This window comes from Methanobacterium aggregans, from assembly GCF_017874455.1.
In the GTDB taxonomy this organism is placed as follows: domain Archaea; phylum Methanobacteriota; class Methanobacteria; order Methanobacteriales; family Methanobacteriaceae; genus Methanobacterium_C; species Methanobacterium_C aggregans.
On sequence record NZ_JAGGLN010000009.1, the window covers coordinates 1 to 47120 of the forward strand.

A 47120-nucleotide genomic window follows, 5' to 3' on the forward strand; every position below is an offset into this window, starting at 1 on the left:
CAACATAACCAAACTCATCAACCAAACTCTTCTTCAAACTATCAATAGACCTTAAAGGATCAAAAATTCCCATCTTATTACCACCATTTTAAGATTTTTCCAATACTTTTGCCTACATTTTTCACAGCATTAACAGCTTTTTTTACCGTGTTTTTAACTGTTTTAACTACTTTTTTTGCAACTTTCTTAACAGCTCTAACAGCTTTTTTAACCACTTTTTTAACTGTCCTAACTACCTTCTTAGCAGCCTTTTTCACAGTTTTCACAGCTTTTTTAACCACTTTTTTAACGGTTCTCACTACTTTCTTAGCAGCCTTTTTAACGGTTTTCACAGTTTTTTTAACAGCTTTTTTAACGGTTTTCACTGCCTTTTTAGCTGTTTTAACAATTTTAACAGCAGTGTTCTTAACCGCTTTAGCTGTGTTTTTCACAATCTTCTTGACTGTGTTAACTGTATTCTTAACTTTATTAACAACTTTTTTGGTTGCCACCTTCACTGCATTAGGAATTAGTTTCTTTCCCTCAACAATTAGCTTCTTACCAATATCCTTCACCGTACTGCCCAACCACTTAGCATTACTAACAACAGATTCTATGGTCTCATTCCAAGCCTTCTTAATATTTATTTGGATTCCAACTATTCAGATTAAAAATAGTTGTAACAGACTTCACAGTATCATAACCAAACAAACGCTTATAAACAGAACTCTCAATAATTTTCCCCAACACCTCCTTGCCAGAAAACCCCGCAACCAACTCAAAACACGCTGGAATCAAACCCAAACTAGGATCCAACAAAGAACTCAACTTCGAAGAAACACCCAAAAAAAAAGCTCAACAGGATCCTTTGTAAAAATACCCAATTTACTCAAAAAGTAAGTCACTGGCTTTTCTACAAATCGCCAATATTTTAATAATATTGGACTTTTGGTGAGTAAGTTACCTGCAAGCGTTCCCAGTCGACCAATAGGAATAACTGAAACTAAAAGGAGTAAAAAACTCCCAACAGACAAATCACCATTCTCATCCACACCCGTAAAGAACTTAATAACCTGCTTAATATTTTCCCCACCCCACGTATGGTCAAGGTTACTGTAACCGTAAATATGGAAAAAATCATAATTAAAGAAATCCCAAACATTACCGGTTGTCCAAGCCTTCTGAGCGGCTTGCATCAACTTATCTTGTATGTAAAACTGATAAAAAAGCGGGCTAAAAGGATTCTCCAAAAACGCAGCAGAACCACCATAAACAGAACCCTGCACATTACAATCCAAAGAATTACCCGCATAACTCAAAAACCCATCCAACAAACAAACCAAACATCCATAATACTAATACTAAAGGATTAAACAAAACAAAAGACATTACAATTTTCACCATTAAAAATCTCCTTTTACAATTATCAAAAGTGTTAATATTTATAAAAGCATGTTAAAGCTCCTAAAAACTCAAAAATAATAATTAATACCTTAAAATTTAAGTATTAATCCCAATAAACAAAATCTAAGTAGATAACTCATTTTTGGGATCCTGATAACAGATCATGAAACTATCCTCAATGACTTGGCATCCTTGAGTATGATCTCCATGCTGCCCCTGTACTCGCTCACAGTTCCAACTGCATTTATCCTCCTTTTATCCATTCCCTGAATGGTTAGATTTCCTTTTTCTATATCCGTTGCAGAGCTGTCGAATATCACCAGGGTTATCTCACCTGTGCCGTCCATTACCTTAATGAAGTAGGTGTTGCTTGTTTTGGATTTACCGACCTTCTGAACAACCCCCTCAACTGCAACATCCTCATCAAGCATCCCCCTGTCTATCTGACTTATCTTAACTTCCCTTGGCATTACCTGTCCTGCAAATATCACCATTCCCAGGAGCCCTATTATGGATGTTGCAAGGGCCAGTTTGAATATTTGATGATCCTCCATTTTCACCACCATGAATCCGTTGTTAAATTCAATTCCAGAGAATTTCCAGAATATTTCTTTTTTAATAGGATTTTTTATGCTTTTTTAAGGTGTTTATTTCATATCCAAAATATTATTAATAATTATATAATATTTAGTATTAATAATGTTTGGGTGAATACTCCGTACCTATCATGGCTTCTGAGAATCTAAAAAAGTGAGAGTCTAAAAAAAAATACCCTGAATACATTGAAAAGAGATGAATTTAAAGCAGAATAGTTGATATTTAAAAAAAAAGTTGTTTTATTCTATATATTTCAAAGATTAAAAAGAAATTAAAAAATATGAATAATTTAGGATCATTCAAACCTCTTTGAACATTGATTCAACACGTTCTAAAGTGTCGATATCCTCAATACTTATATCTTCCCTTATCCTCTTCACAACAGGGAACCTCAATGAGTAGCCAACCTCGTACTCCGGACTCTTAACGATCTCACTGTAGGCAATTTCAAGGATGATGGAAGGAACAATCTCCACCTTCCTGCCGGTTTTCTTGGTTATGAGTGGTTCAACCATTTCAGAAAGTTCCAGAAGCATCTGATCGTCTAAACCTGTTGCTGCATGTGCAATGGTCTTCAGCTCATTGTTTTCATCCTGAACTGCCAGTAGATAAGAACCTATAAAGTGAGCCCGCTTACCTTTACCATAGGTTCCACCAACAACCACCAGGTCAAGGGTTTCAGGTTCTGCCTTGCGTTTGAGCATTTTCTTCCCCCTTATACCAGGCATGTAGGGTGCACTGGGATCCTTGATCATTATGCCTTCATGTCCACCATTCAGGGATTCTGTGAAGAGTTTTTCAGCCCTCCAAATATCCTCAGGAGTAGCCTTCACTTGATTGGAAAGTTGGAGTTTGTCTTCAATTACCTCAACCATTGATTCAAGTATCTCTCTCCTGTCCTGGAAGGGTGTGTCTATCTGGGGGCCGTTGTAGTAAAGTACATCAAAGAGGTAAAGTTTCAGAGGTACCTGCTCGCGCATCTTCTCGATATCGTACTTTCTCCTGACTCTTTGGAGTATGTACTGGAAAGATATGGGTTTACCATCCTTTGTAACGATTATTTCACCTTCAACAATGAAATCTTCATGGGGTAATGCTGTTTCTATGTACTCAATGATTTCAGGAACTGCATTGGAGATGTTTTCAAGTCTTCGGGTGAATATATTAATTTCATCCCCTGATCTGTGTATCTGAACCCGTATACCATCGTACTTGGTCTCACAGAGTGCCCATCCCATTTCTTCAACACTCTCCTTGATTCCTGGAGAGAGCTGTGCAAGCATGGGTTTAACTGGTTTTCCAGGTTTAAGACTGAGTTTTTCAAGTCCTTCAACACCTTCTTCCTTTGCAACCTCTGAAACAAGGCCAAGATCATTTGTGAGCATGTGCGCCCTTTCAACAATCCCTTTTTCAACAGAGAAAGCTTCTGCAATGGCATCCTTTATGGTTCCTTCACCCACCCCCACCCTGAGCTCCTCAAGAACTGTTCTTGTGATGTACTTGGCCTCTGTGGGTGATGCCGATGATAAAAGTTCCCTCAGTATCTCCATCTTCTTGTACTGGGATCTGTTCCCTGAGATATCTGCTATCTTCATGAGGTTGCTGTGAACCTTCTGAATGGTCAGCGGAACTGTGAAAAATGTTGCCTGCTTTTTTTTCCCAAAAAGGAGTTCTGCAGCAGTTCCAATATCCCCTGCATCCCTCATCATATCCTCAACATCCTCAGGCCTCACACCTACAACCAGTGCCATTGCATTCATAAGCAGTTTTGATGCTATTCCAAGTTCTTCCTCACTCCATGTTGGAAAAACCCGTCCAAGTGATAAGAGTGTAACAACTGGAAGAAGTTCTGGATCTTCTCCCCCTATTTTCCTGAAAAAATCTGCCAGCATGGTGGTTTTTTCAAGCCTTTTGGTTGTGGAGTCCAGTTTCTCGTAGACATCCACAAGTTCCATGTACCTCATTCCATTGTTTGATTTCATGATCATGACCGTCCATAGTGCATATTGATAATGATTGTAAGTCCTTTGTAGTGAATCATTTATAAGAATCTCCATCAATGTACTGATTTATTTTAGTATGAAAAAAAGCTGATTTAATTAATGTATAAGAATTTAAAATTGTGGCTTTCTATTTTATCTATATTATTACATGTATTTAAAATTAATATTCTGATCCCCTGAATTTAATGACCCAGCTCGTTCCATTATGATTTGAAACATTTATTTCACCGTTCAATGCCTCCACCATACTGTTTACAATATTCAATCCTATTTTATCTACTTTAACATTCTGAAATCCCACACCATTGTCTTCCACTCGAAGTACACAGATTCCATGATTATCCTTACTGAAGTTCAGCACTACATGGCCCTTTCTTCCATTGGGGAAAGCGTGTTTTATGGAATTTGTGAATAGTTCATTTACTATCAATCCACATGGAACTGCAGTTTCAATGTCTAGAAGCACATTATCAACGGTTACATCAAATGTTATCCCTCCAGTAACAGTGTAAGAATTCACTATGTTCTGGGTGATCATCTGGATGTACTCTGAGAATTCCACAGTTGCAAAATCTTCTGTAGTGAAGAGGCAGTCGTGTACAAAGAACATTACATTGACACGATTTTTACTGTCTTTAATTGTTCCAAAGTCTTCCCTATCTACCAGATACTTCGATTGGATCTCAAGAAAGTTCAGTACCATCTGAATGTAATTTTTAACCCTGCCATGTATCTCATCTAAAAGCATTTCTTTTTCTTTTAAAGCAGTCTCCATATCGTTTTGAACTTTTTTACGTTCTGTAATATCCTTGGAAACATTCAAAAATCCTGTTTGATTACCCTCTTCATCAAACATTTCTGTGGTTCGGACATCCATCCATATGATTGAACCATCCTTTCGTCTGCATTCGTGTTCTCCAGCACATTTTTCACCATCTGAAATTCCCTTCAGAGTTACTAGAAATTTTCCTTCATCATTTTCCCTGCAGATCATGGCCATACTCTTACCCATAACTTCATCACGGGAGTATCCAAAGATGGAAGTTGCAGCTTCGTTCCAGTACTTTATCATTCCATGACTGCCTGTGACCACAACTGACTCCTGGATGTTTTCAAGTATGTTAGCCTGAAATTTGAGCTGTTTTTCCACCTCATCATGATCTGTAATACTTACAATCGATGCAATCCTCCCACTCTTTCCAGGAAGATGTGAAATAAATATCAATGATTTTCCAGTACTTTCATTCATTAAGTGGTTAAATTTGTGTTTAGATGAAAAATTAGATTTATTAGAAATTTTAGGTGTATTTTTAATTGATAAATCCATAATGATGCTGATATTCTCATTAAAAACTAGATCATTCCAGTTTTTGCCCTTCAATTCCGTGTTTGAGTAACCCGTGAGTTTTTGAAACTCCTTGTTTCCCCAGGATACAACTGAATCTTCCAGCACCATCATTGGAATTCCACTGTTCTCAAATATTTCATGGCAATATTCTTCAGATAATCCTGAAATATCCTTAAGAGCTGTGGAATTGTTTATAAACTCTTTTGAACCCTTCATAACATCACTTCAATGTTAAGTTGATGTTACTTATTATTATCATATTAGTATATATCTTTTCAATTTTTTAAGTTCCAGATGGGTATGGGAATAATTTAACTTGCATGAAAGACCTTGGTAAAATTTATTAAGTTCTGAAGTTGAATAAAAAAAGGAATTGTAACCTATTAAATCTTAAGCTCTTCTGATTTGTATTTATAGTGTTTAAAAAGTCTTTCACCCCATGAAATAGCTTCTTCATCATGACTGATCAAGAATACGTTGAGATCATAGGATCCATCAGTTGAAAAAAGTCCCATTGCAATGAATTCATCCCCCATTGTAAGTGAAAGCTTCAAATCATCATCTGCAATCCTTACACCCCAATTACCTGATGAAATAGATTTTTGTACCTCTTCTGTCCCCAGTATCTCCTTTAATTTATCCAGAACACCTGAAGTAACTACAAGATCAACTTTACCATCCTTTTCCATGGTTTTAACGAACATTTCAGCATTTTTAGGGTAAAATACTGGTGAAAGATATTTGATGTTGGTGGTATCCATTAAAAACTGTGAAAGCACCCTGTGGGGTTTCATTACATCGGTTACTGTGGAGCTTACAAGAGTGGAGTTGTTGAGACATCCAATATCCTTAATGAGGTCCTTGGGGATGCAATCCACTTCATGATTCAAAAATAGATCTTTACAGTTTTTTAATGTGTTGACTGTCTCCATGAGATTTATAATCTTATTCGCCGCCATTTTTCCCATCTGGGAGAGGGAATATTTTCCTGAATCCCTCAGTATGATGTCCTTTCCCTGAAGCTGGTTCATTCCATGTAGTATGGTTGATGAGCTGAGGTGGATCTCGTTTCGGAGATCTGCAAGATTTTTAGGTCCCTCCTTTAAACTCATCAGTATCTTTATCCTAACATCAGAACTTATAAAAAACTTCATATCGTTTTTAACATCTTCATAAAGTTCAAACGTATGTTTAAGGTCCATTTTATCCCCTAATTTAATTAGTAGTCCCCATTTACAGATATATTGCCCCAAAATAACCAGATTCTAGTATTATTATTAGTAATAATAATTATGATTAATTATAAATGTTTCCCATCCCAAAGAAGTTCAAAGCTTAAGCTCCACAGATAACCATAATAATTATAATTGATTGAAACAAGTATTTAAACTTTAGAAGCAGAATTAAAAACTATTAGAATATACAGCCCATAAAAAATAAGGGTAATTAAAAAAAATTGGATTTTGAACTGTTTAAAGAGTTAAAATGAGTTTATTCAAATTTTCTATGGTTCACATGAACCTTTCGAAACGCTCCTTTCCAACCTTGCATATTGGACAGGACTCTGGAGGCTCTTCCCTTGCACAGAGATAACCGCAAACTTTGCACCTCCAAACAGGCAATGAAGGAGTTAATATTGCATTGAACGGTGTTGATTTCATTTTAATTCTTTCTTCAGGCCCTGGACGTCTTTCAGGAATGGATGAAAGCTTTTTCTTACCCTCCAATATTTCTTTTGTAACGTAAAGTCCACAGTAGCATGCTCCGTATTCGTTGAGGTCTGGATCCCTGTAGTCGCAGGGGCAAATGAGATCAAGGTCTTCTTCTTTTTCTCCAGATGCCAGGCGACATGGACATGCACCATAGCCGTACCTCTTATTATTTATGAGTATGTTCTTCAAAAGATCCTTGGTGAATGCAACATCAGAATTGAGGTGGTAACCGTAAGCTTCAGCATCCTCTTTAACCTTGCTGTAAAATGCATCTACCTCTGCATCAGAAACCCCTTCATGACTCATTTTGCTGCCTCCCTTATTCCCTCCTCATCGAAGCCCACTATGCATATTTCATCGTTGACTATAAGGGTTGGGAACGACAGCTGAGAGTTCCATTTTTTGATCTCCTCCACAGCCTCGGAACGTTCGTCTCCCTCTTCAAGATCAACGTACAGATAATCGTACTCCACTCCAAGATCTTCAAGTAGCATTCGAGTCTTTTTACACCACCCACATGTGCTTAAAGCATAAAGAACAAATTTTCCTTTATTTTCACCATCCACGTGCTGCATTGACATTTTTGGCCTCCTGAAAGATTCAAAATTTTTTTAACTAACAACTATTTTATGTAAAATCTTCTATTAATAGTTATGATATCAATTTTATTAAAGGATGAAGAAGGTGAAACTGAGTATTAGGCTTTGAAGTGGTTAAAAAAAGATTGAATTAAAAAAAGGTTGAATGAAATATGAATCATGCGAAGATCTTTGAGTCTCAGCACCCAAAAAAAGTTTTAAAAATTGTCCCTCACAATTCTTATAGCACAAAAATCTCCGCACATGGTACACATATCATCCTCAGATGATGGCTTTCTCTGCCTGCATTTTCTGGCCTTTTCTCCATCAAATGCCAGTCCAAACTGTTTATCCCAGTCAAAATCTCTCCGAGCATGTGCCATTTCAACTTCACGCTCCCATGAACCTTTAACTCCCTTGGCTATATCTGCGGCTTCTGCAGCTATCTTTGAAGCTATGACTCCCTCCCTAACGTCATCCACGTTGGGTATTGCAAGGTGCTCTGCAGGTGTAACATAACAGAGGAAATCTGCACCTGAAGATGCTGCAATCGCTCCACCTATGGCCGAAGTTATGTGGTCGTAGCCAGGTGCAAGGTCAGTTACCAGGGGTCCCAGCACGTAGAAGGGTGCTTCCTTGCAGACTGTTTTCTGTATCTGCATGTTCGCCTGGATTTGGTTTATTGGAACATGCCCCGGTCCTTCAACCATTACCTGAACTCCTGCATCCCTTGCCCTGTCAACAAGTCCTCCCAGTGTTACGAGTTCCTGAATCTGGGGCGCATCAGATGCATCGTGAAGGCAGCCCGGCCTCAGACCATCTCCCAGGCTCAGTGTGACATCGTATTCTGCTGCTACTTCAAGCAGATAGTCGTAGTTACTGTAAAGGGGGTTTTCCTCCTGGTTCTGGAGTATCCATGCTGCAAGGAAGGATCCTCCCCTGCTCACAATTCCCATTATCCTGTTTGATGATTTAACCTTCTCAACTGTTTCCATGGTTATTCCACAGTGCACAGTTATGAAGTCCACACCAGCCTTGGCCTGATTTTCAATGGCCCTGAACATGTCATCCCCATCCATATTTATAACCGCACCTTTAGTCTTTGAAGCATTTACTGCTGCCTCATAAACAGGTACGGTTCCTATTGGCACATCAACAGATTGCATTATGGCTTCTCTAACTTTTTCAAGCCCTGAACCTGTACTTAAGTCCATTATTGTATCTGCACCATATTTAACTGCTGTTTTGGCCTTCTCAACTTCCCATTTGACCTTCTCAAGCTCGGAGGATGATCCAATGTTGGCGTTGATCTTGGTTTTGAGGCCTTTTCCCACACCCATTGGACGGCTTTTACCTCGAACATTTTTTGGAATGATGATACGTCCATCTGCCAGTCCTCTGACAATTTTATGAATGTCCATAGCCTCAACTTCAGCCACTACTTTCATTTCATCTGTGATCTGGCCTTTCCTGGCCTCTTGCATCTGAGTCACTTTTTGATCCCTCGTTTTGATATTGAAAGATTATTAAGACAAATTTTGTTCAAATTTCCTGATAATATTCATCCTAAAAAATCATGATTACACCCAAAACATGAGCATAATTAATAACACAGTAATATTACTTGATAATTCATTTTAATCATTTAATGATATACTAAAATTCCTATATCTACTTATTCCATGAAGTAGTTGATACATGTGATATCAACGTTTAAATGGAGTTCTCCCAAATATTTCCTTCAATATCCTCACCAACATTTTATACTAATTTTTATAGGTTGATCTTCAACAATAATAACAACATGAGAATTTTTTATAACTTTTATGGATGGTCCTGAATTGGTAGGGAAATTCACAGGATTAACGTAATATTAACATCATTTACACTGGAGGAAATCCATGGAGACTTCTAGAGAATCAAAAATTGGCTGGACATCGCTCCTAATCGTTTCATTATCTTCTTTTATAATTGCCCTTGACTCCACATTCATGAACGTGGCAATCACAAACCTCGTTGTGGATCTCAACACCACAGTGCATGTTATACAAACAATCATATCTGTTTACGCCCTTACAATGGCTGCCCTGATGCTTATAGGTGGTAAGATGCAGGATGTCCTTGGTAAAAAGAGGGCATTTCTCATTGGTGCCTGTATTTATGGTACTGGAACTGTAATTGCTGCCTTGAGTGTTAATTCAACTATGCTTCTCATTGGCTGGTCCATACTCGAGGGTGTGGGAGCTGCACTCATGACACCTGCAACAGCCTCAATCATCACAGGAACCTACACTGGAAAGGATCGTGCATTCGCTTTGGGGATCTGGACAGCCATGGCAGGTGTGGCTGCAGCTATCGGCCCACTCTTTGGAGGTTTCCTCACCACCTTCTTTAGCTGGAGGTGGGGTTTTGCACTGGAACTGGTTGTGATTGCTGTGATACTCATATTCTCCCCTAAAATAAATAACTTCCCTGCAACAATGAAAAGATCTGAGATAGATGTGGTTGGTGGGATATTATCTGCTTCAGGATTGCTGTTGATAGTTTTAGGTATTTTAAGTCTTAATCAACCTTCAAACTGGAAGATGACACCATTCCTAATTGGGGGAGGAATTCTGTTCATGGTTCTCTTCTACATTAAAGAGAAAAACATGATCAAGGAAGATAAAAAACCATTGACTGACATCAGGCTCTTCAAAGAACGAAACTTCACCATTGGAACCTTAACCAGACTTATAATGCAAATGGCACTTGCAGGTGCTGTTTTTGTCATGCCCATTTTCTTGCAGGGCGTTTTAGGTGCTGATGCCTTCACAACAGGGCTAGTTCTTCTGCCATTAACTGTGGGTCTTCTAATATTTTCAGTAACATCCTCCAGATTATCTTCACATGTGGAACCACGCCGTCTAATTTCTGTAGGTTTCCTTGTGGCCATGGCAGGCGCCCTTATCATGCGCTACCAGTTCAGCTTGAACACACAGATAGTAGATCTTCTGCCTGGAACCTTTCTCATTGGAGTTGGGTTGGGACTGTCCATTCCACTCACTGCAAACCTCATACTCTCATCTGCAGGTGAAGATGAACAGGCAGATGCATCTGGAGTAATGAGTACCGGAGCAAACCTTGGATCATCAATGGGAACCGCGATTATCGGTGTTGTACTTATAATTGGAATCTTCACTGGACTGTCAACAGCAGTTGAACAGAATTTTCCCAATGAATACTCAAAACAAGACATTAAAGATAACTTGGTGACATGGGCGGGTAAGATGAAAACAGTGAATATTCCAGATTTGAAGAAGGATGAAACTTCAACAGCCTATAAAATTGTGAACTCCACCATAAGCAAGGCCATGCAAACAGCCTTCGATGCAACCACCCTGCTGATGTTCCTGGGATTTTTGATATCCCTATTTTTAAGGCCTGCGCCATCAGGCAGGGTTTCTTAAACCCTTGCTAAATCCTTTGATTGATTTTTTTGATGGTTCAAACACAGTGATGATATTTCAATGTTAATTCATTTATCCTTCCATTTTTGTAAAGGATTAAAAAAAATCATACCTTGAATTAACTGGTTTAAAATAAAATTTTAGAAAAATAAAGCAATCATTGGTTTAATGGATGAAAATTATGGAATTAAATTTTATGGGATTTAAATTGAATTTGGATCTTGATTAGAAGTGGATCTTGATTAGAAGAATTTGTGTATGGAGGGATTGAAAACGTTATCTGGAAAGAAAAATTTGGATAAAATGAGGGTATCTGAGAGGGAAGTGACCAGTACCTATGGAAGCAGGTACTTCGCTGAAAGCGTTCCAAAATATGTTATGCCTGAAGAAGGAATGCCTGCACGTGCAGCGTATCAACTGATACACGATGAACTGAATTTAGATGGAAATCCTGCCCTGAACCTTGCAAGCTTCGTGACCACGTGGATGGAGCCTGAGGCAGACAAACTCATAATGGAGAGCATTGACAAGAACTTCGTTGACAACGATGAGTATCCCCAGACCGAGAAGATACAGGATAGGGTGGTTAACATGCTGGCAAGGCTCTTCAACGCCCCGAAGAAGTGTCATTCAGTTGGAACAGGGACAATAGGATCGTCTGAGGCCATCATGCTTGGACTTCTGGCCCATAAATGGACCTGGAAAAAACGGAGGCATGCAGAGGGAAAACCATGCAACAAACCCAACATTGTTATGGGTGCAGATGTGCACACTGTCTGGGAGAAGTTTGCACTGTACTTCGATGTTGAGCTGAAGCTCATACCCCTTGAAAGGGACACCTACACAGTTACTGTGGATAAGGTAGCAGAGGAAATTGATGAAAACACCATATGCGTTGGTGCTGTTCTGGGAACAACCTTCACGGGCCAGATGGACCCTATAAAGGAGATCAATGGCCTCCTGCTGGATATTAAAAAGGATAAGGGTTGGGACATTCCAATACATGTTGATGGTGCCAGCGGAGGTTTTGTGGCTCCATTCCTCTATCCAGAACTGGAATGGGATTTCAGACTCGAGCAGGTCAGATCCATCAACGTTTCAGGCCATAAGTACGGTCTTGTGTATCCCGGAGTTGGCTGGCTCATATTCAAGGATAAAACAGATCTGCCTGAGGAGCTCATATTCAAGGTGAACTACCTTGGGGGTTTGATGCCCAACTACTCCCTCAACTTCTCCAAGGGGAGCAGTACCATAATAGCCCAGTACTACAACTTCATAAGACTTGGGAAAAGTGGTTACACCGACATAATGGATAACATGATGAAGAACAGCCAGTACCTTGCAAGAAAACTTGAAGGTTCAGGTAAATTTGAGGTTATCAACAGGGATGGAATGTTTCCACTTGTAACAGTTAGTTTGAAGGATGAAGAATTCACAGTTTTCCAGCTTTCAGAGAAACTGAGGCAGAAAGGCTGGATCGTTCCTGCCTACACACTTCCTGAGAATGCTGAGGATGTTGCAGTCCTGAGAATGGTTGTAAAGGAAAACTTCGGAAGGGAAATGGTGGATCTGCTTGTTGACGATGTGATGAAATCCCTTAAATCCCTTGAAAGGGAAGAAACAACAGTGAAGGGGGAGGATCAAAATCCATCCCTTCTCTACTGAATTTTGCTGAAAAACTTTTAATACGGGTTTAAATCCCTTTTACTCATTTTTTTAGTCCTGGATAAAATCCTTATTTTATAAACTGATAAATTTTAAACTGATAAATTTTAAACTGATAAATTTTTTTGTGGATTCCATAGGATCATGATCTCTTATAAATATGGAACGACTGAATTCCAACCCAGAAAAAAGATTTGAATGGTTGTTTGATGGGTTGAAAAAGAATTCTCAGGCCAATGAATTAAAAAGTTATAACTGCAATTAAAAAAATACTAGAATGAAGTATTCATAATCAAAAGGTGTTTTACGTGTTAAATATTAAAAAATTATCAATTTCAACCATTTTTCCCATTATCATACTGCTTACACTGCTTTCCTTCGGGATCTTGATCCCAATTATATCGGTTGTAGTTTTGGGGGCCATTCTTGCCTACTACGTACGGCCCATCGCCCGCAGGATCAAACCCTTCGTCAGGTATGAAACCCTTGCAATCCTGATTGGGATGTTAATTCTAGCTGCACCAATCGTTGCCCTGCTCTACATCACTGCAGGCCAGATATTAACCGCTGCAATTCAGGTTTTTGGTTCCATACCCCATTCATCAGCAAGTGCAACCTCAAGTGCAACTGCAACTGCAATGAACATCAAATCCAGTTTAGCAACATCTCAAAATTCAGACAGCTTGAACAACCTTGCAAATCTCTTCCTTTCAAACATCACAGCCATTGCAGAGAAGCTCATCTCCTACCTTGTAAACCAGATCATCAACCTGCTTGAATTTTTACCAACCCTGGCAATGCAGATACTGATACTTCTCTTTTCAACCTTTTACTTTGCAAGGGATGGTGATAAGGTGGTTCGTTACATTAAAGACATCGTTCCACCAGAGGACAAGGATTTTTACCGTAGAATAATCCACGGTACCGATGACATCATGAAGAGCATAGTTGTTGGGAACGTTGTACCTGCAGTCATCCTTGGAATTCTCTCCATGATACTCTACTACTTCCTTGGATATCCTTACATAGTACTCCTGGGTATACTCAGTGGATTGTCCGAGTTCATACCCATAGTTGGGCCTTGGATAGTTTACGGAGTTCTGGGTTTGTTCAGCATCCTCACAGGGGATATAACCACTGGAGTTCTTGTTATCTTCTTTGGATGGATCATCGAAACAACCACTGACATGTACATCAGACCAAAACTCTCGGTGAACTACTCCGAGGTTCATCCCCTTGTATTTCTCCTGGGATTCATATTTGGAGCAGTTACACTTGGTATTCCAGGGCTGTTCATCGGGCCACTGATACTTGGAGTGACCTACTCAGCCTACAGGGCCTACAGGGAAGAAGTTAAAGATGTGTGAGGATTTAGTTTCATCTTAAACTGTCTGAAGCTTCATCTGAATTCTTCAAAAATTTAATGAATCCTTTTAATGAATCCTCCAGATTTAAATATTCAGGGTAACAGAATAAAGATCATGATAGGAAAGTTAAGCGCCCAGGACATCATGATCAGGGAAGTGCATGTAACAGGCCCAACAGACCTTGTGGCTGCAGCAAAGCTCAAGATGATGCGCTGCAACGTTGGAGGCCTTCCAGTGGTTGATGAAAAACGTCTTGTAGGTATTATAACCCACAGGGACGTTCTACTTGCAGGTGGAGAAGCACTTGGACTCAAGGTGAACGACCTCATGAGTAAGGAATTATACGTTGCAGAGCCTGAAACCCCCATCAAGGAGATCACAAAGGTTATGGCAGATAAAGGATATCAGAGAATTCCTGTTGTTAAAAATGGAAATCTTGTGGGCCTAATAACTCAGAGCAGCCTTATAAGGGCACTTGCAGGCCTGGAAGACTGAAAACATTATCCTTAAATGATAATTATCCTTTTATTTTGATTTAACCTGGAAAAAATAGAACTTAAAGTGCTGATTACAGTTACTTAAGTATTGTTATTTTCAAATGATGAAAAATTTTTAAAAACTATAAAAAAATGTTCAGATAAGTGGATCCGGAATTTTTGCACCCTTTTTCTCCTTCAGCCCACCGATCTTTTCTATTCTCAGGAGCAGGAACTCTTTTCCAGCCTCAGTAACCCCATATATTGGTATTGAAGCACCCACACTGAAAACTTTCCTCCCTTCACCAATTTCACGCACGTGCTTGGATGCGCAGGATGTTAAAACATCAACGTTGTTGAATAAGGCCTCTGCATCTTCCATAGACATCCCAGTCACGTGGGCTGCAAATATGTAGATCTTAACTCCCTTTTCCCCTTCAATCTGTCTGAGTTTTACTGCATCCTCTGCTGAAACTATGGAAACTGCTATGTTCTTATATCCCATTTCAATGGCCTTCAACACACCTTCGACCTGATCTATTACTGCATTTTCAGGGTTCAGAACGTTTTCTGGACCTAAGGTGTTTATTATTTTATCTATGGGGCTGGTGCTTATGAATGCTGATATTCTACCCCCTATTCCCTGTACAAATTCTGGATCCGTAACTACAACTGTACCTGATCCCTCGCAGACTATCACTGCACAGTCTAGGGTTCCATCATCAAGGAGTGTGGCTATTGTCTCTGAAACTCCAAAGGAGAGGAAGTCCTTCATCCTCAAGTTTCTATCAGATGTACACATTCCAAAGTCCTTTATCCTGAACTCTATGTTTTCCCTGACAGCTTCGGGTGTTAATCGTTTTATTCCCCTGTACTTCTCAAAGAGGGGACAGTAATCTATCACTGGTTCTCCAACCTCAACAACCTTCCCCTCCCTTACAACAACCCTTGTCTTTCCAAGGGCCTCTATAACGTGTTCGCCCATCTAAACTCACTTCCACTGGATTTTTAATAATTCATTGAACCATCTGATCTTCAGTTTCAGGGAATTGGTATAAATATTTTATAAGAATAAATTGATTTCAGGCTAAGAATAAAATGGCCAGGGCAGAAAAATAATAGAAATTATGTGAAAAGTTCATAAAAACCTTTTTAAGTGAGAATGTGAATAGAAAAGTATAAGTTAGATGAAATCTAACAGCATATAAGCCACGCCGGGGTGGCTCAGCTGGTTAGAGCGCACGGCTCATAGGGTATTAAGCAAGTGCTCTGACTTTTTCCTGGGATACCGTGAGGCCGCGGGTTCGAATCCCGCCCCCGGCACTTCAAATAACTTTTGAAGGCCTCGAAAATTCCATGAAATCTTTACTTTAAATTTTCTTTTCATTAAAATTATTTTCCACATTACTCTTAAACTATCTTTTTATAGGCATATTCTTTCCATAAATATTTAATTCTCCATATAACTCGTTACTATGCCCTTTTCTAGCTTTTTAATCCTTCCTTGAACCTTCTACTTGAACCATTTCCCATACTCAATCAAGGAAAAAATAAAATGAAAAACTTTAAAACCCGGAACTGGATCACTATAGATCATAGTCAAAATATCAAACAGTAACTCATACTTAACAATTTAAATAAAATAAAGAGTATTTGATCCTTTTTTTAATTAAAAGGTTTTTTAAAAGGGTTTCACGTGGTAACGGAGGTTTCTTTATGAAGGATATTTACGAACGTTCACTCGAGGGTGACATAACAAGGGAAGATGCTTTGAAACTGGTTGATGCAAATCCATTCGAACTCTTCAACGTTGCAGACAGACTGAGAAAGGAAATAGTGGGGGATGAAGTCACATTTGTGGCAAACAAGGCCATAGACATCACAGACCACTGCATGATAGAATGTGAATTCTGCTCCTTCAGGGACCATACAGGCTACGAAATGACGGTTGACGAGATAGTGGAGAGTGTTGGTCACTCCCAGACCATTGGAGCAACTGAGATCTGCCTCTTCGGTGGTGTTATGCCCCACATGACAGTTGACTACTACTGCGACATCATCAGCGCCATTAAAAACCAGTACGACATCTGCCTCCATGCACTGTCCCCTGTGGAGATCTACCAGACTGCAAAATCCTCTGACATGACCACCTTTGAAGCTTTGAAGGCCCTTAAAAAGGCAGGTATGGACACCATGACAGGGGCATCTGCAGAGATACTCGTGGACTCTGTGAGGGAGAAGATATGTCCCAAAAAGGTTTCAACCCAGGAGTGGGTGGACATAGTTAAGGAGGCCCATAAGCTGGGCATTCCAACCACGTCAACCATTATGTACGGAAGCGTGGAAACCTGGGAGGACCGTGTAGACCACCTCATGATACTCAGGGATATACAGCGTGAAACCCACGGCTTCACAGAACTCGTGCCCATGACCTTCCTGGGCCTCAACAACAAGCTGGGCCAGGAAACACTGGGTGCAAGTGGAATGGACGATCTGAAGGTTCACGCCATTTCAAGGATAATAATGGGCAGGGACATGCCTAACATCCAGGTCTCATGGGTGAAATTAGGCATCAGAACCTCCCAGATAGCACTCTGCTGCGGGGCCAACGACCTTGGAGGTACCATGATGGAGGATAAAATATCTGTAGCTGCAGGTGCATCCTACGGAGAGTACATGCCACGTGAGAAGATGGTTGAAGTGATTGAAGCCATTGGACGTGTGCCTGTGGAAAGGACCACCACTTATGAGAGGGTTTGAATCTAAATTGAGTTATAATCCTATTTCACAATAAATCCTATTTTTTTCATTATATTTCTAATTCTTTTAAGGAGGAGTATGCTCAATTTTTCAAGACTTACGAATTTTTTAAATTTAGGATTAAAAAAAACTTTAAATCAGCAGCTATCATTAAAAACAATTGAATTAAATCATTTAACTTTAAAAGTAGTTGAAAATATTTTTATTCAATGCTTAAATGGACAAAAACTTTATAAGGAACCTCCTAAAGAAATCCAGACGTATCATTAATTAACACCTATTTGATGCTAAACCTCCGAAAACGTATTAACTCAGTTGGGTTAATAACTGGACATAGAAAAAAACCAGATAGGTGATGAAATGTTTAAGGACATACTTATGTCAATGCGTCCCAAGCAGTGGTACAAGAACCTAGTTATATTTATTGGGATCGTATTTTCACTAAATCTTCTAAATTTTAACTTATGGACAAATGTTATTTCTGCATTTGTAGTGTTTTGCTTACTTTCTGGAAGTATTTACATCATAAACGATTGTTTGGATGTGGAAAAGGATCGTAACCATCCTAAAAAATGCGAAAGGCCCCTTGCATCTGGACGGCTGAAAAAGCCCCATGCACTGCTGTTTTCAGGCATAGCAGTTGTAATTGCATTGTTACTGGCCTACACAGTGAACACTTCGCTCTTTCTGGTTTCACTCTCCTTTTTCGGCCTGATCCTGGTTTACTCCCTCTTCCTGAAGGAGATGATCCTGGTTGACATCCTGGTCATCTCAGCAGGATTCGTACTCAGGGCAGTTGCAGGCTGTGTTGCCATAGGTATCTTCGTATCGTCATGGCTCATACTCTGCACATTCCTCATGGCCCTTTTCCTTGCCCTTGTGAAGCGAAGGCACGAACTGATCCTACTCAAGGATAAGGCAGGAAGCCACCGTAAAATCCTTGAGAGTTACTCAGAGGACATGCTGGACCAGATGATCAACATAACCACCGCATCCTTGATCATGTCCTACTCCCTCTACACCTTCTTTGCACAGAACATCTACCTAATGGCCACAATACCCCTGGCATTCTACGGAGTCTTCCGTTACCTGTTCCTGGTGCACAGCAATGGAATTGGTGGAGAACCTGAAATAATATTCAAGGACAAAGGCATGGTTATAAGCATGACCCTCTGGGTGGCATTAGTGATTGGAGTACTTTACTTCAATAAATTAGGACTTCCAGGAGTTTAAAATGAAAGTAAAAATAATAACAGCACCATCTTTCAAAACCTGCAATAAAACGTTCACTAAAAGGCGGTTTGAATGAGATACGACCTTCACACCCACTCAAAGTACTCAAGAGACGGTTGGGTGGAACCTGAAACCCTGGTAAAAACAGCCATGAAAAAGGGACTCTCTGGAATAGCAGTAACTGATCACAACACCATTGAAGGAGGTTTGAAGGCCAAGGAATTTGAAACTGAAAACTTCGAGGTTGTGGTTGGATCTGAAATCTCAACAGAAAGGGGTGAGGTTACAGGTCTCTTCCTGTCTGAAGAAGTTGTTTCAAGAAATTTTCTGGGGGTCATCCATGAAATCAGAGAACAGAATGGTTTGGTTGTTCTCCCACATCCCTTCGATGAACTCCGTGGAAACGGGATCGCACCCGTGGACGAGGATGCAAAACTTGTTGATTACATTGAAACCTTCAACTCCCGATGTTTCAGGACAAGGTACAATGAAATGGCAGCAGAATATGCCAAAAAACACGGCCTAAAAACTTTAGGCGGTAGCGACGCCCATTTTGCCCATGAAATTGGCAGGGCAGGCGTGGATACAGATGATGACCTGCATGATGCATTTAAAAGGGGGAATTTCACTGTTTTTGGTGAAAGATCCTCTCTGATGAATTTAGGAATGACAAAGGTGCTGAAAATATGGAGAAAAACAGGTTCTGGCTCGTACTGATCTTCGCAGTGGTTGTTTACGTTGTACTGGGAGTTTACGCAGATCTGGGTGATCTCTTAACTGCCCTTGAAAGCTTTGACTGGACTTTCATCCTTCTGCTTCTGGGTTTAACAACCATTGGTTACCTCATAAGGTTCATTAGATGGGATTACCTCCTCAGGGGTGTTGGTGTGAACCTGGATCTCAGGGACAACCTCTTCGTGTACATAAGCGGACTTTCAATGACCATAACCCCTGCCAAAGCAGGGGAGATATGGAAGGGCTGGCTCATAAGGGAAATAAATGGTGAAAGTTTGAGTAAAACAGTTCCAGTTGTTATAAGCGACCGTTTAACTGACATACTGGCCCTTGTATTCCTTTCACTCCTGGGAATCCTCTACTACCGGCAGGGAGCCTACATCATAATAGCCATCCTCATCCTCTTTGCTGGATTCGTCCTTGCAGTGAGATCTGAGGCCATTTCAAACTTGTTAATACGCGTACTTGAGAAGCGGGCTGGAAAGTACTCCAAGGATGTTGAGAGCATGCATGAAACCTTCAAGGAAACTCTGAACCCTAAAAAGCTCGTTGTAACAACCATTCTGGGTTTGATGGCCTGGTTCATGGAGTGTCTTGCCCTTTACCTTGCAGTTATTGCCTTCGGTGATCACCTGGGAATCGTTGTTTCAACCTTCACCTTCAGCTTTGCATCCCTTGCAGGGGCACTGAGCATGATCCCTGGAGGTCTGGGTGTGGCTGAAGCAACCCTATCAGGACTGCTCCAGTTTTTCGGACTCACAGCCACCATATCCGTTGGTGTTGCCATCATAATCCGTTTCGCAACCCTGTGGTATGGAACATTCCTTGGGCTCATTGTTTACCTTCTGGGAAAATCCAGGATCATCAAAGAAAGCAAAGATGATTAAATGATCCTTAAAAAATATTTTGAACAAACCCAGAGCATTCAAAAATTATTTAATAAACAATTAGTCAATTGAGTTAAAATTAAAACCTTAAAAAAATCCAATTATAAATAATTCAAAAAAATATATTATAAAATTAAAAATTAAGAAATAAAATACGTTAATTTGGTTAAATAATTGATTAAAATAGTTTAAAAATTTGAATATTTAATTAGGAGGCATTTCATGTCAAAGGTAGATTCTAAAGTTTCAATTTTAAAAACTTCCCCTGAAACAGTTGTAGATGATTATAAGGAGCTGATGCACCTTGCAGATTACGACAAGATCGTGTCCCGTGAGAATGAAACCATACTCAAACTGAACCTCTCATGGACACTTTTCTATCCTGCCTGTTCCACACCACCATGGCAGCTTGAGGGAGTTCTGAAAACCCTGGAGGATGATGGGTTCCAGGATGTGGTTGCAGTGGAGAATCAGACTGTTGTAACCCATCCCTGGAAGGGTGCCTACCTCAACAAGTGGTTGCCCCTCCTTGAAAAGTACAAAAGGGAATTTCAGCCCCTCACAGACGTGGAGTGGAGTGTTTACGAACCAAAGTCTGAGATGATGGTTATGGATGAGATATTCGGCCAGGTTCTGGTTCCCAAGATGTTCTACGGCAACAACGTCATACACTTCCCCACCGTGAAGACCCACGGCCACACAACGACCACAGGATCCATGAAGAACGCCTTCGGAGGTTTGATACCCAAGTACAGGCACCACGCCCATAAGAAGATCCATGAGGTCCTGGTGGATCTCCTTGCAATCCAAAGGGAGATTCATCCCGGGATATTCACTGTGATGGATGGATGCGTCTGCGGAGATGGTGCAGGACCACGTACAATGGACCCCTACGTGGGCAACGTAGTACTTGCAAGTGGAGATCCAGTTGCAGTGGATGCCCTTGCAGCCAAGATAATGGGATTCGACCCACTGAAGATCGATTACATTAAAATGGCCCATGATAAAGGTCTTGGAATGGGTGACGTGGATCAGATCGAAGTTGTGGGTCTTGATGATAAAGAGCTTCAAGGTCTGAACTTCGGGTTCCATGTGGACAAGAGCCCTGTCATCAAGTGGGATCAACGCCTCAGAAAGAAGACCATGGGGATAAAATGGCTGCACCACCTTCTCTTCAATTCACCAATCTTCAAAACATTCATATTCGCCTCAGGATTTTATCACGACAAGCTCTGGTACCCTACAACTGGTAAAAAGAATATAGGGCAGTTCAAGACAACTGAGTGGGGTAAGCTGTTCGATGCGTATGAGTACGGGGAGTTCCCAGAGTTCAAAGAGGTGAAGGAGTGGAATCCATACTGATGAAACTATAGAAATCCCATTAAATGGCTGAATATAAATTTATTCAGCTTTTTTATTCAAATTTATCCCCCCTATTTAACAGGAAATAGATGAAGGAAGCTATTTTAAGTTTAAAATCATCCCCCTCCTTTTTTTTAGTTCACTATTTTTTTATATCTGAAGTTAGTTATGCATCCCAAAAACCCATAGCATGTAACACATTCTGGAATATAATTGGATTATATTTTCCATAAGCAACAGTTTTTAAGGCCCAGAATATGTTTTAAAATATTATTGAGTATTTATAGCTGATTTTAATTGATTTAAGATTTATAATGAGTATTAGAAGCATTGGAATTGCTTAGAAATAAAAAAGACTCTTGGAGTTTTTATTTCAACACATCCCCGCTAATTTTATCCAAAATAAAATTTTTCAAGCCAAACAATCCTCTAATTTTATAATACTTATTTAAAAGCATTATTTCTTGAAATAAGGTCAAAATAAGGCCACATTTGGTAAAGATTTGGGAAAAGACTTATTAAAGATTTCAGGGAGATAGGAGTTTGTCCTCGGAGGGACATAAATAGGTGTTTTTGGATGAGTTTTTGAACTCATTCACCCATTTTAGGGAAGTAATTAGTGAAAAAATTAAGTTACAAAAAAAACTGCAGGGTTGAACTTCAAGATAGAAATCTTGACCATCTCCAGATTAGAAGGAACCCTGCAATCCATGAACTTGGATACTTTCTCAAACAGATTAACCCAGTTGAGTCTGCTTAATTCAATGAAGAACTGGATCGATCCAGTGTACTTCAGCATGATGATTTCATTAAAATGAGATTTTAAGTCCAGTAAGGGGCTAATATGTTTTTTATTCCAGCATGGCTTTGAAACAGAACATTTTAACGTAATAAATCCATTAAAAAAAATTACTGGACGAAATGCATCTGAATCCATTAAATGGATCAAATAACATGTGGAGGGGAACATGAAATTAATATTTTTTTCAGGAGCTTTTGAATGCTGAAACTATCCAGAGCGAAGATCAACTGGGATACTGTATTTCCATTGATCTTAATCATCACAATCTTAATAACAAGAATTCCATTCATGAGCAAATTTCTGTATGAATGGGATTCTGCAAACTACGCATTAGCATTTACAAATTACAACATCGTCCAGCAGCAGCCACATCCCCCAGGGTACCTATTCTACGTGGCCCTTGGAAGGGGATTTAACTACGTATTCAATGATCCAAACACCAGCCTGATAGCTCTGGCAATATTTTTCAGTGCCTTGAGTGCCGTGCTGCTGTACTTCATGACCAAGGAGATCTTCTCAAGGAGGGTGGGGATCGCAAGTTCCATACTGTTCATTTTCAACCCACTGATATGGTTCTACGGAGAAATTGCAAGTATTTACATCTTCGAAGCCTTCTTCAGTATTTTAATAGCCTACAGTTGCTACAAACTATTCAGGGGAGATGAAAGATTTATATACCTCTCTGCAATGGTACTGGGTTTGGCAGGGGGTTTCAGAACTGATCTGGTGGAGTTCATGTTTCCACTGTGGGTACTCTGCATACTTTACGCAAAACCTTCCTTCATCAAGTTTATCAAAGGCATGGCTGTATTTGCCCTGTCAATTCTCTCATGGCTCATACCCACAGCCCTGTCAGTTGGGGGCATTCATCAGTACCTTCAACTCTTAAGGAGCACATCTGCAGCTGCAGATTACACCTCCATAATATTCGGTGCCAGCATCAGCCAGCAGATCCTGAATTCAGGAGCCTGCATAATCTGGTCACTTCTGGGATTAACTGTAATTGGGATTTTAACAGTTTTATACTTTTTAATCAAACGTAGAAACGTTTTAAAGAACAATTTAGTTTTTCACCTTAAAAAGCCCTTGACATTGTTCTTTTTGTTATGGGCAGGCCCTGCCTTCATTTTCTACCTCCTGATCTACGTTGTGAAACCAGGTTACCTCCTCACATGCATACCTGTATTCATGGTCATGCTGGCCTACATCATGAACAGAGTTTCAGGATTCATAAACATCAAATTTCCAGAAGTATCAGCTAAAAAAGTTTTAGCTTCAATACTGGTGATCTATGCCCTTTTAAATGCAGCCTACTTCATTTATCCAGGGGATATTCACAACGGGGATACCTGGGAAACGCCCATGGATAAAATGAGTACCACACAGGAAATATGGTTCGACCTGGATGTGGGTTTGATCTACAACAACGCAAAGATCAGTGCAAACGATGAAAACACCGCCCTCCACATCCAGAACATACTGAATATCTCAAATTCAGACCCTTCAAGCACCATAATCATTATAAGAGATATAACCCGAGAAGATGAGGGTTTTAACTGGAGAAAGGCCATGTACTACCTTCCAGGTTACGATGTTTACTACCTCTTCAATGAGGAAAACTCTGGAATCACAGCTAACGTTTCATCATGGCACGGTAAAAACCACAGTTACACCACATCAAAAGCACCAACCCTTGATGTGCCAATGAATTCATCTACAACAAGGATAGTTTGGATAATGAGCAACCAAACATCTTTTTACCAGGAAGTGAAGAGTAAGGTGGGGGTTAACTCCATAAAACTTCCAAACGGCCTGAATATATATTACTCTCAAATTGGAAACCAGACCTCAAATTTCCAGATCAGCGGTTTTATATTCCGGCGTTGAATTGAAATTAAGCATTAGGAGAGTTAAGCCTGAGGTGATAGGAAATCTTTCCTTCATTTATCCTCAAATTTTTTTTTGAAACTAGCTTCTATTGAAATTATTTTTTAAAATAAAAAAAATGAAGAATTTGGATACATGATTGATTCCATTGATTTTAGTTCCATGGGGGTGGAAGCTAATTGATGTTTCTTCTCAAAATAAAAAAAAAGAAGATTGAAATTAATATTTATCCGGGTTTCCTGAATTTTCCAAGTAACCTGCTGAATATATCCGGTGCATACTTCATTCTCCACACATTGAATCCCACAACCAAAACAACAAAGGTAAGGCGCAGGTATATGCTTACAGGTGCAAAAAGTGCTATCACAATGATCAATATCCCTACAAGGGTATGCATAAGCCAGTTTCTCCAGTCAGACAGGTAAGCCTTCACTCCATGGAACAATCTCTTCATAGATCCACCTCCACATCAATATATATCAATATTTGATATATTGAATTGTGATATATCTTTTATATATAATTTACCTTCCCAATCATTAAATTCATTAAATATCATGTAAAATAGAAGGTTCAAGGAAAAAATATTAAAAAATAGTTATAAATGAAAATTGGTTCTAAAAATTGTTTTAAAAATTTTATAAATTAAATAAGGTGTTTTCATGATTGGTACGTATCCTGAAGAGAATTACTGGGAAATCATAGACAGACAGAAGGGAATACTCAATAAAAAAGAACAGTTAAAACTTAAAAACTCGAAAATAACAGTTATAGGTTGTGGAGGTATCGGCGGCGCTGTTATTGAAATGCTGGCAAGAATGGGAGTCGGAAATCTTCGAATTATTGACAAAGATGTTTTTGATCTTTCAAACATTAACCGCCAGCTCATGAGCAGCATGGACAGCATAGGCAAAGCCAAAGTAGATGTCACAAAGGAGACTGTGAACTCAATAAATCCCTTCGTGAAGGTTGAAGCCTTGAACCAGGAATTGAATGAAAAAAACGTGGAAACAATAGTTAAAAACAGCGACGTTGTTGTTGATGCCCTGGACAACCTGATTGCCAGAATATTAACCACCAGAAAGGCTGCAGAACTTGAAATACCCTTCGTACATGGTGCAATTCATGGCACAATGGGCCAGGTAACAACCTTCACCCCCGACAGCCCATCCTATGAGGAAACGTTTAAACTGCCATCTGCAGGTAAAGAATTGACCGAAGAAGTAATTGAATCTGTTGGAAAAATAAACAAGGATGTTCCACCAGTTATAGGTCCTGTTCCCAATGTCGTGGGATGTTTACAGGCCTTTGAAGCTGTTAAATACATCACAGGTAACGGCAACATCATAACTGCACCCAACGTTCTCATATTCGACCTAATGAAAAAAGAACCATTTACAATGGTTGAATTTTAGGTTAGGTCAATTTAAAAAAATTTTATAATATTAAAGATAATTATGTCCTTTTTTTTAAGATTTAAAATCGTTAAGTAAGTTATTATTTAAAAATGACACCATATGATGTTTGAATTCTTTTTAAATCTTCTAAAAAAGTCTTCTTACTCCTTTCAAAAGATTTATATAGCAGTAAGAGGAAACTTATTTCCGGTATACTGATCACGGAGGTATTGATCTATGCAAGATAAGATAGGACAGGTTATTGAAAACATAGAAAAATGCGGCACAAAGTTTGTAAGGCTGCAGTTTGTGGATATACACGGAACCCCAAAGAACATGGCGGTCCCCCTGGCAAAACCAGAAGATATTGAAGATATATTAAAAGACGGACTATTATTTGACGGTTCATCAATCGAAGGATTCGTTAACATCAACGAAAGTGATCTGGTAATAAAACCAGACCCAGACACATTCTCAACCCTCCCATGGAGGCCAGAGGAGAAGGGAGTTTGCAGGTTCATATGTGACATACACTGGCCTGACATGACCCCATTCGAGGGAGATCCAAGGTACATACTCAAAAAAGCCCTTGCAAAGGCAGAAGATATGGGATACGAGTACAACGTTGGCCCAGAACCAGAGTTCTTCATAATCGGTGCAGATGAAGATGGAAACATCATCCCGGGAGATGAAGGTGTTTACTTCGATGTGGAACCAGTTGACCAGGGAACAGACATCAGAAGGGAACTCGTACTTGGACTTGAAGAATTACACTTCGACGTGGAGGTAAGCCACCACGAAGTTGGACTAGGCCAGCACGAGATAGATTTCAAATTTGACAGAGCATTAAAAACAGCAGATGCTGTTATAACATTTAAACAGGCAATAAAAGCAATAGCTGACAACATGGGTTGCATGGCAACCTTCATGCCTAAACCATTCTTCGGTGTAAACGGTAGCGGAATGCACGTCAACCAGAGCCTATTCAAAAACGGAGAAAACATTTTCTACGACCCTGACGGTGAGAACGGACTTTCCAAAGAAGCAATGTACTTCACAGGAGGATTATTAAACCACTCCAAGGCACTTGCAGCAATCGTTGCACCAACAGTCAACTCCTACAAGAGGCTTGTACCAGGATACGAAGCACCGTGCTACATAGCATACGGACTTAGAAACAGGTCCACACTTGTCAGGATCCCTGCAAGCAGAGGAAAAGGTACAAGGCTTGAATTCAGATGCCCTGACCCATCATGTAACCCCTACCTAGCATTTGCAGCAATATTAGAAGCTGGAATGGACGGTTTGAAGAACAAAATGGACCCAGGCGATGCAACTGAGATCAACGCATTCGGACTCGACGAAGCAGGCCGTGAAAAACTTGGAATAGACACACTACCATCCAGCCTATGGGAAGCTTACCACGCACTTCAGGAAGACGAAGTTGTTAAGGCATCCCTGGGTGAACACACCTACAACCAGTTCATGGCACTTAAACGTGCAGAATGGGACGACTACAGGGTTCAGGTATTCCCATACGAACACGACAGGTACTTGGAGATTTAATACTCCAAAAACCCTTTCTTTTTTTATCAAAGCCCATTATTACTTGTTTATTAAAAATTAACAGTTTATTAAAAAAGTATTTAAAATAATCCGCAGATAGTTAAAGTTATAATCAAAGAAAGCTGAAAATCAGACCTTGATCAATAAAATAAAGTGAAAGGTGAAGAAATGCCACAAGAGACAGACCGTAAGATGATGGAAATCCTCAGAATTCTGGCAGACAGAGAAGAAGTTCTCGGCGCCAAAACCATAGCTGAAGAACTCAAAAAAAAGGGGTACAATCTGGGAGAACGTGCAGTAAGGTACCACATGAGAATACTGGACGAAAAAGGGTTCACAGAACGTATCGGATATGCTGGAAGACAGATAACAGAAATTGGATTGAAAGAACTTGAAAAAGGTCTCATCTACGATCAGGTTGATTTCATATTCTCCAAGTTCGAGGACATGATCTACCAGACAACCCTTGACCCTGTGAAGGGGAAGGGCAGCGTTATTGTGAACACCTCCACCTTCACCTACAACGAAGAAGTTATGGATGTTATAAAAGAGGTCTTTGGAAAGGGAATTGCTGTAAGCCCCTACGTAAACACCATGCTTCTTGAAAATGAAAATAAAATGAAGGTTGAAACTGTCTGCGGAACCACAATAGATGGAATGCTCCTTAACAGTGGGATACCTGTAATTCCACAGTATGGAGGAGTTGTTGAAGTGGAAGGTAATACGCCACGAAGGTTCACAGAGCTGATATCCTATAAAAAGACATCTATGACTCCTCTGGAAGCATTTACAGATGAGGATATGACCTCAGTGCTTCAAGTCATACGTGAAGGAAGCGGTTTGATCCCTGCAAACTTCAGAATCATTCCCTCAAGTGCAAGGAACAACGCCCTAAAGATATTTGAGGATCTGGAAAAGATAGGAGTATCCGGACTCTTGAAGATAGGTGAAGACGGAGAATCGGTTTTAGGAGTTCCAGTTGAGGAGGATATGGTGGGAATAGCAGTTATAGGTGGCATATCACCCCTTTGTGCTGCAAAAGAGGCAGGATTTGAGGTTAACATAAAACTTGCAGAAAACACTCTCAAATTTGAGGACATGACAAGGATAGCCAAACCTAAACCTTCACTCAAGACAACCGGGCCTGAACCCAGTGAAAAAGTTAAATTTTTGCTCTCAAAAGCCTGGAACCTCATATACAAAGTCGATTTTGACCTTGAAACCCTCAAGGGCAACGTTATTGCAAATGTTTCCTACGTAAAGAATGATGATGTTGAGGATGCCCTCGCTGCATTCGACAGCGTCATGGGCTCAAGGCCGGATTACTGCACAAGCAGGTTCTTCAAGATAATAAAAGGTCAAGAACCTGGTAAAACAGGTATTGCAACTGTCTGCAGCCTGACCATAGACGGAATACTCACAAAAAACGGTATATCCACATCACCCCAGTACGGAGGAATACTTGAAACAGAGGGTAAAAACCCCAGGTTCATTGAACTTACAGCCTACAGCGGCTCATCCCTTGATCCCCATGAGATCTATATTTCAAAGAACATGACATCAGTTGGGGAGTCCTTAAAGGGCCGAGGAAGGATACTTGCAAGCTTAAGGGAGATACCCTACATAGCACGTCCCCATGCCGTTGAAATTCTGGAGGATGTTAAGGAGGCGGGTTTTTCAATACTGAAAATTGGAAAACCAAGTGAGCTGATCTACAACGCCAAGGTTGAAAGGTACCATGCAGGAATCGTGGCTCCAGGGGGTCTTAATCCAATTGCAATCATAAGGGAACATGGAATACATGTGGAACCCAAGGCAGTTGAAACCCTAATGAAACTGCAGGATATGGAGGAATTCTAGTATACTCTGCAGATCCTTGGTAACCCATTTTAAGAAATCTCTTCTTTAAAGAATTTTTTTACAAATAAACTCTTATTTTTGTTGTTTTTTTAGAAAACACCTTAATTTACACGAACTGATTTGGATACCATAATAATAAATAAGATAATTTCTATAGGTATAGGCCAACCAATAATTCTATCCCGATAAAATTGATCCATAATCCTATTACTAAAAAAAAGGTGAATATCATGAAAAAGGAAGAAAAATGTGCTAGTTGCGAAGAAATATGCCAATACATAGAAGATGAAGTTAAACCCGGTGACACCGTGCGATTATCACTTGGACGTTGTTACATTCCCGGAAAAGTGGTCACAAATAGTGAGGGAGTGCTCCAAATTAACGTGGAGGGCAGCGTTATAAAGGGATTGACCTCCATAGATGTCAAGGGATTGAAAGACATCATAATCGAACTTGAGCACGAGTGCAAAGATGGTGTATGCACAATTGAAGCCACTGACGATTGAATTTCATAATTAAATGGGATTCATTGATGAGCTGATCCAAAGAATATTTTTTTTATTCTATTTTTTTACTCTGGACTTTTTTATACTAATTTTTTCTAATGAATTATATCCTCGTTTTCATTGTACCCTCGAGTTGTTGAATATTACCATGGATAATATCATTGAAAATTGTATAAATTTGAATGGTCATCCCACATCATTTCCGAACAAAAAACGATACGTTTATATAAACATCTCGCATATTGAGTAATATCAATTTGAAAAGGTGATTCAATGTCAGTGATCATAGACGAAGAAAAGTGTGGTAAAATTGAAAACTGCCCTGGTGAAGGATTGTGTATAAAACTCTGTGAACAGGGAGCTTTAGTTGAAGGGGACGGCGAAGTAGTCATAATCGACGAAAAATGTGATGACTGTGATATATGTATTCAGAACTGTCCAAACGAAGCTATATCCAAAAAATAGGTTGGAAAAAAAATGGTTTCCATAGAAAGGGAAGGGAAGGAAAATCGTTCCCTCTCCCACAAAAATGAAAAATGTGTTGGCTGTGGAATATGCACAGATATCTGTCCCACAGAGTCCCTAAAACTTGGTCCAGTCCTCCCCATAGCAAGGGGACTTTTAAAAATGGACTACCTCAAGATGAACAAGGATACATGTGTTTTATGCGGACTCTGTGCATCTGCATGTCCATTCGATGCCCTGGAATTCAGTGTAGATGGTGAAAACGCGAAAAATTTGGATGCTTATCCTAAATGGAGTCATAATGCAGGCATTGATGAGGAAAATTGCATATACTGTGGTAGCTGTGAAAAAGCATGCCCAAAAAATGCCATATACATGGAAAGGGTTTTGCCCACGGTAGAGGAACTTGTTCGCGGTGAAGCAGAGATCGACAAGGATAAATGTATCTCCTGCGGAATGTGTGAGGAGATCTGTCCTGCAGAAGCAATAAGCATGGACAAAAATGAGATAAATTCCAGCAGCAAAGACATTGCAAATGACATAAGCATCGACAAATCCAAATGCATCTACTGCGGAATATGCAAGAGGATATGTCCAGAAGATGCCATAAAAGTAGTCTGCACAACCTGTATGGATCAGATGGAAATTCCAAAACCAGAGATCACAGGGAATATCATATTGAATGAAGACCAGTGCATAAACTGCGGCTGGTGCGAGGAAATATGTCCAGTGGATGCTGCAGAGGTAACAAAACCCTTTGAAGGAGAAATAGAGATGATTTCAACTGATGAGGTAACCTGCAAAGGAGATTCCTGCCACGCATGTATGGATGTTTGTCCATGCAACGCAATAAGCATCGTTGACAACAAATCTGTTGTAAACCAGAACATGTGCACCCTATGCGGAGCCTGCGCAAAGGCCTGCCCACAGAGCATAATATCAATCAAGCGCAGCGACATGAAACTGGATAACATACGTTCCAAGTCCTGGCAGAAGACACTTGGAAGTTTAATTGAATAGTTCAAGAATTCACGTTCAACAAAAATCCTCCATTTTTGTTGTTTTTTTTCTTTTTTTTAGTAGATTTTTAAATTAAAGCCAACACTAATAAAAATTCCACACACAGTAACCTTAAGAATTTTTAAATTAATTTTAAGTGATGATACCTGAAAAATCAAAACTCACAGTGCTGTTGCTGATTTTAATAAAATTTGGAAACTTGTAGAATAAGAAATAATCCAATGAATAAAAAAAGAAGGAAAGTTTAGTCTTTTATTACCATTACCTCTGTTGATTTGATAACTGCAGTTAATTCATCCCCTTCTTTAATCTCAAGGTCTTCAACTGCTTCCTTGGAGATTATGGCAGTTATAACCTCTGGAGAATCTATTTTTATTTTTACAGACGCAGTTATCTCACCCTTCTCAACACTCACAACCATTCCATTAAGACCATTTCTTGCACTCATCTTCATTTTATCACCTATGATATATTTTGTAAATTAAATTTCATATATTTTGTTGTGTGGGTAGTAAATCACGAATTTAAAAAAAGTATTAAATTTAAATAATAAAAGATTTGAGCCGTATAACAGTATATTAACAATAAAACAGCCATTAAACTACATTTAAGCAGGTAATGACCTATATTTAGTGCGATGTATATTACTGAGGTTACGTTGCAATTAACTGTGTTTTTTAAAGTTAAATAGATAGGTTTATATGTACATATCGGGAAAAATTCCTATGAGAATTGATAATATCTTAAAAAAATTCAGGAGGTTAATCATGGATAAAAAAGTCATGGCAGTAATTGTATTGATAATAATTGCAGTTATAGGCGGGGGACTGTTTGCTTACCAAAGCTCCTCAGATCAGAATAAGACTGTTTTGAAGATATACCATGCAGGTAGTCTTTCCGCATTAATGAATGCAACTGCCAAAAAATTTGAATCTGAACATCCTAATGTTGATGTTCAATTAGAATCCTATGGAAGTGCTGATGCTATAAAACAGATCACAGACCTGAACAGGTCTGGAGATATAGTTGCCGTTGCTGACTACGGATTGATAGACAAACGTATGATACCTAACTACGCAGACTGGAACCTTCAGTTTGCAAAGAATGAGATGGTCATAGTTTACTCCAACAAGAGTAAGTACAGCGACCAGATAAACAGCCAAAACTGGTACCAGATACTTGAAAAATCAGATGTTACCTTCGGTTTCAGTGACCCCAACGCTGATCCAAGTGGATACAGGTCTGTTATGATGATACAACTTGCAGAATCCTACTACAACGACAGCACCATCTTCGATAAACTCGTAGCAAACAACACTGCAATCACTTCTGAAACTAACGGCACTGGTTACGCTCTAAAAGCTCCAAGTAACCTTAACCCAACTTCTAAGGTCATGATCAGGCCAAAAGAAGTGGATTTAATGCAGTCCGTTGAATCAGGTAGTCTTGATTACCTTATAATCTACAAAAACGTTGCAGATCAGCATAAAAGTTCTGGTGTGAAGTACATTGAACTTCCTAACAAACTGCAGATCAGGGATACCCAGTACGAATCAGATTATAAAAAAATAAGCCTGACACAGAACAGTGACACCAACAAGAGCAAAGTGGTTAAACTTTCACCGATAGTCTATGGAATAACAGTGGTGAAAAATTCAAGCAACTACGACCTGTCAGTTGAATTCGTTAAGCTGTTAATTAGCTCTGAAGGTACACAGCTCATAAAAGACACTTACCAGCAGCCAATAACACCTGCAATAGCAACAAACGACTCCACAAACATTCCGGATGCACTAAAATCCCTTGTTACTCAGGCTTGATCTGTGAAGTTAGTATCCTGAATTTTTGATCAGATTTCAGGATATTAAAATTTTTTTTTTAATTGACCACTGTGAAGGTTTATTAAAGACCCACTATAAAAGATGCATAAGACCCTATGAAAATTTTAATGGTGTTCCAATGAGAAGGATAGAATATTCAACATTTTTCTTTGCTTTAATGGGATCATTTGCCGTACTTTTTATTTTAATACCTCTGGTAACAATGATATTATCCGAAGATCCTGGGGCAGTTGTAGCCAACCTTCAAGACAGTGAAGTGCTGGGATCAATATTCACAAGTGCATACTGTGCATTAATAGCAACCATAATAGCCCTTATATTTGGAATTCCACTTGCTTACACACTTGCAAGGAATGATTTTAAAGGCAAAGGATTTATAGAAGCCATAATAGACATACCCATTGTTATACCCCATACAGTGACAGGTATAGCTCTTTTAACAGTTTTTGCACCACATGGAATTCTTGGAATGCCCTTTGGAAAGATTGGAATAAGTTTTATTGATGCAATGCCTGGAATAATCGTTGCAATGCTATTTGTGAGTTCATCATTCATGATAAACTCCGCAAGGGAGGGATTTGAAAATGTTGATCCAAGACTCGAGAAGGTTGCAAGAACACTGGGTTCAGGAAACTTCAGAACCTTCTTTGGAATAACCATACCCCTTTCCCTTCGAAGCATCGTTGTTGGATCCATCATGACATGGGCAAGGGCAATAAGTGAATTTGGGGCCGTTATAATCCTGGCCTATTACCCAATGATCGCACCAACCCTCATTTACACCAGGTTCCTGAACTTCGGTTTGTCTTCATCAAAACCCATTGCAGTTCTACTGATACTCATCTGCATAATGGTTTTTGTAATTGTCAGGTTACTTATAAGTGGATGGAAATCATATGATAAGGATTAAAAAGTTATTTAAAGAGTGGAAGGAATTCAAACTGCATGATATAGATTTAGAAATAAATGAAAAGGAATATTTTGTAGTTTTAGGTCCATCAGGAGCAGGTAAAACTCTTTTACTTGAATTGATTGCAGGGATCTGGATTCCGGACTCTGGAAAAATATTTTTCAAAGGCAGTGATATCACGTTAACAGCCCCTGAAAAAAGGGGAATTGCACTTGTTTATCAGGATTACATGCTTTTTCCGCATAAGACTGTCTTTGAAAATGTTGTATTTGGACTGAAGCTGAGAAAGTACAGTGAGGAAGAGATATCTGAGAAGGCCGATGAACTCATGGAACTTTTAAAGATCAAGGACCTTTCAAACCGTTACCCCCGGACGCTGAGTGGTGGTGAAAAACAGAGGGTTGCAATTGCAAGGGCTCTCATATTGAAACCTCCAGTTTTACTTTTAGATGAACCACTAAGTGCCCTTGATAAAAACAAACAGAATGAACTCATAAAGGAACTCAAACGTATAAACAGGGAGTTCGGAATAACCATAATTCATGTTACCCATAACTTCGAGGAAGCCCTGATGCTTGCAGACAGGGTAGCTATAATGGACAGTGGAAGAATTTCACAAATTGGAACAACCCACGATATATTCAGAAAACCTGAGAATAAATTTGTTGCAGACTTCGTTGGAGTTGAAAATCTCCTGGAAGGAAGGGTTGAAGAAACAAATGGAGATATAACTGCCATTAAAACAGAACACTCCACCATATATTCTGTAACATCTAAAGTAGGTGATGTTTACATGAGCATACGCCCCGAGGACATCACCATCTCCCTTAAAAAAGTGGAAACCAGTGCCGTGAACATGCTGAAAGGCAGGGTAAAGGAAGTTGTTGACATGGGCACCTTGATAAGCTTGTTAATAGATACTGGAGATGTTTTCATGGTTTTAATGACAAGAAAATCCTTCATGGACATGGAAATAAACGTTGGCATGGAGGTCTGGATGAACTTCAAGGCTTCAGCAGTGCATGTTTTTTAGATCCTAAATCTTCAAGTGGATTTAATCCATCTAGATATGGGATACAGGATATTAATTACTCCTTTAAAAATTACTTTTTTAAAAGATCTGGCTTTATTATGGAACCAAATTAGGAGAGCTTATCTTCAAGGGAACACAGGCCTTTCTATCACCCATATCCATGACCTTCACCTTGATACCATAAACAGATTCCATGTTCTCCTCTGTTATCACCTCATCTGGAGTGCCCATGTCAATGAAGTTCTTTCCCTTCATTATTGCCACTTTGTTGGCTGATATGAAGGCGTGATCAGGGAAGTGGGAGGACATCACAACGGAAAGTCCATTCTTAGCCAATCTTTCTATTATGTTGAGTGTTCTTATCTGATTGCCAAAATCCAGGTGTGAGGTTGGTTCATCAAGAAGAAGAACATCCGGTTCCTGGGTCAGCACCCTTGCAATGAAGACCAGCTGCTGTTCACCCCCACTGATCTCGGTGTAGGGTTTGTCCCTCATGTGAAAGATGTTCAGGGACTTCAGGGAATCTTCAGCTATTTTTATATCCTTCTCAGTTGGTGAGGAGAAGATATCAAGGTGGGGTGCCCTTCCCATGAGCACAACGTCCAGTACTGTGAAGGGGAAGGTGGAGTTGTGCATCTGGGGTATGTAACCTATGTTTCTGGCTATCTCAGAGTTATTCATTGAGTAGATGTTCCTGCCGTTGAGAAGTACGGAGCCTGATTTCAGCTTCATGAGTCCGTTTAAACACTTGATCATGGTGGTTTTACCTGTACCGTTTGCCCCTAAAATACAGAACACATCCCCTTTTTTCAGGGAGAAGTTAATGTCCTCAAAGATGTTCTCCCCTCCATTGTAGGAGAAGGTTCCCCCTACCATTTCAAGTAAATGGTTCATGACCACACCTCCCTGCTCTTCATAAGGAGGTAAAGGAAGAATGGTGCACCTATGAGTGCTGTTAAAATTCCCAAAGGAATTTCAACTGTGACTAAGGTTCTGGCCACATCATCTATGAGAAGGAGGAAGAAAGCTCCAAGAACTATGCTTGCAGGTAGAAGTACCTTGTGATCAGGGCCAACTATCATTCTGGTTATGTGGGGTATTACAAGTCCAATCCATCCAATAATCCCGCATATACTGATTGATGATGCTGTTACCACAGTACAGCACACAATTATAAGTCCCTGCATTCTCCTGGTGTTTATTCCAAGGGTTTGGGCCTCTTCCTCACCCATGGAAATAACGTTTATCCTCCATCTTACCATTAAAAGGATTGCAGTTCCTATAACTATGGGAACACCCATTATAATAAGATCCTGATTGTTAACCGCTGCAAGGCTTCCCATGAGCCAGAAAACAATGGTCTGCAGCTGTCCATAGGGATCTGCAACGTACTTTATCAGGGAGAGGAGTGCAGAGAAGAGTGAAGCTATGGCAATACCGCAGAGCACCAGTGTCAGCATGGAAGTGCCCTTAAATGCCCTTGCAATGAAGTAGGTTAATCCAACAGCCACGAGCCCCCATGCGAAGGCTGATATCTGTGTCATGAACACGCTGGCTGAAAAGAGTATTGCAAGGGAGGCCCCGAACCCTGCACCCGCTGAAACACCTAGTTTATCCGGGGAAACCAGGGGGTTCTGGAAGAGTCCCTGGAAAGATGCACCTGCAATGGATAGAGCAGCCCCTATCATCATGGCAGCCACTATCCTTGGAAACCTTATCTGGAAGATGATGGTGTCCACTGCAGGGGGCAGTGTGAAGTTGATAAGACCCAACTTGGAGGCCACGGCCAGTACAACCTCATTCAGAGACAGGGGATATCTTCCAAAAAGAAATGAGAGGAAGAATAGAATGATCAGGGCAATTATCATTAGAAGTACTGCAGATACTTCATGTGATACTACCTTTTCCCTGATTTTCTCTTTGAACAAATTTTCACCCATATTAAAATCTTTTAAGTTTGATTCAATCCAGAAGAGCTCAGTATACTGGACACCTGCTCATCAGTCAAGTTGTAGTGGTAGAACTCTGAGTAGAACTCCTTTGTAAGACTGTTCAGGTCCAGGTCCTGGAACTTGTCAGGGTAGAGTACCTTGGCAGTCCATGGTATGCCCATAATTGTGTTGGCTCCAGGTGGTCCTTCAAACCAGTTGAATGGAGACTGTGGTGCCAGGTAAACCTGCCTGTTCTTAACAGCTGTTATGTTCTGCCACTGGGAGTTTGAATATACACCATTGTAGAAATCAGAACTGCTTGTGATGATAACGTCTGGGTTCCACTGAAGTATGAGTTCCATTGAAACTCCCATTCCACCCTTGGATACAGGGGCCTGTACAACGTTGGTTCCACCGCAGATGGTTATAAGCTGGGCCTGGGGTGAACCTGGGGCGTATGTTTTCAGTCCAGTTGAATCCTTTGCATAGTAAACCTTCTTCTTCTCATTCTCAGGTATGGTGGACACCGTGGTGTTGACCTGGTTCAGGACCTTTTTGTAGAAGGCCGTGAGATTGTCTGCTTTCCCAGTTTCTCCAGTGACCTTTCCAACGAAACTGATGGCTGAAACTATGTCTGTGAGGTTGTTGTCACCCTCAACATCCAGAACTGGAACTTCACCGAACTTCTCCTGTATCTCGTTGACATCATCCACCGTGCCTCCATGACCCACCAGTACTATGTCGGGGTTTGAGGAGAGTATGGATTCGTAGTTGGCATTTTTCTTACCCCCGCCCAGAACTGGAAGTTCAGTGTACCCCTGGGACATGTAAGTGTTCTGGTCTTCGGATCTCTGAGAGTCCCATCCAACCATCTTGTCAGGGGCCAGCATGTAGAGTAGGACTGTTGATGAAGCACTGAGGGAGTAGACCTTGTTGACTGTTGCCGGCATGTCAACACTCCTCCCCAGCATGTCTGTGAACTGGTCTCCTGAACTGGATCCATGTCCAGTGTAAGCCGTGGCCACTACAATCACACCAACAACAGCTAAAACTGCAATTATTATCAGTACAATTACTTTAGGATTTTTGATAGATTTCATAGATTTACAACCTGTTATTTTTGGTTAAAAGGATGAAGCTTCTTTTTATGAACTAAACTTTCTCTTACCTTTTATAAGCTAAATTTTATTATGCGATATGAGTTAATAAACGTGTTGAAATGGTTGATTTATGGGGTTAGCTTAATTTCATAATATCCCACCTACCTTTATGAGGATCTGTGTATTGTTTCGCTTGTTTATTGCTTCAAGGATTCATGTTTTGAAAATGTCAGGTTTTGATCTGACCAGATTTAGGTTTATACAATATGTATTAATAAACATATCGAAGGGATATTTTGGGAATTTTGGGTTTAAGGGAAAATTACAGGGATTTGAAACCTATTTACAGATTTAAAATGATTAAATAACATTAATATCAAAATTAATGTAAAATATGATATTAAATGTTTTTATAATAGTTTTAATTAGGTTATATCTAAAAAAAACATCTTTTAGGTTCCAATTTTATCCATAAAATCATCACATGAGTGTGCATTTTAACCAGTGCCACCTATTTTTAAAAACATTTAAAAACAACTTAAAAATCATTTATAACATATTTAAAATATTTAATACCCAATATAAGCCATTTTAACTCTTAATTTTAATTATAAATATTAATCTAAGGATTTACAACTTAAAATCCGTTTTTTTTTCATTGAAAAGGTATTAAATTATTATAACAAAGTATAAATATTAATAAGAAATAAACCAGCACTGTCGAATACAATGTGATCACACTTCGATGCAATAGAAAGAGGTGAAAAAATTATGGGAAAAATTAGAAAATCGAATATGGTGATTCCTATTGTTTTTATATGCTTAATTATGGCTACAATAGGATCCGCAACTGCGTACTCTTCAATATCTACGAATAAGAACGTCAATTTAGTTGTGGCAAATGATCTTGGAGCCAGATTTAATATTAATGGAGATAACACTTACAACTTCTTCAGTGCAAACCAAAATCCAGGGCAAGGTTTAAACGCACTACACATAGCTCCAGACAATACAACTTCATCTGGAAGTGTAACAAGCACTAATGCCCTTTCTGGTACTTTTTTTATGAGTGATACTGGTGGTCGTGGATGGGATGACGATGGAATACTCATGATCGCAGTAAACGGAAGTATGGACGACTTATCCAATTTATCAATCACAATAAATGCTTCAGGATATGTGTGGAATCCTGTTCCAACAGGTTCATACCCTGCATACAACAGCACCACTTATGTATCAACATTAAATGAAACATTTGACTCCTCTGATTTCAGTGGTGCCAACGGTTACATTTCAACATGGAAACCCTGCCCTACAGCAAATTATCCTCTTTACGAAGGTCAAGATGTGAGTCAAGATACTCAAAATGGTAACACATTCCACATAATCTTCGTTGACTGCAAAGCAGGAATCATAGGTACGGGAACACAATCATCTTCAACTTGGAGCGGTAAAACAGCCGTTAACAACGGCATGATTAATGTTACCTACGCAGTCAGTGGTCTTCCACAAAGTTCTCTACTCTCTTTCAATGATTACGCATTCTGCAACAGTTCCAACCAGGGCCAGGGCATAAGATGGACCAATTCAGTGAATACACCTGGAAACAATTCAGCATCCACCTCAGGATGGTACATTGCAAGTTGGTTCTAAAATACATTAAGTGCCTACAATGATATTAAAAATTGGAAGGGATAGAATAATCCCTTCAAACTATTTTTAGAGGATATCTCCTAAAAAAAGAAGGATATGCCCTATCCTTTAAGATTAAGTTTTATAAAATTATTCAATATTCTGATCATAACTAATACCTCACTGATCGATACGTATAAATATAAATCTCGATTATTAATAATCGTGGATCTTTATTACTTTATTCATTTTTTTGATCCACAAAAAATAAAAGATTGCAAAAGGAGGTAAAAATGAGAAGATATAACAAAATATCCCTGCTCATGATTTTCACCGTAATACTCTGCATCTCAGTATTGGGAACAGCAAGTGCAGCAGACACTGCAAACAGCAACACTGGACCTACTGTTACTGCTAATTTAACCAGCGGAACCTACAACACCTCACAGACCGTGGCTTTAACCACAAATGACAGCAGCGCAACAACCTACTACACAAACGACACAACAGATCCAAGAAACAGCGGCACAAGAATCACTTACACAACACCCATCACCATAAACACAACCACCACACTACGATACGCAGCAGAAGACCCCTCAGGAAACTGGAGCCCATTATACCTACAAAACTACGTAATTGGAAATGGAACACTAAAAAACAACACTGGCCAATCCAGTTACACAGGACCACAAACCAACACAACTTTCTGGACATACTCTACTGGAACCGGAATAGATGGTACCTCTGTTGTGGGATCAGATGGAACCATATACGTGGGGACCTTTGATGGTGAAAGTAAATCGGGTTGTCTATACGCATTCTACCCAAATGGAACACTAAAGTGGGTATATAACACATATGGTGGAATAAAAGGTAGTCCCTCTCTTGGAGCAGACGGAACCATATACGTGGGGAGTTATTGGGGTATTGTTTATGCAATAAACCCTGATGGAACACTAAACTGGTCTTATGACACTTACTTCCAAGATAATGGGAAATATAGAACAACACTATCAGATAGAACAATATATGGTTCACCAACAGTTGGAGCAGATGGAACCATATACATCGGAGCATATAACGGTGGAAAGTTGTATGCGATCAACCCTGATGGAACAACCAAATGGAAATGTAAAGCCAGCAATATTATGTATGGTTCCCCTGCTATCGGCTCAGATGGAACCATATACATCGGAGCCCTTGATTTTGTAGTTTATGCAATAAATCCTGATGGAACAATCAAATGGACACACAAAACAGGAGCTGCCATTTACGGCTCTCCAAGTATCGGTTCAGACGGTACCATATATGTATCAAGCCAAGATGGTAACCTTTATGCATTCAATCCGGATGGAACAATCAAATGGACCTTTGAGCATAGTGGTTACTGCGCCCCCAGTATCGGCAAAGATGGTACCATCTATTTAGAAAGTTGGAGTTGTATTTACGCTTTAAATCCTGATGGAACAATCAAATGGACTTACTCTGCAGAATGCGCTGGATATGGTCCAATAACAATTGGAGCAGATGGAACCATCTATTTTGGTTGCCTCTCATCCCTACAAGTTTACGGTGTTGATGAATCAGGATTTACTGATCTGTATGCATTAAACTCGAACGGAACGCTTAAATGGAGTTATCACGTGGGCGGCGTGATTGGTGGTATAACAGTTGGTCCAGATGGAAGTATTTATGTTGGAACTCGCGCCACCGAAAATTTCTACGCATTCAAGGATGTTCCAGTAGCTGGCTTCACCTCAAATACAACAGGTGATACACCATTAACTGTACACTTAACAGATAATAGTACCAATAATCCAACAAGTTGGAGTTGGGATTTTGGAGATGGAACAAGCAGCAATTCACAAAACCCCACACACACCTACACAAAAACAGGAACCTACAAAGTTACTCTAACTGTAACCAATCGCTACGGTAACAATACAAAGATAAGTTACATCACAGTTACAGACATCACACCACCAACAGTCAACGTAAGTCTTCAGGGTGGTAACTACTACAGCTCACAAAGTTTTACATTAAAGGCAAGTGAAACAGCCACAATCTATTACACAACTGACGGTAGCACTCCTACAACCAGCAGCACGAAGTACACAGGAAGAATAGGTTTTACAACGTCCAAAACCCTGAAGTTCTTTGCAGTGGATGCAACAGGCAATATATCACAGATCTACACGCAACGTTACAACATCTACAAACTAGTGAGCTACAAATACAAAGTCAGTGCCAAGTGGAAAAAAGTCTGGGCCAAAGTCAAATGGAAAAAAGTCCGAGGCAAATGGAGATACCACTGGGTAAAAGTCTGGAAATACAAAACAATAACCAAAACAGGCACAAAATGGGTAAAAACCTAAATTTTCCCCCATTTTTTATTTTTTTAAGATTAAAAGAAAATATCATTATTATCCTAAAGTACTACTAAAACTAATTTTTATAAGCTAAAAACTGTCCAATTCAACAGTTACTTTGTTTATTACTAATTTTAAAAATTCAAACCCCCTTCAAAAATCAAACCCCCCACGCATTCGATAGGTTTATATAATCATGTCGCATAATTTCAATTCGTGGATCATATTAATACTTTATTTTATTTTATCGATCCAGAAAAAACGAACAAAAAAATGGAGGTGAAAAAGGCAAATGAAAACCAAAATAACGATGTTATTAATGGTCATGTTTCTTGCAATCATACTTAGTGGGGTAGCCTCAGCAGCATACACAGGCGCAACTCCAACCAATTACACGATTTTCTCAAACGAAAGTCTCAATGCAAATGACATCACAACAGATAGTCAAGGAAACATCTACGTTACAGGATCAACTTCAAACGCAGCTTACACCATAACCAATGGAACTTACACAACAAACAGCAGCACAACAAACACCCTATCCAGCGGTGATGTTTACATAGCAAAATACAACTCAAATGGAACACTCATATTCTCCACAGTAATTGGAGGAACAGGAAGCGACTCAGGAAACGGAATCTCAGTTGACAAAAATGGAAACATCTACGTAACCGGAGCAACTAAGAGTACCGATCTCCCAGTAACAAACAACGCATATCAAAAAACCCTCAATGGAGGAGCAGATGCATTTGTATTTGAACTCAGCGCAGACGGAACCCAACTACTCTACTGCACATACCTAGGAGGAAGCTCCACCGATACCGTAGGAGCCAGAGTTGAATCAGGAACAAAAATCAAAGTTGACAGTACCGGGAACATCTACGTTCTAGGACAAACCAACAGTGCAGACTTCCCAACAACAACAGGAGCATACAAAACACGAATAGGAAGTAATAGTGGTACATACGGTGGAGATGCATTCATAACAAAATTCAATTCCAACTGGAATATGTTTTACAGCACACTCTTCGGAGGAAACACCTTAGATGACATCCCATATGGACTTGTAATCGACAACCAAAGTAACGTGTGGATAACAGGAAAAACCACAAGCACTGATCTGCCAGTAACAAACAACGCATGCCAAAAAACAATGGTATACACCAGTAGTTCAAATGCTTTTTTAAGTGAAATCAGTGCGGATGGAAGCACACTACTCTATTCCACATACTTTGGAGCAAAAGGTAATACATATGGATACGCAATCACAAAGGACAGTCAAGGAAATATTTACATCACAGGGCAAACTACAAAATACTCAGGATCATCTTCATATATCCCTGTAACAAGTGGAGCATACCAAACAACCCTAAACGGTGCAAGTGATGCTTATGTGGCCAAATTCAATGCCAGTGGAAGTTTACTTTGGTGTACATTCTTTGGAGGATCCGGTGCTGATGATGCACGTGCAATCACAGTTGATTCTCAGGGAAATGTTTACATCACAGGAAGAACCTCATCCACTATTCCATCAACGTATAATGCAATTCAAACAAGTTACATGGGCGGTACGTGGGATGCATTTATAGCTAAATTAAATGCAAATGGAACTGCATTACTCTATGCTTCTCTTCTTGGAACTAAAAGTAACGACTTTGGATATGGAGTTGTAGCTGATAACCTAAGCACTGCCTATGTAATAGGAACCTTTGCATTGACTAAAATCGCAACAGCACCAGATGTAACAGTTGATCAAACTGGAGGACTGTACAACACCATAAAGAACGTGACACTCACCGCAATCAACACAACCAACAGCACAGACACCATCTATTACACAACAGATGGTACAGACCCAAAAACAAGCAACACAAGAACACAGTACAATGGATCAATAACAATAAACAACACAACAACACTACGATACGCAGCAGTGGATAGTTTAGGAAACTGGAGTCCTGTTTACAATGAAACCTACACCATAGACACAACAGCACCAACAGCAACCTCAAACCCAATTGGTGGATTGTTCAACACCACACAAACAGTAACCCTAACAACTGACGACAACACAGCAACAACCTACTACACAACCGACGGTAGCAATCCAACCACAAGCAGTACAAGAACTGTCTACAATGGTCCGATAGCCATTAACGGTACAACCACGTTATTGTTTGCAGCAGTGGATGCAGCTGGTAATTGGAGTCCTGTTTACAAAGAGACCTATCAGATCAAGTCCGATGTCTACGTGAACATTACACCATCAAATTCCAACCCACAGGTGGGTGACACCGTAACCTACAAATTCAAACTAGGTAACAACGGACCAGGAATAGCCAAGAACGTAACATTCACATACACAATACCAGAAGGACTCGAATACGGAGGAGCAACCGTAGACCAGGGAACCGTAACCTACAACGCAACAACCAGAACACTAACCTGGAACCTAGGCGACGTAGCAGTCGGAGACCCCAACCTATGGCTACAACTCAAAGTACTAACCGCAGGCAACTACAACATACAACCAACAGTAACAGTAGCAGGATACAACCCTAACCTAGAAAGCCACATCAACACAATACAATTAAACATAGCCTCACCAGCAACCACAGACCCAGAAACAGTAAACGCAGCAACAACAACCAAAAAAATACCAATGCAAACCACAGGAATGCCAATAACAGCCTTAGTATCAGCACTGCTCATGATAGGAAGTGGATTAGCCATAAGCAGGAAAAAATAAATAATTTCACCCCTTTTATCTTTTTTTGAGGCATTGAATATTGAATTCTAATTTTCTGAAATTAAATCTTATAAACTCTTAAATTTCAAGTTTCAGAAAATAGGGGCTTGACTGGATTTATTAAAATTAATTTTTAATTTATACAATTAATCATACTTTATTGATAGGTATTTATTTGCACCTAATGATAATAAGAGATATAATAGACAGTTATGTGCATGAGTTATCCAACTATAATTCAAACTCTAAGGGCATGTAATTGTTTCACTAATCAGGGGTAAAATTGTGAAATCAATACGAATTATCAGTTTAATAGGATTATTATTGTTTTAATTATCCCATTTATAGGGGCAACATCCGCTACCAACGATACCAACAACACAACTGTAGATCAAGCAGTTTATAATGTTAATGGAAATTTGTTTGTTGATTTTAATCAAACCACAGCTAACGTTGGCGATACTGTTAGTATAACCGTAACTGCGATTAATAATGGCTTTTTTGATTGGTCTCCAGTAAAAGTATATGTTCCACTACCTGATGGATTACAATTCATGTCTTTTGTTGTACCCGATAAAACTTTACAAGAATACGATCCCACCACTGGAATATGGGATTTGAATACATTGAATCATGATGAAAGGGGCCATCAAAAATCGCTCATCATAACTGCAAAGGTACTGCCTGAAGCAGCTGGTAAGGAACTGGTTGCCACAGCAAAATTTGATAAACTCGTAATGGAAGGTTCCAATGTTCACATGGAAAATGAAACGCCCCCTGCAAAATCATCAATTCTAAAAGTATCTCCTCTTGCAAATGCCACATGCAGTGGTAGCGGCAATGGGACGTGCATTGGTTCTGGTAATTGTACGTGCATTTATAACCCGATTACAGTAAACGCCAACATTAAAAGTGGAACCTACAAAACACCACAAACAGTAACCCTCACGACCAACAATAGCACGGCCACAATCTACTACACAACTGACGGTAGCACTCCAACAACCAACAGCACGAAGTACACAGGAGCAATCAGCGTAATCACATCCAAAACCCTGAAATTCTTCGCACTGGACACTGAGGGTAACACATCACCGATATACACACAGCAATACAACATCTACAAGCTGGTGAGCTACAAATACAACGTCCAGGTCAAATGGAAAAAAGTCCGAGGCAAATGGAAATACCACTGGGTAAAAATCTGGAAATACAAAACAATAACCAAAACAGGCACAAAATGGCTAAAAACCTAAAAAACCACCCTTTTTTTTCTTTTTTTAAGATTAAGAGAAAATTCCACCATTATCTTAAAATTACTATTAAAACTATATTCTATAAACTAAAAACTGCCCAATTCAACACTATCTCTAATTTTAAAATTCAAACCCCCTCAACAATCCAAAACCCTACACATTCGATAGGTTTATATAAGCATATCGCATATTCCAATTCATGGATCACATTAATACATTATTTTATTTTATCGATCCAAAAAAAAACGAAACAAAAAAAATGGAGGTGAAAAAGTGAAAAAACATGCAATATCCATAGTAATTATATTTGCTGTAGCATTAGCCCTTTGTGGAAGTGCATCCGCAGATAGTGTAAGTGGAACTACCATTTCCACCCAATCGGACATGAACACAACGGATCTTCCGTCCAACAGGCACATATTCATCAACGTGTCCAATAACGAAGGAGTGAAATACAACAATGACAGTGCCTATTACGTTGGCCCTAACGGTACCTACTACATCTTAGCAGAGGGAGGGGGACTGAACCAGCTCCATGTCACTAACAGTACAGATAATGTTTACGGACAGGTGACTGTGATCAACGCGACCAGTACATCTTCATCAGGTGTTTTTTACGTAACCACCACTGGAGGTAGAGGATACAACGATGATATCATTCTTCTATTATCCGTGAAGGGACCTATATCTGATAATTTCTCCGTGACCATTATTTCAAGTGGTTACAACTGGACAGTTACAGGTGCCAAACCTACCACTATGAATTACGTAAACGGTGCAGTGAATGAGACTTTCACAAAGTCTGACTTCCAGTACGGGCCACAGATATACAAACCAGGTCCTGGAACATTAGGAACATGGTCTCTACCACTTTACTACGGTCAGAACACCAGCGATGCCTCAACAGCAGAATATCTTATGTTCATCGATCTATACGTTGGAAACATAAATGCAGCCCCTATAGATAACGGTGCTACGAAAGTTGAATACATCTTCAACAACCTGAACACAACAGCTTCATTCAACCCATACGCATGGACTGGTGGAGGGAAAGATGGCGAGGGAATCAGCTGGACAACACCTACCGCAGTTAATCTACCACGTACCGGTGCTGCTCCTACGGGTTACTCAGTTAACTACACTCCTGTGACTCCTGTTGCTGATTTCTCTGCAGACACTACATCTGGTTCAGCACCTTTAACCGTGAAGTTCACAGATACGAGTAGTAACTACCCAAC

The 47120-nt window shown here is 39.7% G+C and carries 39 protein-coding genes, 1 tRNA gene and 1 pseudogene; 25 read left to right on the plus strand and 16 right to left on the minus strand.

The genetic code is table 11. From position 1 onward, the window contains the following. Window positions 1-77: 77 nt before the first annotated feature. From J2756_RS10840 to thiC, 9 genes are all read right to left on the minus strand, one after another. A complete protein-coding gene (locus J2756_RS10840) occupies window positions 78-554 on the minus strand; it encodes a hypothetical protein (RefSeq protein WP_209585480.1) in 477 nt (158 codons plus the stop codon). A 249-nt stretch (window positions 555-803) separates the two neighbouring features. After that, window positions 804-1298 carry a hypothetical protein gene (locus J2756_RS10845; RefSeq protein ID WP_209585481.1) on the minus strand — a complete coding sequence of 165 codons (495 nt, stop codon included), beginning with the start codon at window positions 1296-1298 and terminating at the stop codon, window positions 804-806. Window positions 1299-1544: 246 nt separating this feature from the next. Further along, window positions 1545-1937 carry an OB-fold nucleic acid binding domain-containing protein gene (locus tag J2756_RS10850; protein WP_209585482.1) on the minus strand — a complete coding sequence of 131 codons (393 nt, stop codon included), beginning with the start codon at window positions 1935-1937 and terminating at the stop codon, window positions 1545-1547. 342 nt (window positions 1938-2279) lie between these two features. After that, window positions 2280-3944 (minus strand): ATP-dependent DNA ligase, encoded by a 1665-nt coding sequence (locus J2756_RS10855; RefSeq protein WP_209585514.1) that lies wholly within the window; start codon window positions 3942-3944, stop codon window positions 2280-2282. A gap of 199 nt (window positions 3945-4143) precedes the next feature. Then, entirely contained in the window at window positions 4144-5547 is a 1404-nt protein-coding gene (locus J2756_RS10860) for a PAS domain S-box protein (protein WP_209585483.1), read from the minus strand. 167 nt (window positions 5548-5714) lie between these two features. Further along, complete coding sequence (locus J2756_RS10865; RefSeq protein WP_209585484.1) at window positions 5715-6533, minus strand: helix-turn-helix transcriptional regulator; 819 nt, start codon at window positions 6531-6533, stop codon at window positions 5715-5717. A 309-nt stretch (window positions 6534-6842) separates the two neighbouring features. Then, the gene (locus tag J2756_RS10870; RefSeq protein ID WP_209585485.1) at window positions 6843-7349 is read right to left on the minus strand and encodes a ferredoxin-thioredoxin reductase catalytic domain-containing protein; all 507 of its coding nucleotides are present in this window, start codon (window positions 7347-7349) and stop codon (window positions 6843-6845) included. Then, window positions 7346-7624, minus strand: a complete 279-nt coding sequence (locus J2756_RS10875) for a glutaredoxin family protein (RefSeq protein WP_209585486.1) — start codon at window positions 7622-7624, stop codon at window positions 7346-7348. Before J2756_RS10875 ends, J2756_RS10870 begins: the two co-directional genes overlap by 4 nt. A gap of 215 nt (window positions 7625-7839) precedes the next feature. Beyond that, window positions 7840-9114 (minus strand): phosphomethylpyrimidine synthase, encoded by a 1275-nt coding sequence (gene thiC / locus J2756_RS10880; protein ID WP_209585487.1) that lies wholly within the window; start codon window positions 9112-9114, stop codon window positions 7840-7842. A gap of 408 nt (window positions 9115-9522) precedes the next feature. On the opposite strand from thiC, the gene J2756_RS10885 reads away from it, so the two are divergent. From J2756_RS10885 to J2756_RS10900, 4 genes are all read left to right on the plus strand, one after another. Beyond that, on the plus strand, window positions 9523-11070 hold the full coding sequence (locus tag J2756_RS10885) for an MFS transporter (RefSeq protein WP_209585488.1): 1548 nt from the start codon (window positions 9523-9525) through the stop codon (window positions 11068-11070). A 258-nt stretch (window positions 11071-11328) separates the two neighbouring features. Beyond that, window positions 11329-12735, plus strand: a complete 1407-nt coding sequence (locus tag J2756_RS10890) for a glutamate decarboxylase (protein WP_245316052.1) — start codon at window positions 11329-11331, stop codon at window positions 12733-12735. 308 nt (window positions 12736-13043) lie between these two features. Then, window positions 13044-14102, plus strand: a complete 1059-nt coding sequence (locus tag J2756_RS10895) for an AI-2E family transporter (protein WP_209585489.1) — start codon at window positions 13044-13046, stop codon at window positions 14100-14102. Between the two features lie 114 nt (window positions 14103-14216). After that, complete coding sequence (locus tag J2756_RS10900) at window positions 14217-14597, plus strand: CBS domain-containing protein (RefSeq protein ID WP_209585516.1); 381 nt, start codon at window positions 14217-14219, stop codon at window positions 14595-14597. Between the two features lie 138 nt (window positions 14598-14735). Here J2756_RS10900 and J2756_RS10905 read toward each other — a convergent pair whose 3' ends face one another. Then, the gene (locus J2756_RS10905) at window positions 14736-15563 is read right to left on the minus strand and encodes a methanogenesis marker 8 protein (protein WP_209585490.1); all 828 of its coding nucleotides are present in this window, start codon (window positions 15561-15563) and stop codon (window positions 14736-14738) included. A gap of 228 nt (window positions 15564-15791) precedes the next feature. Here J2756_RS10905 and J2756_RS10910 point away from each other — a divergent pair. The 6 genes from J2756_RS10910 (at window position 15792) to J2756_RS10935 (ending at window position 21555) form a co-directional block, all read left to right on the plus strand. Next, window positions 15792-15901 (plus strand) — tRNA-Met (locus tag J2756_RS10910). A 393-nt stretch (window positions 15902-16294) separates the two neighbouring features. Beyond that, window positions 16295-17338, plus strand: a complete 1044-nt coding sequence (cofH, locus tag J2756_RS10915) for a 5-amino-6-(D-ribitylamino)uracil--L-tyrosine 4-hydroxyphenyl transferase CofH (protein ID WP_209585491.1) — start codon at window positions 16295-16297, stop codon at window positions 17336-17338. A 360-nt stretch (window positions 17339-17698) separates the two neighbouring features. Then, a complete protein-coding gene (locus J2756_RS10920) occupies window positions 17699-18571 on the plus strand; it encodes a decaprenyl-phosphate phosphoribosyltransferase (RefSeq protein WP_209585492.1) in 873 nt (290 codons plus the stop codon). Between the two features lie 72 nt (window positions 18572-18643). Next, the gene (locus tag J2756_RS10925; protein ID WP_209585493.1) at window positions 18644-19288 is read left to right on the plus strand and encodes a PHP domain-containing protein; all 645 of its coding nucleotides are present in this window, start codon (window positions 18644-18646) and stop codon (window positions 19286-19288) included. After that, the gene (locus J2756_RS10930) at window positions 19258-20193 is read left to right on the plus strand and encodes a lysylphosphatidylglycerol synthase transmembrane domain-containing protein (RefSeq protein ID WP_209585494.1); all 936 of its coding nucleotides are present in this window, start codon (window positions 19258-19260) and stop codon (window positions 20191-20193) included. The genes J2756_RS10925 and J2756_RS10930 overlap by 31 nt, the downstream gene beginning before the upstream one ends. Before the next feature lie 222 nt (window positions 20194-20415). Beyond that, window positions 20416-21555, plus strand: coding sequence for a DUF362 domain-containing protein (locus J2756_RS10935; protein ID WP_209585495.1), 1140 nt, complete (start codon window positions 20416-20418; stop codon window positions 21553-21555). A gap of 628 nt (window positions 21556-22183) precedes the next feature. Here the strand turns inward: J2756_RS10935 and J2756_RS10940 are convergent. Further along, entirely contained in the window at window positions 22184-22354 is a 171-nt protein-coding gene (locus J2756_RS10940; protein ID WP_209585496.1) for a hypothetical protein, read from the minus strand. 201 nt (window positions 22355-22555) lie between these two features. Here J2756_RS10940 and J2756_RS10945 point away from each other — a divergent pair, with 201 nt between their 5' ends. Next, window positions 22556-24244: a protein O-mannosyl-transferase family gene (locus tag J2756_RS10945; protein WP_209585497.1), complete on the plus strand. Its 1689-nt coding sequence runs from the start codon at window positions 22556-22558 to the stop codon at window positions 24242-24244. 226 nt (window positions 24245-24470) lie between these two features. Here J2756_RS10945 and J2756_RS10950 read toward each other — a convergent pair whose 3' ends face one another. After that, a complete protein-coding gene (locus J2756_RS10950; RefSeq protein WP_209585498.1) occupies window positions 24471-24698 on the minus strand; it encodes a hypothetical protein in 228 nt (75 codons plus the stop codon). 208 nt (window positions 24699-24906) lie between these two features. Between J2756_RS10950 and J2756_RS10955 the strand changes: the two genes are divergently transcribed. From J2756_RS10955 to fwdF, 6 genes are all read left to right on the plus strand, one after another. Further along, a complete protein-coding gene (locus J2756_RS10955; protein ID WP_209585499.1) occupies window positions 24907-25659 on the plus strand; it encodes a HesA/MoeB/ThiF family protein in 753 nt (250 codons plus the stop codon). A gap of 219 nt (window positions 25660-25878) precedes the next feature. Then, on the plus strand, window positions 25879-27207 hold the full coding sequence (gene glnA / locus J2756_RS10960) for a type I glutamate--ammonia ligase (protein ID WP_209585500.1): 1329 nt from the start codon (window positions 25879-25881) through the stop codon (window positions 27205-27207). A gap of 168 nt (window positions 27208-27375) precedes the next feature. Next, window positions 27376-29067, plus strand: a complete 1692-nt coding sequence (locus J2756_RS10965; protein WP_209585501.1) for a DUF128 domain-containing protein — start codon at window positions 27376-27378, stop codon at window positions 29065-29067. 230 nt (window positions 29068-29297) lie between these two features. Then, entirely contained in the window at window positions 29298-29573 is a 276-nt protein-coding gene (locus tag J2756_RS10970) for a DUF2097 domain-containing protein (RefSeq protein ID WP_209585517.1), read from the plus strand. A gap of 273 nt (window positions 29574-29846) precedes the next feature. After that, complete coding sequence (locus J2756_RS10975; protein WP_209585502.1) at window positions 29847-30038, plus strand: 4Fe-4S binding protein; 192 nt, start codon at window positions 29847-29849, stop codon at window positions 30036-30038. A 12-nt stretch (window positions 30039-30050) separates the two neighbouring features. Then, on the plus strand, window positions 30051-31058 hold the full coding sequence (fwdF, locus tag J2756_RS10980) for a tungsten-dependent formylmethanofuran dehydrogenase subunit FwdF (RefSeq protein WP_209585503.1): 1008 nt from the start codon (window positions 30051-30053) through the stop codon (window positions 31056-31058). 244 nt (window positions 31059-31302) lie between these two features. Here the strand turns inward: fwdF and J2756_RS10985 are convergent, their stop codons facing one another. After that, window positions 31303-31512, minus strand: a complete 210-nt coding sequence (locus J2756_RS10985; RefSeq protein ID WP_209585504.1) for a TOBE domain-containing protein — start codon at window positions 31510-31512, stop codon at window positions 31303-31305. 313 nt (window positions 31513-31825) lie between these two features. On the opposite strand from J2756_RS10985, the gene wtpA reads away from it, so the two are divergent. From wtpA to wtpC, 3 genes are all read left to right on the plus strand, one after another. Then, the gene (gene wtpA / locus J2756_RS10990; protein ID WP_209585505.1) at window positions 31826-32878 is read left to right on the plus strand and encodes a tungstate ABC transporter substrate-binding protein WtpA; all 1053 of its coding nucleotides are present in this window, start codon (window positions 31826-31828) and stop codon (window positions 32876-32878) included. 139 nt (window positions 32879-33017) lie between these two features. Beyond that, entirely contained in the window at window positions 33018-33809 is a 792-nt protein-coding gene (gene wtpB, locus J2756_RS10995) for a tungstate ABC transporter permease WtpB (RefSeq protein ID WP_209585506.1), read from the plus strand. Next, window positions 33796-34842, plus strand: a complete 1047-nt coding sequence (gene wtpC, locus J2756_RS11000; protein ID WP_209585507.1) for a tungstate ABC transporter ATP-binding protein WtpC — start codon at window positions 33796-33798, stop codon at window positions 34840-34842. The genes wtpB and wtpC overlap by 14 nt, the downstream gene beginning before the upstream one ends. 96 nt (window positions 34843-34938) lie before the next feature. On the opposite strand, the gene J2756_RS11005 is transcribed toward wtpC, so the two are convergent. Genes J2756_RS11005 through J2756_RS11015 form a run of 3 tightly spaced genes read right to left on the minus strand, consistent with a single transcriptional unit; the run spans window position 34939 to window position 37873 of the window. Continuing rightward, a complete protein-coding gene (locus J2756_RS11005; protein ID WP_209585508.1) occupies window positions 34939-35736 on the minus strand; it encodes an ABC transporter ATP-binding protein in 798 nt (265 codons plus the stop codon). Then, window positions 35733-36770 carry a FecCD family ABC transporter permease gene (locus J2756_RS11010; protein ID WP_245316054.1) on the minus strand — a complete coding sequence of 346 codons (1038 nt, stop codon included), beginning with the start codon at window positions 36768-36770 and terminating at the stop codon, window positions 35733-35735. Before J2756_RS11010 ends, J2756_RS11005 begins: the two co-directional genes overlap by 4 nt. Window positions 36771-36793: 23 nt before the next feature. After that, window positions 36794-37873, minus strand: a complete 1080-nt coding sequence (locus tag J2756_RS11015; protein WP_209585510.1) for an ABC transporter substrate-binding protein — start codon at window positions 37871-37873, stop codon at window positions 36794-36796. A 771-nt stretch (window positions 37874-38644) separates the two neighbouring features. On the opposite strand from J2756_RS11015, the gene J2756_RS11020 reads away from it, so the two are divergent. The 5 genes and pseudogenes from J2756_RS11020 to J2756_RS11050 form a co-directional block, all read left to right on the plus strand. Next, window positions 38645-39526 (plus strand): hypothetical protein, encoded by an 882-nt coding sequence (locus J2756_RS11020; RefSeq protein WP_209585511.1) that lies wholly within the window; start codon window positions 38645-38647, stop codon window positions 39524-39526. Window positions 39527-39798: 272 nt separating this feature from the next. Beyond that, on the plus strand, window positions 39799-41883 hold the full coding sequence (locus J2756_RS11560; protein ID WP_245316055.1) for a chitobiase/beta-hexosaminidase C-terminal domain-containing protein: 2085 nt from the start codon (window positions 39799-39801) through the stop codon (window positions 41881-41883). A gap of 286 nt (window positions 41884-42169) precedes the next feature. Further along, window positions 42170-44626: an SBBP repeat-containing protein gene (locus tag J2756_RS11040; RefSeq protein WP_209585512.1), complete on the plus strand. Its 2457-nt coding sequence runs from the start codon at window positions 42170-42172 to the stop codon at window positions 44624-44626. A 419-nt stretch (window positions 44627-45045) separates the two neighbouring features. After that, on the plus strand, window positions 45046-45882 hold the full coding sequence (locus J2756_RS11045) for a chitobiase/beta-hexosaminidase C-terminal domain-containing protein (protein WP_209585513.1): 837 nt from the start codon (window positions 45046-45048) through the stop codon (window positions 45880-45882). Between the two features lie 273 nt (window positions 45883-46155). Then, window positions 46156-47120 (plus strand): annotated as a pseudogene (locus tag J2756_RS11050) (PKD domain-containing protein); the annotation flags it as partial.

What these genes read in the sequence shown, in the direction of transcription:
- J2756_RS11020 (WP_209585511.1), top strand. Translation starts at nt 38,645, where the DNA reads ATGGGAAAAATTAGAAAATCGAATATGGTGATTCCTATTGTTTTTATA.
- J2756_RS10975 (WP_209585502.1), top strand. Translation starts at nt 29,847, where the DNA reads ATGTCAGTGATCATAGACGAAGAAAAGTGTGGTAAAATTGAAAACTGC.
- J2756_RS10850 (WP_209585482.1), bottom strand. Translation starts at nt 1,937, where the DNA reads ATGGAGGATCATCAAATATTCAAACTGGCCCTTGCAACATCCATAATA.
- J2756_RS10985 (WP_209585504.1), bottom strand. Translation starts at nt 31,512, where the DNA reads ATGAAGATGAGTGCAAGAAATGGTCTTAATGGAATGGTTGTGAGTGTT.
- glnA (WP_209585500.1), top strand. Translation starts at nt 25,879, where the DNA reads ATGCAAGATAAGATAGGACAGGTTATTGAAAACATAGAAAAATGCGGC.
- cofH (WP_209585491.1), top strand. Translation starts at nt 16,295, where the DNA reads ATGAAGGATATTTACGAACGTTCACTCGAGGGTGACATAACAAGGGAA.
- J2756_RS10855 (WP_209585514.1), bottom strand. Translation starts at nt 3,944, where the DNA reads ATGAGGTACATGGAACTTGTGGATGTCTACGAGAAACTGGACTCCACA.
- J2756_RS10875 (WP_209585486.1), bottom strand. Translation starts at nt 7,624, where the DNA reads ATGTCAATGCAGCACGTGGATGGTGAAAATAAAGGAAAATTTGTTCTT.
- wtpC (WP_209585507.1), top strand. Translation starts at nt 33,796, where the DNA reads ATGATAAGGATTAAAAAGTTATTTAAAGAGTGGAAGGAATTCAAACTG.
- J2756_RS10955 (WP_209585499.1), top strand. Translation starts at nt 24,907, where the DNA reads ATGATTGGTACGTATCCTGAAGAGAATTACTGGGAAATCATAGACAGA.
- J2756_RS11560 (WP_245316055.1), top strand. Translation starts at nt 39,799, where the DNA reads ATGAGAAGATATAACAAAATATCCCTGCTCATGATTTTCACCGTAATA.
- J2756_RS11015 (WP_209585510.1), bottom strand. Translation starts at nt 37,873, where the DNA reads ATGAAATCTATCAAAAATCCTAAAGTAATTGTACTGATAATAATTGCA.
- J2756_RS10945 (WP_209585497.1), top strand. Translation starts at nt 22,556, where the DNA reads ATGCTGAAACTATCCAGAGCGAAGATCAACTGGGATACTGTATTTCCA.
- J2756_RS10860 (WP_209585483.1), bottom strand. Translation starts at nt 5,547, where the DNA reads ATGAAGGGTTCAAAAGAGTTTATAAACAATTCCACAGCTCTTAAGGAT.
- J2756_RS10925 (WP_209585493.1), top strand. Translation starts at nt 18,644, where the DNA reads ATGAGATACGACCTTCACACCCACTCAAAGTACTCAAGAGACGGTTGG.
- J2756_RS10865 (WP_209585484.1), bottom strand. Translation starts at nt 6,533, where the DNA reads ATGGACCTTAAACATACGTTTGAACTTTATGAAGATGTTAAAAACGAT.
- J2756_RS10900 (WP_209585516.1), top strand. Translation starts at nt 14,217, where the DNA reads ATGATAGGAAAGTTAAGCGCCCAGGACATCATGATCAGGGAAGTGCAT.
- J2756_RS10965 (WP_209585501.1), top strand. Translation starts at nt 27,376, where the DNA reads ATGCCACAAGAGACAGACCGTAAGATGATGGAAATCCTCAGAATTCTG.
- J2756_RS10970 (WP_209585517.1), top strand. Translation starts at nt 29,298, where the DNA reads ATGAAAAAGGAAGAAAAATGTGCTAGTTGCGAAGAAATATGCCAATAC.
- J2756_RS10935 (WP_209585495.1), top strand. Translation starts at nt 20,416, where the DNA reads ATGTCAAAGGTAGATTCTAAAGTTTCAATTTTAAAAACTTCCCCTGAA.
- J2756_RS10930 (WP_209585494.1), top strand. Translation starts at nt 19,258, where the DNA reads ATGGAGAAAAACAGGTTCTGGCTCGTACTGATCTTCGCAGTGGTTGTT.
- J2756_RS10920 (WP_209585492.1), top strand. Translation starts at nt 17,699, where the DNA reads ATGTTTAAGGACATACTTATGTCAATGCGTCCCAAGCAGTGGTACAAG.
- J2756_RS10940 (WP_209585496.1), bottom strand. Translation starts at nt 22,354, where the DNA reads ATGCTGAAGTACACTGGATCGATCCAGTTCTTCATTGAATTAAGCAGA.
- J2756_RS11005 (WP_209585508.1), bottom strand. Translation starts at nt 35,736, where the DNA reads ATGAACCATTTACTTGAAATGGTAGGGGGAACCTTCTCCTACAATGGA.
- J2756_RS10885 (WP_209585488.1), top strand. Translation starts at nt 9,523, where the DNA reads ATGGAGACTTCTAGAGAATCAAAAATTGGCTGGACATCGCTCCTAATC.
- J2756_RS10905 (WP_209585490.1), bottom strand. Translation starts at nt 15,563, where the DNA reads ATGGGCGAACACGTTATAGAGGCCCTTGGAAAGACAAGGGTTGTTGTA.
- J2756_RS10870 (WP_209585485.1), bottom strand. Translation starts at nt 7,349, where the DNA reads ATGAGTCATGAAGGGGTTTCTGATGCAGAGGTAGATGCATTTTACAGC.
- fwdF (WP_209585503.1), top strand. Translation starts at nt 30,051, where the DNA reads ATGGTTTCCATAGAAAGGGAAGGGAAGGAAAATCGTTCCCTCTCCCAC.
- J2756_RS11040 (WP_209585512.1), top strand. Translation starts at nt 42,170, where the DNA reads ATGAAAACCAAAATAACGATGTTATTAATGGTCATGTTTCTTGCAATC.
- wtpB (WP_209585506.1), top strand. Translation starts at nt 33,018, where the DNA reads ATGAGAAGGATAGAATATTCAACATTTTTCTTTGCTTTAATGGGATCA.
- J2756_RS10950 (WP_209585498.1), bottom strand. Translation starts at nt 24,698, where the DNA reads ATGAAGAGATTGTTCCATGGAGTGAAGGCTTACCTGTCTGACTGGAGA.
- wtpA (WP_209585505.1), top strand. Translation starts at nt 31,826, where the DNA reads ATGGATAAAAAAGTCATGGCAGTAATTGTATTGATAATAATTGCAGTT.
- J2756_RS10890 (WP_245316052.1), top strand. Translation starts at nt 11,329, where the DNA reads ATGGAGGGATTGAAAACGTTATCTGGAAAGAAAAATTTGGATAAAATG.